44 protein-coding genes, 2 tRNA genes and 1 other RNA gene are annotated in these 49,496 nt (G+C 34.8%); 29 read left to right on the top strand and 18 right to left on the bottom strand.

The window, feature by feature from the left end:
• The 8 genes from AACZ49_RS16880 to ppk1 form a co-directional block, all read left to right on the top strand.
• The coding region (locus tag AACZ49_RS16880; RefSeq protein ID WP_339657261.1) for a S1 RNA-binding domain-containing protein at nucleotides 1-975 on the top strand (975 nt) is incomplete at its 5' end.
• 250 nt (nucleotides 976-1,225) lie between these two features.
• Nucleotides 1,226-1,765 carry a bifunctional pyr operon transcriptional regulator/uracil phosphoribosyltransferase PyrR gene (gene pyrR, locus AACZ49_RS16885; RefSeq protein ID WP_339657263.1) on the top strand — a complete coding sequence of 180 codons (540 nt, stop codon included), beginning with the start codon at nucleotides 1,226-1,228 and terminating at the stop codon, nucleotides 1,763-1,765.
• 4 nt (nucleotides 1,766-1,769) lie between these two features.
• Nucleotides 1,770-2,696 (top strand): aspartate carbamoyltransferase catalytic subunit, encoded by a 927-nt coding sequence (locus AACZ49_RS16890; RefSeq protein ID WP_339657264.1) that lies wholly within the window; start codon nucleotides 1,770-1,772, stop codon nucleotides 2,694-2,696.
• Nucleotide 2,697: 1 nt separating this feature from the next.
• On the top strand, nucleotides 2,698-3,030 hold the full coding sequence (locus AACZ49_RS16895; RefSeq protein ID WP_339657266.1) for a ribonuclease Z: 333 nt from the start codon (nucleotides 2,698-2,700) through the stop codon (nucleotides 3,028-3,030).
• 119 nt (nucleotides 3,031-3,149) lie between these two features.
• A complete protein-coding gene (locus tag AACZ49_RS16900) occupies nucleotides 3,150-4,055 on the top strand; it encodes a ribonuclease Z (protein WP_339657268.1) in 906 nt (301 codons plus the stop codon).
• 79 nt (nucleotides 4,056-4,134) lie between these two features.
• The gene (gene pdxH, locus AACZ49_RS16905; protein ID WP_339657315.1) at nucleotides 4,135-4,782 is read left to right on the top strand and encodes a pyridoxamine 5'-phosphate oxidase; all 648 of its coding nucleotides are present in this window, start codon (nucleotides 4,135-4,137) and stop codon (nucleotides 4,780-4,782) included.
• 15 nt (nucleotides 4,783-4,797) lie between these two features.
• On the top strand, nucleotides 4,798-5,289 hold the full coding sequence (locus AACZ49_RS16910; RefSeq protein ID WP_339657270.1) for a histidine phosphatase family protein: 492 nt from the start codon (nucleotides 4,798-4,800) through the stop codon (nucleotides 5,287-5,289).
• A complete protein-coding gene (gene ppk1 / locus AACZ49_RS16915) occupies nucleotides 5,283-7,352 on the top strand; it encodes a polyphosphate kinase 1 (RefSeq protein ID WP_339657272.1) in 2,070 nt (689 codons plus the stop codon). The genes AACZ49_RS16910 and ppk1 overlap by 7 nt, the downstream gene beginning before the upstream one ends.
• A gap of 8 nt (nucleotides 7,353-7,360) precedes the next feature.
• On the opposite strand, the gene AACZ49_RS16920 is transcribed toward ppk1, so the two are convergent.
• Nucleotides 7,361-7,942, bottom strand: a complete 582-nt coding sequence (locus tag AACZ49_RS16920) for a tRNA-(ms[2]io[6]A)-hydroxylase (RefSeq protein WP_339657274.1) — start codon at nucleotides 7,940-7,942, stop codon at nucleotides 7,361-7,363.
• A gap of 122 nt (nucleotides 7,943-8,064) precedes the next feature.
• Here AACZ49_RS16920 and AACZ49_RS16925 point away from each other — a divergent pair, with 122 nt between their 5' ends.
• The 7 genes from AACZ49_RS16925 to AACZ49_RS16955 are packed head-to-tail and all read left to right on the top strand — an operon-like array spanning nucleotide 8,065 to nucleotide 14,822.
• Nucleotides 8,065-8,913 (top strand): EboA domain-containing protein, encoded by an 849-nt coding sequence (locus AACZ49_RS16925; RefSeq protein ID WP_339657276.1) that lies wholly within the window; start codon nucleotides 8,065-8,067, stop codon nucleotides 8,911-8,913.
• A gap of 4 nt (nucleotides 8,914-8,917) precedes the next feature.
• The gene (locus AACZ49_RS16930) at nucleotides 8,918-9,826 is read left to right on the top strand and encodes a TatD family hydrolase (protein ID WP_339657278.1); all 909 of its coding nucleotides are present in this window, start codon (nucleotides 8,918-8,920) and stop codon (nucleotides 9,824-9,826) included.
• 1 nt (nucleotide 9,827) lies between these two features.
• Nucleotides 9,828-10,727 carry a UbiA-like protein EboC gene (eboC, locus tag AACZ49_RS16935; RefSeq protein WP_339657280.1) on the top strand — a complete coding sequence of 300 codons (900 nt, stop codon included), beginning with the start codon at nucleotides 9,828-9,830 and terminating at the stop codon, nucleotides 10,725-10,727.
• A gap of 6 nt (nucleotides 10,728-10,733) precedes the next feature.
• Nucleotides 10,734-11,894 carry a 3-dehydroquinate synthase gene (locus tag AACZ49_RS16940; protein WP_339657282.1) on the top strand — a complete coding sequence of 387 codons (1,161 nt, stop codon included), beginning with the start codon at nucleotides 10,734-10,736 and terminating at the stop codon, nucleotides 11,892-11,894.
• A 5-nt stretch (nucleotides 11,895-11,899) separates the two neighbouring features.
• Complete coding sequence (gene eboE, locus AACZ49_RS16945) at nucleotides 11,900-13,093, top strand: metabolite traffic protein EboE (protein WP_339657284.1); 1,194 nt, start codon at nucleotides 11,900-11,902, stop codon at nucleotides 13,091-13,093.
• 1 nt (nucleotide 13,094) lies between these two features.
• Complete coding sequence (locus AACZ49_RS16950; RefSeq protein WP_339657285.1) at nucleotides 13,095-14,468, top strand: nucleotide pyrophosphatase/phosphodiesterase family protein; 1,374 nt, start codon at nucleotides 13,095-13,097, stop codon at nucleotides 14,466-14,468.
• Nucleotides 14,469-14,474: 6 nt separating this feature from the next.
• Nucleotides 14,475-14,822, top strand: coding sequence for a transmembrane 220 family protein (locus AACZ49_RS16955; RefSeq protein WP_339657286.1), 348 nt, complete (start codon nucleotides 14,475-14,477; stop codon nucleotides 14,820-14,822).
• Here the strand turns inward: AACZ49_RS16955 and AACZ49_RS16960 are convergent.
• Nucleotides 14,817-16,637 (bottom strand): DNA polymerase III subunit gamma/tau, encoded by a 1,821-nt coding sequence (locus AACZ49_RS16960; protein WP_339657288.1) that lies wholly within the window; start codon nucleotides 16,635-16,637, stop codon nucleotides 14,817-14,819. The genes AACZ49_RS16955 and AACZ49_RS16960 overlap by 6 nt on opposite strands.
• A gap of 109 nt (nucleotides 16,638-16,746) precedes the next feature.
• Between AACZ49_RS16960 and rnpB the strand changes: the two genes are divergently transcribed.
• Nucleotides 16,747-17,068, top strand: an RNA gene (gene rnpB, locus AACZ49_RS16965) — RNase P RNA component class A.
• 91 nt (nucleotides 17,069-17,159) lie between these two features.
• On the opposite strand, the gene AACZ49_RS16970 is transcribed toward rnpB, so the two are convergent.
• From AACZ49_RS16970 to AACZ49_RS16980, 3 genes are read right to left on the bottom strand one after another with little or no spacing between them, the layout of a single operon-like run.
• Nucleotides 17,160-17,705: an RsmD family RNA methyltransferase gene (locus tag AACZ49_RS16970; protein WP_339657290.1), complete on the bottom strand. Its 546-nt coding sequence runs from the start codon at nucleotides 17,703-17,705 to the stop codon at nucleotides 17,160-17,162.
• Nucleotides 17,705-18,541 (bottom strand): DUF3822 family protein, encoded by an 837-nt coding sequence (locus AACZ49_RS16975; protein ID WP_339657291.1) that lies wholly within the window; start codon nucleotides 18,539-18,541, stop codon nucleotides 17,705-17,707. The genes AACZ49_RS16970 and AACZ49_RS16975 overlap by 1 nt, the downstream gene beginning before the upstream one ends.
• The gene (locus AACZ49_RS16980) at nucleotides 18,519-19,169 is read right to left on the bottom strand and encodes a hypothetical protein (RefSeq protein WP_339657292.1); all 651 of its coding nucleotides are present in this window, start codon (nucleotides 19,167-19,169) and stop codon (nucleotides 18,519-18,521) included. Before AACZ49_RS16980 ends, AACZ49_RS16975 begins: the two co-directional genes overlap by 23 nt.
• Before the next feature lie 101 nt (nucleotides 19,170-19,270).
• On the opposite strand from AACZ49_RS16980, the gene AACZ49_RS16985 reads away from it, so the two are divergent.
• The 7 genes from AACZ49_RS16985 to AACZ49_RS17015 all read left to right on the top strand — a co-directional run bounded on the left by AACZ49_RS16985 (nucleotide 19,271) and on the right by AACZ49_RS17015 (nucleotide 26,804).
• Entirely contained in the window at nucleotides 19,271-20,704 is a 1,434-nt protein-coding gene (locus AACZ49_RS16985) for an AAA family ATPase (protein WP_339657293.1), read from the top strand.
• A gap of 61 nt (nucleotides 20,705-20,765) precedes the next feature.
• Entirely contained in the window at nucleotides 20,766-21,335 is a 570-nt protein-coding gene (locus AACZ49_RS16990) for a DUF4126 domain-containing protein (RefSeq protein WP_339657294.1), read from the top strand.
• Between the two features lie 26 nt (nucleotides 21,336-21,361).
• Nucleotides 21,362-22,075 carry a 3-deoxy-manno-octulosonate cytidylyltransferase gene (gene kdsB / locus AACZ49_RS16995; protein ID WP_339657316.1) on the top strand — a complete coding sequence of 238 codons (714 nt, stop codon included), beginning with the start codon at nucleotides 21,362-21,364 and terminating at the stop codon, nucleotides 22,073-22,075.
• On the top strand, nucleotides 22,066-22,764 hold the full coding sequence (locus AACZ49_RS17000; RefSeq protein ID WP_339657295.1) for an HAD family hydrolase: 699 nt from the start codon (nucleotides 22,066-22,068) through the stop codon (nucleotides 22,762-22,764). Before kdsB ends, AACZ49_RS17000 begins: the two co-directional genes overlap by 10 nt.
• A 23-nt stretch (nucleotides 22,765-22,787) precedes the next feature.
• Entirely contained in the window at nucleotides 22,788-23,897 is a 1,110-nt protein-coding gene (locus AACZ49_RS17005; RefSeq protein ID WP_339657296.1) for an iron-containing alcohol dehydrogenase family protein, read from the top strand.
• Nucleotides 23,898-23,964: 67 nt separating this feature from the next.
• Nucleotides 23,965-24,495 (top strand): 1-acyl-sn-glycerol-3-phosphate acyltransferase, encoded by a 531-nt coding sequence (locus AACZ49_RS17010; protein WP_339657297.1) that lies wholly within the window; start codon nucleotides 23,965-23,967, stop codon nucleotides 24,493-24,495.
• Between the two features lie 770 nt (nucleotides 24,496-25,265).
• Entirely contained in the window at nucleotides 25,266-26,804 is a 1,539-nt protein-coding gene (locus AACZ49_RS17015; RefSeq protein WP_339657317.1) for a T9SS type A sorting domain-containing protein, read from the top strand.
• Nucleotides 26,805-27,160: 356 nt separating this feature from the next.
• Here AACZ49_RS17015 and AACZ49_RS17020 read toward each other — a convergent pair whose 3' ends face one another.
• From AACZ49_RS17020 to thrA, 8 genes are all read right to left on the bottom strand, one after another.
• Nucleotides 27,161-27,871 (bottom strand): YebC/PmpR family DNA-binding transcriptional regulator, encoded by a 711-nt coding sequence (locus tag AACZ49_RS17020; protein WP_339657298.1) that lies wholly within the window; start codon nucleotides 27,869-27,871, stop codon nucleotides 27,161-27,163.
• 98 nt (nucleotides 27,872-27,969) lie between these two features.
• Complete coding sequence (locus tag AACZ49_RS17025) at nucleotides 27,970-28,266, bottom strand: 4a-hydroxytetrahydrobiopterin dehydratase (RefSeq protein ID WP_339657299.1); 297 nt, start codon at nucleotides 28,264-28,266, stop codon at nucleotides 27,970-27,972.
• Nucleotides 28,267-28,274: 8 nt separating this feature from the next.
• Nucleotides 28,275-29,096 carry a sugar nucleotide-binding protein gene (locus AACZ49_RS17030; protein WP_339657300.1) on the bottom strand — a complete coding sequence of 274 codons (822 nt, stop codon included), beginning with the start codon at nucleotides 29,094-29,096 and terminating at the stop codon, nucleotides 28,275-28,277.
• A 2-nt stretch (nucleotides 29,097-29,098) separates the two neighbouring features.
• The gene (locus tag AACZ49_RS17035; RefSeq protein ID WP_339657301.1) at nucleotides 29,099-30,013 is read right to left on the bottom strand and encodes a glutaminase; all 915 of its coding nucleotides are present in this window, start codon (nucleotides 30,011-30,013) and stop codon (nucleotides 29,099-29,101) included.
• Nucleotides 30,013-31,098 carry a glycine cleavage system aminomethyltransferase GcvT gene (gcvT, locus tag AACZ49_RS17040; protein WP_339657302.1) on the bottom strand — a complete coding sequence of 362 codons (1,086 nt, stop codon included), beginning with the start codon at nucleotides 31,096-31,098 and terminating at the stop codon, nucleotides 30,013-30,015. The genes AACZ49_RS17035 and gcvT overlap by 1 nt, the downstream gene beginning before the upstream one ends.
• A gap of 99 nt (nucleotides 31,099-31,197) precedes the next feature.
• The gene (gene thrC, locus AACZ49_RS17045) at nucleotides 31,198-32,493 is read right to left on the bottom strand and encodes a threonine synthase (RefSeq protein WP_339657303.1); all 1,296 of its coding nucleotides are present in this window, start codon (nucleotides 32,491-32,493) and stop codon (nucleotides 31,198-31,200) included.
• A 41-nt stretch (nucleotides 32,494-32,534) separates the two neighbouring features.
• Nucleotides 32,535-33,461 (bottom strand): homoserine kinase, encoded by a 927-nt coding sequence (locus AACZ49_RS17050; protein ID WP_339657304.1) that lies wholly within the window; start codon nucleotides 33,459-33,461, stop codon nucleotides 32,535-32,537.
• Between the two features lie 21 nt (nucleotides 33,462-33,482).
• Nucleotides 33,483-35,924 (bottom strand): bifunctional aspartate kinase/homoserine dehydrogenase I, encoded by a 2,442-nt coding sequence (gene thrA / locus AACZ49_RS17055; RefSeq protein WP_339657305.1) that lies wholly within the window; start codon nucleotides 35,922-35,924, stop codon nucleotides 33,483-33,485.
• Between the two features lie 267 nt (nucleotides 35,925-36,191).
• On the opposite strand from thrA, the gene AACZ49_RS17060 reads away from it, so the two are divergent.
• Nucleotides 36,192-37,736, top strand: coding sequence for an NAD(P)H-hydrate dehydratase (locus AACZ49_RS17060; RefSeq protein WP_339657306.1), 1,545 nt, complete (start codon nucleotides 36,192-36,194; stop codon nucleotides 37,734-37,736).
• Nucleotides 37,737-37,769: 33 nt separating this feature from the next.
• Here the strand turns inward: AACZ49_RS17060 and AACZ49_RS17065 are convergent, their stop codons facing one another.
• Together AACZ49_RS17065 and AACZ49_RS17070 are read right to left on the bottom strand one after the other, a co-directional pair.
• Nucleotides 37,770-38,171 carry an STAS/SEC14 domain-containing protein gene (locus AACZ49_RS17065; RefSeq protein WP_339657307.1) on the bottom strand — a complete coding sequence of 134 codons (402 nt, stop codon included), beginning with the start codon at nucleotides 38,169-38,171 and terminating at the stop codon, nucleotides 37,770-37,772.
• Between the two features lie 208 nt (nucleotides 38,172-38,379).
• Nucleotides 38,380-40,932 (bottom strand): ATP-dependent Clp protease ATP-binding subunit, encoded by a 2,553-nt coding sequence (locus AACZ49_RS17070; RefSeq protein ID WP_339657308.1) that lies wholly within the window; start codon nucleotides 40,930-40,932, stop codon nucleotides 38,380-38,382.
• A 258-nt stretch (nucleotides 40,933-41,190) separates the two neighbouring features.
• Here AACZ49_RS17070 and gyrA point away from each other — a divergent pair, with 258 nt between their 5' ends.
• Nucleotides 41,191-43,725, top strand: coding sequence for a DNA gyrase subunit A (gene gyrA, locus AACZ49_RS17075; protein WP_339657309.1), 2,535 nt, complete (start codon nucleotides 41,191-41,193; stop codon nucleotides 43,723-43,725).
• A gap of 40 nt (nucleotides 43,726-43,765) precedes the next feature.
• Nucleotides 43,766-45,028 carry a tetratricopeptide repeat protein gene (locus tag AACZ49_RS17080; protein WP_339657310.1) on the top strand — a complete coding sequence of 421 codons (1,263 nt, stop codon included), beginning with the start codon at nucleotides 43,766-43,768 and terminating at the stop codon, nucleotides 45,026-45,028.
• A 46-nt stretch (nucleotides 45,029-45,074) separates the two neighbouring features.
• Here the strand turns inward: AACZ49_RS17080 and AACZ49_RS17085 are convergent, their stop codons facing one another.
• The 3 genes from AACZ49_RS17085 to AACZ49_RS17095 all read right to left on the bottom strand — a co-directional run bounded on the left by AACZ49_RS17085 (nucleotide 45,075) and on the right by AACZ49_RS17095 (nucleotide 47,021).
• Nucleotides 45,075-45,356 (bottom strand): NlpC/P60 family protein, encoded by a 282-nt coding sequence (locus AACZ49_RS17085; protein WP_339657311.1) that lies wholly within the window; start codon nucleotides 45,354-45,356, stop codon nucleotides 45,075-45,077.
• A 276-nt stretch (nucleotides 45,357-45,632) separates the two neighbouring features.
• Nucleotides 45,633-45,761, bottom strand: a complete 129-nt coding sequence (locus tag AACZ49_RS17090) for a hypothetical protein (protein ID WP_339657312.1) — start codon at nucleotides 45,759-45,761, stop codon at nucleotides 45,633-45,635.
• 84 nt (nucleotides 45,762-45,845) lie between these two features.
• Complete coding sequence (locus tag AACZ49_RS17095; protein ID WP_339657313.1) at nucleotides 45,846-47,021, bottom strand: acetyl-CoA C-acyltransferase; 1,176 nt, start codon at nucleotides 47,019-47,021, stop codon at nucleotides 45,846-45,848.
• Between the two features lie 123 nt (nucleotides 47,022-47,144).
• Here AACZ49_RS17095 and AACZ49_RS17100 point away from each other — a divergent pair, with 123 nt between their 5' ends.
• The 3 genes from AACZ49_RS17100 (at nucleotide 47,145) to AACZ49_RS17110 (ending at nucleotide 49,495) form a co-directional block, all read left to right on the top strand.
• Nucleotides 47,145-49,181 (top strand): HDIG domain-containing metalloprotein, encoded by a 2,037-nt coding sequence (locus tag AACZ49_RS17100; RefSeq protein ID WP_339657314.1) that lies wholly within the window; start codon nucleotides 47,145-47,147, stop codon nucleotides 49,179-49,181.
• A 110-nt stretch (nucleotides 49,182-49,291) separates the two neighbouring features.
• A tRNA-Ser gene (locus AACZ49_RS17105) sits at nucleotides 49,292-49,380 on the top strand.
• Between the two features lie 40 nt (nucleotides 49,381-49,420).
• A tRNA-Pro gene (locus tag AACZ49_RS17110) sits at nucleotides 49,421-49,495 on the top strand.
• The last annotated feature ends 1 nt before the right edge of the window (nucleotide 49,496 follow it).

Consider the following 49,496-nt stretch of genomic DNA (forward strand, 5'->3'; position numbering starts at 1 on the left):
ATTCTTGATTTTGATGAAAACAAATCTAGAATTCAATTAGGTCTTAAGCAATTAGAGAAGCATCCTTGGGAAGCTTTAAGTGAGGAGATTAAAATCGGAGACAAAGTTAAAGGTAAGGTAGTCGTAATAGCTGATTATGGTGCATTTATCGAAGTTGTTGAAGGTGTTGAAGGACTTATCCACGTATCTGAAATGTCATGGTCTACACATTTACGTTCCGCTCAGGATTTCGTAAAAGTAGGTGATGAGGTTGAGGCTATTGTATTGACATTGGATCGTGAAGATCGTAAAATGTCTCTTGGTATCAAGCAATTGACTCCAGACCCTTGGACAGATATTACAACTAAATATCCTGTAGGTTCTAAGCATAAAGGTATTGTTAGAAACTTTACAAACTTTGGTGTATTCGTGGAACTAGAAGAAGGGATAGATGGATTAATTTATATCTCTGATCTTTCTTGGACTAAGAAAATCAAGCATCCATCTGAATTCACTAATGTAGGTGATACTTTAGAAGTTGAAGTGTTAGAATTAGATGTTGATGGTCGTAAGTTGAGCTTAGGTCATAAGCAGACTACTGAAAACCCTTGGGATAAATACGAAACTGAATTTGCATTAGGTACTGTTCATACAGCAACAATTTCTGATGTAGTTGATAAAGGTGCAACGATTGAATTTAATGAGGATATCACTGCATTTATACCACAACGTCATTTAGAAAAAGAAGATGGTAAAAAACTAAGTAAAGGCGATGAAGCTGAATTCAAAATAATTGAGTTTAACAAAGACTTCAAACGCGTAGTAGCTAGTCATACCGCTATTTTCCGCGAGGAAGAGCAACGTAATGTTAAGGCAGCTGTCAAAAGACAAGCAGCTAGTGCAGACGAAGCTAAGCCTACTTTAGGTGATGCTAACGATGCTTTACAAGCATTGAAGGATAAAATGGAAGCAGCTGATTCTAAAAAGAAGAAGTAATTTCTTGATACAATCCTTAATAGGATTATAAGTAAAAGCCCGGATATATTATCCGGGCTTTTTTTGTTTTGGGAATGCTTGTTATTATTCTTAATTTCAAGTGATTAAATAGTAAGTCCTGATTGGTTTATTTTATTGTAGAATCCAGTTCTGTTTAATTTTAATGATCCTTTTCTTAATGCAGTAATTCTATAAGTATATTTCATTTGAATTATCTATTTTTGTTGAGCAAAACGCACGGGTGTCAATTATGAGTCAAAAAGTTTTACTCTCTTCAAAAGAAATAAATATCATCCTGCATCGATTGGCTTGTCAGCTTCTTGAAAATCATTTAACTTTTGAAAATACAGTGCTTATAGGTATTCAACCTAGAGGTAAATATTTAGCGCAGCGATTAACGAAGATTTTAAAGGAGGAATATAAGGTAAAGCAAATCGACCTAGGTTTTTTAGATATTACCTTTTATCGAGATGATTTTAGAAGGGGAGATAAAACCTTAGAGGCGACCAAAACCAATATTGATTTTTTGGTTGAGGATAAAAATGTTGTTTTAATTGACGATGTACTTTATACAGGTAGAAGTATTAATGCTGCTTTAACTGCTTTGCAGTCATTTGGTAGGCCTAAAGATGTTGAGTTGCTATGCTTAATTGATCGAAGATTTAGTAGACATTTACCTATACAGCCTAACTATAGAGGTCGCCAGGTAGATGCTATTAATGACGAAAAAGTAAAGGTGATGTGGGCAGAAAATGATGGAGAGGATATTATATATTTAGTAAATAGATAAGAAAATGAGCGAACTGAGTGTTAAACACTTACTGGGAATCAAATATCTAAAGGAAACCGATATTCAACTTATTTTTGAAACAGCCGATCATTTTAAAGAAGTAATTAATCGGTCGATAAAAAAAGTTCCTTCACTTCGCGATATTACCATAGCCAATATTTTTTTTGAGAATAGCACTAGAACGAAACTGTCATTTGAATTGGCCGAAAAGAGACTATCTGCCGATGTTTTAAATTTTTCTGCTAGCCAATCTTCGGTAACAAAAGGAGAAACACTTATAGATACGGTCAACAATATCTTATCTATGAAAGTAGATATGGTAGTAATGCGGCATCCGAACCCAGGGGCAGGTATATTTCTTTCGAAACATGTAAAAGCTTCAATTGTAAATGCTGGTGATGGTGCACATGAGCATCCAACACAAGCCTTATTGGATTCATATTCAATTCGTGAAAAATTAGGAGATGTAGCTGGTAAAAATGTAGTGATTGTTGGCGACATTCTTCATTCTAGAGTTGCTCTATCGAATATATTCGCCTTAAAATTACAAGGGGCAAATGTTAAGGTTTGTGGACCTAAAACACTATTGCCTAAGTATATAGATTCTTTAGGTGTAGGTGTGGAGACTAATCTAAGAAAAGCCCTAGAGTGGTGCGATGTAGCAAATATGTTGCGCATACAGAACGAGAGGCTCGATATCAGTTATTTTCCAACCACTCGAGAGTATACGCAACAGTTTGGAGTAAACAAAAAAATGTTGGATAGTTTAGACAAAGAAATTGTAATTATGCACCCTGGACCCATTAATCGAGGAGTTGAAATTACGAGTGATGTTGCAGATTCAAAGCAGTCGATAATCTTGAATCAGGTTGAAAATGGTGTAGCCATACGTATGGCGGTTATTTATTTATTGGCATCTAAAATAAAGTGATATGATTTTTAATACAGAAGAATCGTTGATTGTAATCTCTCAAGAAAAAAATTCTATTGAGCTGTTTTTAGAAAATTTAGAAAAGGAGTACGCTAAATTGAAGAATGATAATCTAGTTATAGATTTATTGGGATTTTCAAAGCTATCTCCTTATAATGTTATTTCGTTCTTGGAATTAGCTAAACGTCACAAAAAAAATGGGAAGTCATTTGTTTTGGTTTCCGATAAGGTTTCCTATGACGATGTGCCAGATGAAATTAATATAGTGCCTTCATTACAAGAAGCAAGAGATATTGTTGAAATGGAAGAAATAGAGCGTGATTTGGGTATTTGATATCTTAAGTAGTAGTTATTCAACATCTAGCGATTTAGTGCCATTTCATTAAACAAATAGATAGTACTACAATCAATTAGTTTGTTGAGCTATTTAAAATTTATTAGTACCATTTATTTATGCGTCTGACCATATTAGGCTGTTATGCGGCAACTCCTAGAACATTAACGAATCCAACTGCTCAAGTTTTAGAAATAAAGGGTCATGTTATTCTAATTGATTGTGGAGAAGGTACTCAGGTAGAGTTGCGTCGGCGTAAGGTAAAGTTTTCGAGAATAAACCATATTTTTATTTCACACCTTCACGGAGACCATTTCTTCGGGCTTCCTGGTTTCATATCTACTATTCGCTTGTTAGGTAGAGAAAAGGAATTGCATATTTATGGTCCAAAAGGTATTAAAGAAGCGATAACTCTTCTGTTGAAATTAGGAGATTCGTGGACCAATTATCCGTTGCTATTTCATGAATTGAGTAGTAAAGAGCCTGAATTAATTTTTGATGATAAAAAGATTTCTGTAACTACTATTCCTTTAGATCATCGAATTTATACCAATGGTTTTTTGTTTCAAGAGAAAGAAGGTAAAAGAAAACTTAATATCGAAGCGGCTCAGAACTACGGGATTGACAAAGCATATTTTCAGAATATTAAAAATGGTAAGGATGTTACTTTAGATAATGGTAAATCGATAGCGAATAAAGAATTGACTTTTGACCCACCTAAACCAAAATCATACGCATTTTGTAGTGATACTGTTTATGACGCAACATTATCAGCTCAGTTAAAAGATGTAGATGTTCTTTATCACGAATCTACATTTTTAGAATCTGAATCAGAATTGGCTGCCAAAACAAAACATTCTACAGCATTGCAAGCTGCTGAAATAGCTAAAGCTTCAAATGTAAAATACTTATTATTAGGTCATTATTCTACTCGCTACAAATCCATTGAACTTTTTAAGGAAGAAGCTACTACTGTTTTTTCTAATGTTTTGCTTACTGATGATGGTCGCACATTTGATTTTTAGTGCTTTTTAATCTGATTTAATGGTACTTATTTTCCTTTCTTTTTAGAACTTTGTTTATCTTGTTTTTAACCTTAAAATGATGCAGAAAGATTTAAGTGATTATAGAAAATCGTACGAGAAAAGTGCTTTGATGGAAGATAGTATTTCTGATAATCCTATTCAGCTCTTTCAAACTTGGTTTTATGAAGTTGAAAAGTCAGATAGTGTTGATGAACCCAATGCTATGACAGTTTCTACATTGGGCTTGGATGGTTTTCCGAAAAGTAGAGTAGTATTACTAAAGAAATATACCTACGAAGGTTTCATTTTTTATACAAATTATAATAGTGAAAAGGGTTTAGCAATTGCAAAAAATCCTAAAATATGTATTTCTTTTTTTTGGCCGAATTTAGAGCGGCAGATTATTATTAAAGGAACAGCAGAGAAATTGGCGAAAAACCTTTCCGATGGCTATTTTGAATCACGCCCAGAAGGTAGCAAATTAGGAGCTTTGGTGTCTGATCAAAGTTCTGTAATTGAAAGTAGAACGATATTGGAAAATAAACTATCTCAGCTAGAGAAAGATTATAGGGGTAAGGAAATCGAAAGACCAGATAATTGGGGTGGTTACCTTGTTAGACCTGTGTCTATGGAGTTTTGGCAAGGAAGACCTAATAGGTTACATGATCGTATTCGTTATACACTAACAGATGATTTTGATTGGAAAATGGAGCGATTGGCACCTTAATTTAATAAAGTCTAAATGAAGAACTTGTTTTTAATGCGCCATGGTAAATCTTCTTGGGAACTAAATGTTAGTGATCAAGATAGGGCTTTATTGCAGAGAGGTATTGCAGATACACAATTAGTGGCCACCGAATTTTCGGGTAAAAATTTGAAAATAGATTATGTTTATTCTAGTCCCGCAAATAGGGCATTTCATACTAGTATGATTTTTTTAAGAATATTAAACTATCCATTGAACCACTTTTCTGTAGTTTCGGATTTATATGATTTTTCAGGGGATAAGGTTGTCGATTTTATAAAGAACTTAGATAATTCATTGGATAATGTGCTCATTTTTGGGCATAATCATGCATTCACATATATTGCAAATGCATTAGGAAACAAGCATATAGATAATGTGCCAACAAGTGGGTTCGTAAAGTTACAGTTTAAAGAAAATTCATGGTCCACTATAAAACAGGGTTCAACAATACTAACAATTTTTCCAAAGCAATTAAAAGCATGGTAAAAAATAATAATCAGTACGTAAATAGAGAAATTAGTTGGCTTTGGTTCAACGAACGCGTATTGCAAGAAAGTGCTGATAAGAACGTACCGTTAATTGAAAGACTTCGATTTTTAGGTATTTTCTCTAACAATTTAGATGAATTTTTTAAAGTTCGTTATGCAACTGTAAAACGTATTGTTGAGGCTGGTAAAACTGGTAAAAGTGTTTTAGGTGGTGAGAAAGCCAAAGATTTATTAGAGGAGATTACAAATATTGTAATTGAGCAACAGACAAAAAGTTTGGTGATTCTTAAAAAAATAGAACATGAGCTAGAGGGTAAGAACATTTTTATTTTAAAGGAAACTGAATTAAACGATCGTCAGAAAGAATTTGCTAAAGACTATTTCTTAAATGAAGTAAGTCCACAATTAATGACAATTATCTTAAGTGAGCTTACTCGTTTTCCTACCTTAAAAGATACCGCAGCCTACTTAGCTGTTAAAATGGTTATTAAAAGTGATCATAGCAAAAAGGAAAAACGATATGCATTAATTGAAATTCCTAAAGGTATTGACCGTTTTGTTGTATTACCAGGTGAAGGTGATAAAAGCTTTATCATCATTTTAGATGATTTAATAAGATATTGTTTAGACAACATTTTTACCATGTTCGAGTACGAATCGATTTCGGCTCATATGATCAAGATTACAAGAGATGCAGAGCTTGACATGGATAATGATTTGAGTAAGAGTTTTATCGAGAAGATATCTTCCAGTGTAGAGCATAGAAAAATTGGCGATCCAGTTCGTTTTGTATATGATAAAAGTATAGGTAGAGATACGTTGACTTTTCTAAAGGAAAAAATGAACATTGAAGATACTGATAGTGTTATACCTGGCGGTAGATATCATAATCGTAGAGATTACATGGGCTTTCCCAGTCTTGGAAGAAAAGATTTATTATACGATAAAATAACCCCTTTACCAGTAAAAGGACTTAGTGTAGAAGGCAGTATTTTAGATAGTATTGCAAAAAAAGATTACTTGCAATATACCCCTTATCATACGTTTACTTATATTTTAAAATTTTTAAGAGAAGCGGCTCTAGATCCAAAAGTACGTACTATTAAGATAACGGTATATAGATTGGCTAGCAACTCTCAAGTAGCTGCATCACTAATTAATGCGGTTAAAAATGGTAAACAGGTAACTGTTCAGATAGAATTGCAGGCACGATTCGATGAAGAAGCAAATATTGAGTATGCTGAACAACTTCAGGCAGAGGGAGTTAAATTGATTTTTGGTGTGCCAGGGCTTAAGGTGCATAGTAAAATTTGCTTGATAGAAAGAGAAGAAGGTGATGATATTAAACGTTACGGTTTTATAAGTACCGGTAATTTTAACGAATCTACTGCGAGAATATATACCGATTATACCTTATTTACAGCCCATGAACCTATTTTGAAAGAATTAAACAAAGTGTTTGATTTTTTCGAGACCACTTATAAAATCAATAAATACAAACATCTTATTGTTTCGCCGCATTACACTAAAAATGCATTTATGAAATTGATAGATGTTGAGATAGCCAATGCAATTTTAGGTAAAGAGGCATATATTAAAATAAAAATGAACAGTTTTACCTCTTATAAAATGGTTGATAAACTGTATGAAGCTAGTAGGGCAGGGGTAAAGATCCAGTTGATTATAAGAGGTATATGTTGTTTAGTTCCAGGTATTAAGGGTATGAGTGAAAACATCGAAGCTATTAGTATTGTAGATAAATTTTTAGAACATACAAGGCTATTTGCATTCGCTAATGGGGGTAATCCTAAAATCTATATATCCTCTGCAGATTGGATGACTCGAAATTTAGATTATAGGGTGGAAGTAGGATGTCCTATCTATGATGAGGATATTAAGAAAGAATTAATGGATACCTTCGAAATATGCTGGAAAGATAATATGAAGGCCCGCGTGTTTAATGAGAAGCAAGATAATGCGTATCGAAAAACTACAATACCTAAAATAAGATCTCAATTTGCCACCTATGAATACTATGCAAAAGATGTAAAGAAAAAATAACTTGGATATTACCCGTGAATGGACTCTTTTTTTCCAAGGTCTTTCATGATTTTGGCTTCGTATTCCAAAAGGTTATCCCATTTCTGATTAACCTCATCTAATTCTCCGTATTTACGGGCAAATTTTAAAAACATGGTATAATGGCCGGCTTCACTAATCATTAATTTGTGATAGAAGTCGGCTAATTTTTTATCGTCCAATTCTTCAGATAAAAGCCTAAAACGTTCACAGCTACGAGCTTCTATTAGTGCGGCATATAATAATCTATGAACTAGCTGAGTGGTTCGGCTACCTCCTTTTGGGAAAAACTTCAATAGTTCAACTACATATTCATCTTTCCTATCTCTACCTAAGGTATTTCCCTTTTTTAGAATAAGGTCATGTACCATTTTAAAGTGTCCCATTTCTTCTCGAGACAAAGCGACCATCTCCTCTACTAATTCAGTATATTCTGGAAAGGATACAATTAGTGATATAGCCGTACTTGCTGCTTTTTGCTCACAATACGCATGATCAGTTAATATTTCATCAATATTCTTTTCTACAATATTTACCCATCTTGGATCAGTAGGAAGTTTTAAACCTAGCATAATAATCTTTTATTCAAAATTAGAAAGATTTTATAGACTTCACCAATTATTATCAACCAGCTTTGACAACAAACTAATTAATAATAATTATTTTTGAAGTAAAGTCAATCTTGGATAATAAAATGCACAATCAGGAACAAATTCAGAATATCTTAATCAAATATGGAGCACCAGAAGGTTTAGCTTGGTTAAAGGATAGAATCAGTAAAATGGCAGAAAGCAAATCTTCTAAAGATTTGTTTATGACCTACAGTCTCTTAAATGTGAAATTTGATTCTTTGAAGCCAATTTCTTTTGATAATGTAGTTGATGATTGTTCCATCTATTTCAAGGCACAAAAGGCAAATTTGCTTCAAGTTGCGAGAATATTTCTTTTGTCTGAAATTCTTGGACAAAATGAGGAATTCTATGCACCTAAAGTTGCCAATATTATTCAAGTGGCCGATACAGGTGAACTAGAAACATTTTTAAAATATTTAGTTTTATTGCCTAACCCTGAAGCATATAAACAAACTGCTGTTGAGGCACTACGGACCAATATTGCAATTATTTTTGATTCCATATCATTGAATAATCCTTATCCTGCTAGATACTTTAATAATCAACAGTGGAATCAAATGTATTTAAAGGCTGCATTTATGGGCCGTGATCTTTCACTAATAGAATCTGTAGATGAACGAGCCAATGCAGACTTAACCAGGATTATTTCAGATTATGCCCATGAACGATGGGCGGCATCAAGAAAAATAGATCCTATTTTTTGGAGGCCAGTGTCAAAGTTTCTTAATGAAGAACTTTTGAAGGATATGAATAGGTTACTGAATAGTGAAGATTCAATTGAAAATAAGGCAGGTGCATTGTGCTGTTTTCACTCAGGTAATGAGAAAGCAAATGCCCTTTTAAATAGCTTACCAGAATTAAGACAAAAGATTGCTGATGGGCAAATAAATTGGAATACGCTTAAACAATAATAGTATGGATGAAAAAATGATGATTATTGACCCGCATGTACACATGTCGTCAAGAACAACAGATGATTATGAAGCAATGGCTGCTGCAGGAGTGGTGGCAATAATAGAGCCATCTTTTTGGTTAGGCCAACCAAGAACTCAAGTAGGTTCTTTTCAAGATTATTTTAGCAGCCTTGTTGGTTGGGAGCCATTTAGGGCTAGTCAATTTGGTATTAAACATTATTGTACAATAGGGCTTAATTCAAAAGAAGCAAATAATGAAGCACTTGCAGAACAAGTAATCGAATTATTGCCTTTGTATGTTCATAAAGAGAATGTTGTTGCCATAGGAGAGATAGGATATGATGATCAAACGCCAGCTGAAGACAAGTTCTTTAGAATGCAGTTAGATATGGCTAAAGAATTAGATATGACAGTACAAGTTCATACACCACACCGTGATAAAAGAGCGGGTACCATTAAGAGTATGGAGGTTTGTTTGGAACATGGTTTAGATCCAGCTAATGTAATTATTGATCATAACAATGAAGAAACCGTACGAGATGTTCTTGATCGTGGGTTTATTGCCGCATTTACTATTTACCCTAAAACAAAAATGGGTAATGAACGTATGGTAGAGGTTGTTAGAAAATTTGGTAGCTCAAATATAATAGTTGACAGTTCTGCCGACTGGGGTGTAAGTGATCCATTGGCAGTGCCTAAAACTGCTTCTTTAATGTTGAAAAGAGGTATTTCTATGGAAGATGTTAGAAAGACTTGCTACCAAAACGCTTTAGATGCATTTAGTAAAAATGGTAAGATGAAAGAGGCGCATTGGTTACAGCCAGATAGTATAAATCAATCGCAGCTATTTAATGATAATAGTGTTTTAAGAGGGCAGACTCCAAGAATCGACGAGGACCAAATTACCTAAAATGAAAGAAAAGTTAATGGGTTTTGCTCGATTGGCAAGACCCGCAAATTTGCCAACTGCAGCTGCAGATATTTTAGCTGGCGTTGCAATTACTCTTTTTTTGGAGAATATTGAGGTATTTAGTTTTTTAAGGGAAAATTCAATTAGCATAGTATTATTGGTTTTTTCATCAATAGCCTTATATGCTGGCGGAGTTGTTTTTAATGATGTGTTTGATGCAGAGTTGGATGCTGTTGAACGTCCAGAAAGAGCTATACCAAGTGGTTTGATTCCTAAACGTGAAGCGGTATATTTTGGAATCATTCTTATGGTGTTAGGAATTGGCTTGGCATTTTATTGCAATATGTTAGCAGGTGTAATTTCAATTGTATTAACGATAGCAATATTGACTTACGATGCTTATTTTAAACAATTCGGATTTTCGGGCCCATTGAATATGGGTATCTGTAGAGGTTTGAATCTTCTTTTAGGGATGTCTATAGTTTCAGAAATTTCAAATTGGTATATAGCAATTGTGCCTGTAATCTACATTTTTGCCATCACATTAATTAGCAGAGGTGAAGTGCATGGTGATAATAAGAAACATATTTTTTGGGCTGGTGTATTGTATGCAATAGTTATTGCAACAATAACGTTTATTGTACTACAACAGACAGATAAAATTTTAGTGTTAATACCATTTTTACTTTTGTTCGGTTTTTTGATTTTTTCACCTTTAGTTAAAGCGTACAAGGAAAATTCACCTAAGAACATAAAAAAAGCAGTTATTTCTGGCGTATTATCACTTGTTGTAATGAACGCCTGTTGGGTGGCCGGCTTTTCTAGTTGGTACTTAGCATTGGCAGTACTTTTGTTATTGCCATTATCTATGCTGTTGTCTAAATTATTTGCCGTAACCTAAATATATATGCAATTACAACCTATAAAACAATCATTTAAAGTTCAATATGATTATCAATTGTATTTTACTTCTGGGCTTTTTGCTTTAGAGAATCTGCTGTTCACGAAATTAATTTCCGACTATAAAGAATTTGAACCAGTGAAACTTCTGTTCGTTTTAGATGACGGTGTAAAAAATCATCATCCGAAATTAATTCAACAAATAAAATCATATTGTGACAGCAATAAGGATAATTTAAAGTATACGAATACAATAGTACTTCAGGGCGGTGAGCAAGTTAAGAATAGCGATTTCGCTATTGAATCGGTTTTGAAAGCCATAAATGAGAATAAAATTTGTAGACATTCATTTGTTGTTGTAATTGGTGGTGGTGCAGTAATAGATATGGTTGGTTATGCAGCCGCTATTGCACATAGAGGTGTAAAGCTAATACGAATTCCAACGACGGTTTTATCACAAAATGATTCAGCAGTTGGGGTAAAGAATAGTGTTAATGCGTTTAAGAAAAAGAATTTTTTAGGAACTTTTGCTCCGCCATATGCTATAATTAATGATAGTGATTTCTTAGAAACTTTAGAGCAACGCGATTGGATTTCAGGTATTTCAGAAGCTATTAAAGTAGCCTTGATAAAGGATGTAGATTTTTTTCAATACATAGCTAATCATGCCAGTGCATTGAAGAATAGGGAAATGGAGCCAATGCAATATGTGATTTATAAGTGTGCAGAAATGCATATGCATCATATTGCTCAAGGTGGCGATCCTTTCGAGTCAGGCTCTTCTAGACCTTTAGATTTTGGACATTGGGCAGCCCATAAAATGGAGTTCATGACTAATTATAAATTAAGACATGGTGAGGCGGTAGCGAAAGGTATCGCTCTTGATGTAACCTATGCTCAATTAATTGGTTTAATAACTGAAAGCGATTTGCAAAATATATTAAATGTAATGGTTGAAATTGGTTTTGATCTTTCACTACCAGTGAGCACAACAAATGAAATCGAATCCTTATTGAATGGAATAGAAGAGTTTAGGGAGCATTTAGGTGGCCAATTGACAATTACCCTTATTTCTGGTTTAGGAATAAAGCATGACGTACATACAATTGATATGAAGCTTATGACCGAGGCTATTGGTAAATTGAATAATCAATTCGCATTAAACTAAAGACCATGCAATTAAAAGAGAGGCTACACTTAACATATTGTACCAATATTCACCCTGGTCAAGATTGGAAAAGTACGTTCAAAAGTATTAAGAAGCACGTTCCCGGAATTAAGAAAGAGGTTTCTAGTAATCAATCTTTTGGTTTAGGACTTCGTTTATCGAATAAAGCTAGTGAAGAACTTGAGGTTGGAACAAATATGTCCGATTTTAAAAAATGGTTGTCAGATAATAATCTATATGTATTCACCATGAACGGATTTCCTTATGGAAATTTTCATGATGAACGAGTTAAAGATATGGTGCATGCGCCAGATTGGACCACTAATGATAGGTTTGTTTATACCAAACGATTATTTCGGCAACTTTCAGAATTGTTGCCAGAAGGATTAAATGGCGGTATTTCAACATCTCCGATAACCTATAAATATTGGCATAAAAGTGAAGAGGAAACTAAAAAAGCATTTGAAGTAGGTGCAAAGCATATGCTTCAAGTTGCGGAATATTTGTTCGAATTAGAAAATGTTACCGGAAAATATATGCATTTGGATATTGAACCGGAACCAGACGGACTATTAGAGAATAGTGATGAGGTTTTATATTTTTATTCAAAATACTTGGTGCCGTTTGGGATTGATTTTTTTGAGAGTAAGTTAGGCTTGAGTGCTTTAGAAGCCGAAACTCTTATAAAAAAATATATTACCGTGTGTTACGATATTTGCCATTTTTCACTGGCTTTTGAAGAACCCGTTGATACGTTTGCAAAGTTTAAAGAGCGAAATATTCGCGTAGGGAAAATTCAAGTTAGCGCAGCATTAAAGATTATATTCAATGGTACAAATGATGAGCTAATATGGGAGGAGCTGTCTCAATTTAATGAACCAACGTATCTGCATCAAGTTACTGAAAAGATTGACGGAGTGGTTAAAACGTATAGTGATCTTCCTTTGGTTTTAAATAACAAGGGAGATCGACAAGAACTTCGTGCCCATTATCATGTACCTATTTTTTTAGAAAAGTATGGAGCTTTGTTTTCTACACAAGACCATATTTTAAAAGCGATTGAATATATAAAATCAAATCCTATCTCTGAGCATTTAGAGATTGAAACATATACGTGGGATGTGCTTCCGGCAGATTTAAAACAAGACTTGTCAATATCTATTATTCGCGAAATTGAATGGTTAAAATCACGCTTGTAATATGAAAAAGACAGTTGTTATTAATGTTGTAGGATTGACCAAACGATTAATAGGGGAGTATACTCCGTTTATAAAATCATTTTTAGAGAAAGGTGAAACCTCATATATAGAACCTATTTTACCCGCTGTCACTTGTGCTGTTCAGTCTACTTATGTTACAGGTAAATGGCCTTCAGAGCATGGTATAGTAGGTAATGGGTGGTATTTTAAAGATGAATGTGAGATAAAATTTTGGCGACAGTCTAATAAATTGGTACAACAGCCCAAACTATGGGATGATTTAAAAGAGAAATACCCAAATTTTACATGCGCGAATCATTTTTGGTGGTATAATATGTATTCTAATGTCGATTATAGCATTACCCCGAGACCGAATTATTTGGCTGATGGAAGGAAAATTCCGGATGTTTATTCGTATCCGGCTAAGTTGCGAGACGAAATGCAAGATGCTTTGGGTACTTTTCCATTGTTTGAATTTTGGGGTCCTAAAACCACGATAAAATCTTCAAGATGGATTGCTGATGCAGCGCTTTTGACCGATAAGAAACATAATCCTGATCTTACACTAATTTACTTACCTCATTTAGATTATAATCTACAGCGATTTGGTCTTGACTTTAGTATTATTTCTAAGGATCTTTTAGAGATAGATGAAGTTGTAAAAGATTTGGTGAATCACTATGAAGCTTTAGATGCTCGTGTAATATTGCTATCTGAATACGGAATTACAAATGTAAATAGGCCTGTACATCTGAATCGAATATTACGCAAAGAAGGTTATATCGCTATACGGGAAGAACGTGGCCTAGAGCTTTTAGATGCTGGTGAGAGTAATGCTTTTGCTGTAGCAGACCATCAAATTGCACATGTGTATTGCAAGAATTCAAAAGATATAGAACGAATAGCGCAATTAATAAAGACAGTTAAGGGTGTAGAAAAAGTGCTGTTTGGAGATGACTTGAAAACCTATCATATAGATCATGAACGCTGTGGTGATATTGTAGTGGTTGCTGATAAGGATTCTTGGTTCACATATTATTTTTGGTTAGACGATTCTAAAGCACCAGATTATGCCAGAATGGTAGATATTCATAAGAAACCAGGTTATGATCCTGTTGAAATGTTAACCGATCCAAAAGATAAATTGGTAATGGCTAAAGTGTTGGGTAAGTTATTGAAGAAAAAACTTGGCTTTAGAACCGTTATGAATATAATTCCTGTTGATGCAACTTTAATTAAAGGCTCTCATGGTCGTTTGACAGAAGATAAAGAGGACTACCCGATTTTTATAAGTAACTATACAGATAGGAATAATGAGAATTCGATAACTGCTATTCAGGTACGTGATCTCATTGAAGATCACCTGTTAAACTAAATTCTTATGAATCTATTATTTAAGATACTTGGGTACTTGTTTATTATTCTGTTTACCGTTGGTGCAGTTTTGCAATATAATGATCCAGATTCTTTATATTGGATTATTATTTACGCAATTGCTGCATTTGTTTCTTTGTTGTTCGCATTAAACAAAATAGGATTTGTACTTCCTTTGGCACTGGGGGCGCTTGCTTTTGTTGGGTTTTTATACCTATACCCGACCAATTTTCAAGGATTTGATTTAAACGATGGAGATATAGAGACAGTGGAGTTGGGTAGAGAGGCTTTTGGTCTATTGATAATTTCAATAGTAATGCTTGTATTTAGTTTTTGTATAAAAAGAAAGTTATAAGTCTAAATCGAATTCGGTTCTGAGTAAATCGATTACAGGGTTTTTCTCCCTAAGTTTTTCATATTTTTCTTCGGGGGTAAAAGCAAATTTTTTAGCCGTTGCTTCATTGACGCTAATGTCTAATTGAATAAAATGATTGTTCAATTTAGCGCGTAAATACTCCATTAGCTCAAACTGTTCACGCTCAATTTCCTTTTTCATAGTTCCATTAGGAAGCTCAATATGAATTTTAAAATCTTCTTTTAATTTAGGAATATCAGTATTTAAATTTGAAGCCAGAATTTTTTGACCTTTTCGGTCTATGTTTTCAATAAATTCGGCCCAATGTTTGCGTAATTCTTCTTGCGTGAAAGGATCTTTCGGTAAGTTGTTTTCGTCAATAACAACTTCGATTTTGTTAAGCTCATGCTGTTTTTTTGCATTTAGGCTAGAAATAGATAGTCCTGAAACACGTTTATGGGGTAAATTTATTTTAATTTTATTCTGAGCAGGTTCTTCAGTGATTTCTTTTGGCCTTTCTTCAACTAAAGGAATTTCTTCAGTTTCATTCTTGTTTATGAAAGGCTCTATAACTGTAGTTGAGACAGGCTCAGAAATTTCTGCATTCCCTTTTACAATAGGTACAGGGCTATGTAGAGTAGTTTCGGCTACAGGTTCTTTTTGTGAAGATTTCGGTAATTGTTTATAAAAAGCAGCGGGGGCAATAAAATCAATTGTTTTATTATGAAGTGCTACTGATTCAGGATTTTTTTTTTCTCCATCAAAATCGATAGAGGCAAGTTTCATAAGCGTTAGTTCAACTAATAAGCGTTGATTTTTACTCGTTTTGTATTTTAGATCACAGTCATTTGCAATTTCCAGACCTTGAAGTAAAAAGGAAGGAGATGTTCTTTTGCTTTGGTCTCTATATAATTGCTGAGCCGCTTCACCTACTTCCAATAAAGTTATAGTATCAGGATGTTGGCATACCATTAAATCCCTAAAATGCGAGGCAAGTCCCGATATGAAATGGTGTCCGTCAAATCCTAGCGATAAAGTTTTATTGAAAAGCAAAAGTAACTTTGGAATGTTATGTTCCAGTATTAAATCTGTTGCTTCAAAATACGTATCATAGTCTAAAACATTAAGATTTTCTGTTACTGCTTTTCGTGTAAGATCAACCCCGGAAAAACTAACTACTCTATCGAAAATAGATAAAGCATCTCGCATTGCTCCATCGGCCTTTTGGGCAATAATGTGTAGAGCATCTTCTTCTGCGTTAATGCCTTGGTTTTCTGCAATATATTTTAAATATTCTGCAGCATCTTTAACTGTGATCCTTTTGAAATCAAATATTTGACATCTAGAAAGTATCGTTGGTATAATCTTATGCTTTTCTGTTGTAGCAAGAATAAAAATGGCATGTTTAGGTGGTTCTTCTAATGTTTTAAGAAAAGCATTAAAAGCAGACTGAGATAGCATATGCACCTCATCAATAATATAAACTTTGTATTTACCTACTTGTGGTGGTATACGTACTTGATCTATTAGATTTCGTATGTCGTCAACAGAGTTATTTGAGGCGGCATCAAGTTCAAAAATGTTGAATGCAAAATCTTCATCTTCACGTTCGGTACCATCAGAATTTATCTGTTTTGCCAAAATACGGGCACAAGTAGTTTTACCAACACCTCTTGGACCGCAAAAAAGTAGTGCTTGCGCCAAATGATTTTGGTCAATTGCATTTTGTAGTGTATTGGTAATAGCTTGTTGCCCCACAACATCCTTAAAGGTCTGTGGTCTATACTTACGTGCCGATACGATAAATGGTTCCAAAATACAACTACGTTTTTAGCTTTTACAAATATAAATATAGCGGTGAATTCTAAAGTGAATTAAGAATAGAGATCATCCTTAGTTATCAACAATTACAGTACATTTGCGCAAAGCAGGCCACCTTATCGCGGATTTTCCCGAAGCTTCGGGAAAATACGAGGAAAGTCCGGACACCATAGTGCAGTATAGCGGGTAACGCCCGTCCGCTGAAAAGTGAGGACAAGTGCAACAGAAAGCAAGTACAGTTCGGCTGTAGTGAAAACAGGTAAACTCTATACGGTGAAACGTCATGTAAATCGGTGTTTAAGGGCTGCACGCTCAAGCCGAAGGGTAGGCGGTTAGAGCCTTGGGGTAACCCTTGGCCTAGATAAATGATAAGGAATTCTGAATTTTTTCAGTATACAGAATCCGGCTTATGGCCTGCTTTTTTTATTAAGATATTAAATCTAAGATTTGGGTAATCGAATTAACCCTGAGCATAGCCTAAGGGTGTTTTATGTTTTTGTAGATTTAATTTAAACTTTAGGATTCTTGGTTTTCAAAAAAGCTAAATACACTACCACCATATTTTCGAGAATTTTTATAAAAAGGAAGGTCAGCTAAACTAGTTCTGTTAGAATGTTCAATTATTAGGAGCCCATCCTTTAAAAGAAGTTCGTTTTCAAAAACTAATCGGGGTAATTTCTCGAAATCGGAAAGTTCCATATCGTAGAAAGGATCAGCAAAAATGATATCGAATTGTTCTGTATTGCGTTGTAAAAAAGTAAAAACATCGCTTTTTAAAGTGCGAATATTCATAGCTAAAATCGAAACGGTTTTATCAATGAACTCTATACAACCTGAGTGGGTATCAACAGCAAGAATATCATTTACGCCTCTAGATGAGAATTCATAGCTAATATTGCCCGTACCTGCAAAGAGGTCTAATACTTTTAAATCTGGAAAATAATAACTGTTAGTCAATATGTTGAATAAACTTTCTTTGGCCATATCTTTTGTAGGCCTAACGGGTAATTTTTTTGGTGCCTGTAAATTTCGTCCTTTATGTTTTCCTGAAATGATGCGCATTATATGGTGTTGATTAATGTGAAATCTATTGATTTAGATTCAGGTTCACCTAATTTTATTAATTGAGGTGAAGACGGGGCGAATATGCTAATATTTTGAATATAGGAAAAGCATAGTTGAAATATAGGGCTATCTTCTTCGATGCCTCCAAAAAGTTTTACCACTGCAGTTTTTGGGTCCAATTCAAGCTGTTCTAAAACGAATAGTAGATAATAAGCAAAGTCTTCTTTAGTATCATAAAGAAAACTATTGTATAGCAGCAATTTACGCTGATTGAGTACAGCAATATCTAACTGATTCCTTTTTACATGAACATAACATATGGTTACATTATTTTGTTCCTGGTTATTCATTAATGACTGCAAAAGAACTGTGCCGTTGTGCATATAGGTGAACTCTCCAAAAAGCTCATAGATATAATTGTTGATGTTCATGTAGGGTACATAGACATTTACCAATTCGTGATTTTCAACTATATCGTAAGAAAGTACATCTGTAGCTAAAACCTTAGTGTTAAATTTAAGATATTCTAAAAGATGATCTGCGTTGAATAATGATTTCGGTACTAGGCCAAATAGAGTATTTCGATGAACAACAACTACTTCATCAAATTCCATGTGGTTGAGTTGATGTTCTTGAAATAGATTTTTCAATTCCTCTAAAACCAAAATGGGATTTTTTTCTTCTAAAAAATCGACACTACCGGAAAAGAGTAATTTTTGTGAAACAGTATCTGCTACACAAAAAGAAAGTCCATTCAAGCTAACCTGAATGGACAATTTCTTAAAATTTTTATCCGCTATATCTAATCGGTTATTGATCGTTTTTCTTGTCATAGATAGGAGGCCAGTTACCGCTCGTGCTAACTTCGTCTAAAGAACCAACATAAATTGATGGTCCGTTTACTTCTTCAACACTTAAAGCTGCGTTTTCGCGTGCCAATAAATCTTTTGGCTGATCATAAAGTATTACATTTTTAGCAACCTTAGCTTCAAATACAGGAGCTCTATATCCACTTTTATCAACAAAAGCTGCTTTCATTTCAAACTTTTCACCGTTTGGTGCAGTAGGGACATCCATTAGAGTTTTATATCTAGAATCTTTTTTGAAAAGAGAATCTTTTACAGAAATGAATCCTAATGTGTCAATGATTTTTACTTCTTTTAATAAATCGATACCGTAAGCTTTATCGAATTCCATGAAAGAAGAATCTCTTTGTTGTGTAATTACATATTTGCCTGTATCTATAAAACGAATAAGACTATTAAAGTCATTTGCGTATTTGCCATTTACAGTTTTGTAGGCATCCTGAGAATTTCGAATGTCTTTCAATTTAGCTACTACTTGAGCATAACGCTCTTGTTTTACTTCTTTAAACTTAATTGGTCCAGTGATGGAATTATAAATTAGGTATCCTAAAGCGATACACCCAACCCAAAGTACAATTTGTATAATGGTCTTCATTTTGTATGTGTTATTTTAATTTAGTGGTCTTCACAAATCTACAATTTTTTTTTAATCGTAAAAGTTTTTGGCCTAAAAATCATCTTTATCTTTGAGAGCTCATGAAATCAATAACTCCCGCATCTTTTTATAGTTTACTGGAAACTAAATTTCCACATACACCAACTGCCACACAATCAGTCGCTTTGCAAAAATTAGCAGTGTTTACATTGTCTTCAATTAAAGATGAAGTTTTTTTATTGAAAGGTTATGCAGGTACAGGGAAAACTACATTAATTGGTACTTTAGTGAACAGTCTTTGGAAAGTTCAGAAGAAAGCTGTGCTTATGGCGCCTACTGGTAGGGCGGCAAAAGTAATGTCGAATTACTCAAATACGCAAGCATTTACCATACACCGAAAAATATATTTCCCAAAAAAACAAAGTGGGGGCGGAGTGCAATTCGTATTAGCACCAAACAAACATAGAGATACCTTGTTTATTGTAGATGAAGCATCAATGATACCAGATACCGCAGCCGATTCTAAATTGTTCGAAAATGGCTCGTTATTAGACGATTTAATGATGTTCGTATATTCTGGACATAAATGTAAGTTACTATTGATTGGTGATACGGCACAATTGCCTCCGGTGCATTTAGTGTTGAGTCCAGCATTAGATGCTGATAGACTTTCATTGAATTACAATAAAGAAGTAGTTCGATTAGAATTAGAAGAAGTAGTTAGGCAAGCCGGCGATTCAGGTATTTTAGCAAATGCAACCTTATTAAGGGAACAATTGCAAGGTGATTTCTTCGATGACTTTAAGTTTGATGTAAACCCATTTGATGATATAGTTAGATTAATTGATGGTAATGAGATACAGGAGGCCATCGATAGTTCTTATTCAGAAAATGGTAAAGAAGAAACAGCTTTTATAGTAAGGTCAAATAAAAGAGCGAATCTATATAATCAGAACATACGAGAAAGAATATTATTCTTAGAAAATGATATAGCTGTGGGCGATTTTATGATGGTTGTCAAGAACAATTATTATTGGCTTAAACCAAGCTCTGAAGCTGGCTTCATTGCCAATGGAGATATTATTGAAATTTTAGAAATTTTTGATATTAAAGAAATCTACACGTTTAAATTTGCAGAGGTAAAAGTGAAAATGGTAGATTATCCAAATATGGCTCCTTTCGAAACAGTATTGTTATTGGATACAATTGCTGCAGAGTCACCCTCATTATCGTATGAAGATGGTAATAGGCTTTACCAAGAAGTTCTGAAAGACTTTGCTCATGAGAATTCTAAGTATAAAAAATTTTTAGGTGTAAAGAACAATAAATATTTTAACGGACTTCAAGTTAAATTTTCTTATGCGATAACCTGTCATAAATCACAAGGAGGGCAATGGAATACGGTTTTTGTTGAGCAACCTTACCTTCCAAATGGTATTGACAAAGAATATTTACGATGGTTATATACAGCTGTTACCAGAGCAAAAAATAAATTATACCTTATCGGCTTTAAAGACGATTTTTTTCTTGAATAAGAAAAGATTATTTTAGTGATTATGGATATGGAAAATTACTATATCTAATATAGAAGTAAGCATGACAACCGATACAGTTTTAAGCATATTTTTAGGAATAGGATTAGCCGCTTCAGTAGGATTTAGGGTTTTTTTACCCTTATTTGCATTGAGTTTAGCATCTTATTTTGGAGTTTGGGACTTAAACGAAAACTGGCAATGGATTGGCAGTTTGGTGGCAGTTCTAACTTTAGGTGTAGCCACTTTATTGGAAATATTCGCTTATTTTATTCCTTGGTTCGATAATTTATTAGACAGTATTGCAGTACCATTAGCGGCTATGGCAGGTACTGCGGTAATGGTGTCGACTGTTGCAGATTTAGATCCCGTAATAACGTGGTCATTGGCTATTATTGCAGGTGGGGGAACGGCAACGGTAATTAAAGGTGCTGGTGCGACAGGTAGGCTGGCGTCAACAGCTACAACTGGTGGTTTGGCAAATCCCATTTATGCATCCATCGAAACTGGAACAGCGGTGGTAGTAACAGCAGCATCTATTTTTGCACCGATATTCGCCGCGATACTTGTCATTATTATCTTGATAATAATTTTTAGGATTTATAGAAGAATTCGTCCAAGAACAAAAACATAAAATAGATTTAGTTGAAAATAATAGCAATGATTCCTGCACGATATGCGGCATCGAGATTTCCTGCAAAATTAATGCAAGATTTGGCCGGTAAACCTGTCATTTTACGAACCTATCAAGCTGCAATACAAACCAAATTGTTCGATGAGGTTTATGTAGTAACCGATAGTGAAATCATATATGATACCATAGTTAAAGAAGGTGGTTTGGCAATAATGAGTAAAAAAGAACATGATTGCGGTAGTGATCGTATTGCCGAGGCGGTAATGCACATGGATGTTGATATTATTGTTAATGTACAAGGTGATGAGCCTTTTACAGATCGTGAAAGTTTAGAAGGCGTATTAAAGGTATTTGAAAGTGATGTTCATAAAGAAATCGACTTGGCCTCCCTCATGGTTAAAATTACGGATGAAGAGGAGATTAATAATCCAAATACGGTTAAAGTTATTGTTGATAATAGAAATTTTGCATTGTATTTTTCGAGGTCACCAATACCTTATCCTAGGGCAAAAGACGCGAATACATTGTATTTTAAGCATAAAGGAATATATGCATTTAGAAAAAGTGCTTTGATGGATTTCCAACGGTTACCAATGCTACAATTAGAAGCAACCGAAAAAATTGAAGCCATACGCTATTTAGAATATGGAAAGAAAATTAAAATGGTAGAAACCCATGTTCAAGGGATAGAAATAGATACACCAGAGGATTTAAAGAAAGCACAGGCCGCATGGAAATAAATTTTGATGGAATAAATGTTATTGGTTTCGATGCCGATGATACATTGTGGGTAAATGAAACTTATTTTAGGGACACAGAAAATAAGTTTGCAGATTTATTGGAAAAATATGAGACTAAGAACAAAATTGACCAAGAGTTATTTCGAACAGAAATAAAAAATCTTGATTTATACGGCTATGGAATAAAGGGTTTTATGTTATCTATGATAGAATGTGCCTTAGATTTATCAAATAATGAAGTTTCGTCAAAAACAATAAGTTCCTTGTTGGATTTGGGAAAAGAGATGATTTCGCAACCTGTAGAATTATTAATTGGCGTAGAAGAGGTATTGAAGAATTTGAAAGATAAGTATCGACTAATTGTTTTAACTAAAGGAGACTTGTTAGATCAAGAACGTAAATTAGAGAGATCCGGACTTTCTGAATATTTTCATCATGTTGAAGTGTTGAGTGATAAAAAGGAAAAAAATTATAGTGATTTGCTTGAACATTTACAGATATCACCTGGTGAGTTTTTAATGATAGGTAATTCTTTGAAATCTGATGTATTGCCTTTGGTAGAGATAGGAGCACGTGCCATACATGTACCTTTTCATACTACTTGGGAACATGAAGAAGTAAAAGAACCAATTGAGAATAACGGCTACATGACAATTTCTAAGTTGACTGATATTCTTAAATATGTTTAATAACAATCGAAGTAAAAAAAGAAATGGCATTGAAGAATATACCAACTAAAGCTTCACAGGAATATCGAAATTTTCCGATGGTACCTAGAGTAGTCTATGGTAAAGGTAGTTTCAATACCCTAGGTGATATTTTAATGCCAAAACGGAAGAATTCAGAAGCTCCCATGATATTTTTGGTAGATGATGTTTTTGAAGGTAGTGAGCTTATTAATCGAATTCCAAGTATATTCTGTGATCAAATCATTTTAATCTCTGCGGAGGAAGAGCCAAAAACAAATCAGGTAGATGCTTTGGTCAGTATGATCAGAGCGAGGTTTGCCGAATTGCCTTCAGGTATTATTGGTATAGGAGGCGGTACTTTATTAGACTTGTCCAAAGCAGTTGCTATAATGTTGACTAATAAGGGCAGTGCTTCAGAATATCAAGGTTGGGACTTGGTGCAAAAACAATCAATTTACCATGTCGGCATACCTACTATTAGTGGTACGGGTGCTGAAGTTTCTAGAACAACGGTACTTTTGGGCCCAGAAAAAAAATTGGGCATCAATTCAGATTTCACCACATTCGACCAAGTTGTTTTAGACCCAGAATTAACAAAAGGAGTACCAAAAGAACAGTGGTTTTATACGGGTATGGATTGTTTTATTCATTGTATTGAATCTCTTAATGGAACATTTTTAAATGCCTTCAGTAAAAGCTATGGCGAAAAATCTTTGGAGCTCTGTAAAGAAGTATTTCTGGAGGATATATCGGGGTCTGAAAGTAGGGAAAAACTTATGATGGCATCTTGGCATGGCGGCATGAGTATAGCATATTCTCAAGTAGGTGTAGCCCATGCAATGAGTTATGGTTTAGGATATGTTTTAGGAATTAAGCACGGTATAGGTAATTGCCTTGTTTTTCAATATCTCGAAGAGTTTTATCCGCAAGGTGTTGCATTATTTAATAAAATGCGTAAGAATCATCAAATAGTATTGCCAAAAAACATTTGTTCTAAATTGTCAGAATCTGAAATGGATACAATGATTTCTGTAGCCATGGGGATGGAGCCTTTATGGGAAAATGCATTAGGAGAAAATTGGAAGTCTTTAATTACCGTCAAAAAACTAAAAGCTATCTATCAAAAGATATAATCTCATAAGCTTTAATCCTAATAAAGACAGTTGAGATAATCTAAAATTATATCGGTGCAATAACAATATGCAAAAATTAGCAAAATTTATTTATTTCAAAATTTTGGGGTGGTCGATTAACGGTGAATTTCCATCTCATTTAGACAAATTCGTAGCTATCGTAGTGCCACATACCAGTTGGTGGGATTTTGTTTTAGGTCTATTAGTGCGAAAAGTTTGGGATGAAGAAATAAATTATATAGGAAAGAAAAGCCTTTTCGATTCTCCTTTCGGTTGGTTTTTTAAATGGACAGGTGGTGCGCCAATAGATAGGGGCAAAAGTAGCGATACGGTTTCTGCAATCGCTAAAATCTTTAAAGAACGGCAAAAATTCAGACTTGCATTGTCACCAGAAGGCACCCGAAAAAAAGTGGATAAATGGAAAACAGGTTTTTATCATATTGCCAAACAAGCTGAAGTTCCTATTGTTTTGGTTGCTTTTGATTTTGGTAAAAAAGAGATTAAAGTTTCCGAACCAAAATGGCCTACAAACAATATGGAGAAAGATTTTAATACATATGCCCAATTTTATGAAGGGGTAAAAGGTAAAATGAGATAGGTAGTCAAATTTTAAATTAAAATTGCACTCCTTAATTTATAGGGCAACCAAGCGGATAGTGTAACTATTTGTGCAGGGGACCCTTTAAGTTTTGATATAGCTCCAGTGGTGTCCATTATGTAACGATTACGGACGCCAATGGAGCTACATCACAATGCAGTGTTACTATAACAGAACCTGCTGGAGGTAATTGCAATGCATTTACAAGTACTATTGAGCAGGATAGACTATCAACGAACCACGAAACAGAAGATGGTGTCGCAACGGTATACCCTACTGGCGGTATAGGTCAACTCACTTATCTGTGGGATAATGGTGAGACCACCCAAACAGCAACAAGTTTAACATACGGTCTTCACAGCGTTACGGTCACTGATGCTAATGGATGTAAGACCAGTAGTCTAATAGATATAGCCAAAGAACTGTACTGTTGGATCAACCTTTATGGGAACGTTAGTGTATATGGTGCCAAAGATGGTACTGCCAAGGTTCATGGGAATGGTGGGTTTAGACCACATAGCTTTAAATGGGATTATGGTACAACGGAGCAGTTAAACGAGAACCTAAGTGCAGGCACCCATTATGTAACCATTACAGATGCCACAGGTGCAACCTCGCAATGTAGTATAACCATAAAACAACCGAACCAAGAGGTTTGTGATGGTTTCGATAACGATGGTGATGGTCAAATCGATGAAGGCTTTGACCAAGATGGTGATGGTATTGCCGATTGTTTTGATATCTGTGATAAAGGCGATGATCATGTGGACATGGACAATGATGGAATTCCAGATGCATGTGATGACGATATCTGTGTAAAAAATGAAAAACCAATGACAGAATGTTACCAGACCGCGGTTTGGGACCAACAATTATGTAGTTGGATTATTTCTGGAGTACAGCCGATGCAACCTGTAACGGAATGTTACGAAACAGCAGAATGGAACGGTAATACTTGTACTTGGGACATTTTGGACGGTCAACCGGAGATGCCAATGACATTATGTTACCAAACTGCGGTCTGGAGCGATCAGATCTGCGACTGGGAAATCAACGGTGAGAAGCCTTTGGAGCCTATTACGGAATGTTACGAAACTGCAGAATGGAACGGTACTACTTGTACTTGGGACATTTTGGACGGTCAACCGGAGATGCCAATGACATTATGTTACCAAACTGCGGTCTGGAGCGATCAGATCTGCGACTGGGAAATCAACGGTGAGAAGCCTTTGGAGCCTATGATTGAATGTTATGAAATGGCGTTATGGAATGTGCAGACCTGCGGTTGGGACATAGTTGGCGAAAAGCCAATGGAGCCTGAAACGGAATGTTATGAAACAGCAGTATGGAACGAAGCTACATGTATCTGGGACATAGTGGATGGACAACCCGAGATGCCACTAACGGAATGTTATGAGATGGCAGAGTGGAATGAACAGACCTGTAGTTGGGATATTGTTGGCGAACAGCCTGAAATGCCGGAAACTGAATGTAAAGAGACTGCAGTCTGGAATGATGTGACCTGTGAATGGGATATAATTGAAAATGATAATGACTGTGGAACAGGATCCATTGACAAATGTGAGACGGCATTTGCCAGATCTTCAGATGAAAACGTTAGAACTTGTTTCTTGGATATACCCAATGTAAGTGGTAACCGATGGGGATGGACAAATGTATTCCCGTCTACCAATGGTACCTATAACATGGATCTATATGCCGCTGCTGGCCAGTGTACTATTTCGAATGGTGCTCTGGTAGGAAATGTGGAGGTTATTTATATCGATGGTGCTGTAGAGGTAACAGTTTCTACTTTAAGTGGGTATAAAATGACTGTCGCCCAATTATATATTGGCACTGAAATTTTACCAACAGTTAATAATGGTAGGTTCACCACTGCTCCAGGTCAGTATCCTTATAGCGATACGGTAGAAGGGGACTTTAATACTTTTACATTCGAAAATGTAAATATTGGAAATCCGGGCAATTTCTATGTAGTACTTCATGCCGATGTTTGTCCGAATGTGACAGTACCTAAAAAAACAGCATCGGTCAATCTAGAGCTGACGGCTTATCCAGTGCCATTTAAGGATCATTTAAATGTTAATATAGAGTCTCCAGTAAATATGAATGGCACATTATCATTGTATAATGGTATTGGACAAAAACTTCAGGATTTTGGAACATATACGATAAAGAAAGGGGATAATGATATTAATTTGAATATGGGAGAAATACCTAGAGGTTTGTTCTTTATCCAAATGACTTCTGTATATGGAACGGAAACTTTAAAAATTATAAGGAAGTAATTGTAATAGAAATGGTTGCCAATATTTTAATTACATTGGAACTATACTAAAATAGAGAATTGTATAATTTAAAATGTGCATTGATCGCAAATAAAAACCACTCATTTGAGTGGCTTTTATAATTGCATTAATTTTCGATTTTCATCTAGTTAGCAAAGGGATAATTTTTTTTAGATGAATTATTCTTGTTTTTTTATCAATTACAGCTTGGATGAATCGAGAATTGCGAGAACAACCTATAATTATTTTTATACTCCTGGCAAAAAAAAACAATGTCGCTTTCCGATGATTAATGGACTGATTCTCGAAAAGCAGATAATTACTTTTAATTTTTTAATGATATTTCCTAATTGTATCTATTCTTCCATAGAATGATATACGTTCTGTACGTCGTCATCTTCTTCTAATTTTTCCAAAAGTTTTTCTACATCAGCAGCATCTTCTTCAGATAATGCTTTGGTGACTTGTGGAATTCGTTCAAAACCTGAGGAAAGTATTTCAAGTTCTCTGTTTTCTAATTCTTTTTGTAGTGCTCCGAAACTTTCAAATGGGCCGTATATTAAAATACCATCATCATCTACAAAAACTTCTTCTGCTCCAAAATCAATCAGTTCTAATTCTAATTCTTCAGGATCTATACCTTCAGCAGGAATTCTAAAATTACAGGTATGGTCGAACATGAATTCCACAGAACCCGATGTGCCTAAGTTGCCATTACATTTATTAAAATAACTTCTAACATTGGCTACCGTTCTTGTATTATTGTCTGTTGCGGTTTCCACTAGAACAGCAATGCCGTGAGGTGCATACCCTTCAAAAAGAACTTCTTTGTAATCTCCGAGACTCTTGTCACTTGCTCTTTTAATTGCACGTTCAACATTGTCTTTAGGCATGTTAACCGCCTTGGCATTCTGTATAACCGCTCTAAGGCGTGAATTGGAATCTGGATCTGGTCCGCCTTCTTTTACGGCCATAACAATATCCTTGCCAATTCTAGTGAAGGCCTTGGACATTGCTGACCATCTTTTCATTTTACGTGCTTTTCTAAACTCAAAAGCTCTTCCCATAGTAAATTATTTTAAACAAATGTACAAAAACAAGAGATGTTCAGAAATCATTTAAAGTACTTCACTGAACACAATTATCGTATGATTTGACTTGGTTATTATTCGCTTTCTACAATATCTTCAATAATTCGTGCAAGTACAAAATCTTTTTCGGTAACCCCATTTGCATCATGGGTGCTTAAGCGAATATTTAAAGTTTTATAAACATTGCTCCAATCAGGGTGGTGGTTTTGAGCTTCGCATTCAAATGCGATTCGTGTCATAACAGAAAAAGCCTCTTTGAAATCTTTAAACTCGAAAGTGGTTTCAATAGCTCCATCCACATATTCCCATCCGTCTAATTGACCAAGATAATCTGCTATTTGTTGATCAGTAAATTTTTCTACTTCTTTCATAATTGTTTCTAATTAAGGATATGATGATCAATAATATCCTGATATGTAAATTGTAAATTTTTCGGTAATTTATTGGTTTTGGGCAGTACTGCCAAATATCGATCTTCATTGGTAGTATATACCCTTTTCAATATCGGATTGAAACTACCTACGCGTTCTAAAACTTCCTTTATAAAATCTTCATGATGCGTAAGGTCATTACTGCCCAAATGATAAATTCCAGTTTTATTTCTATTTATAAGATAATGAATTTGCTGCGTTATTTTGTCATCATTTGTTACGTTTAAAATTAAATTTGGAAATACTTCAATAGGTTCATTTTCGATGATAGCCTTTTTCATATCCCGTATTCTTGGAGAACTATTTCCAAATACCATGGGGACTCTTAAGATAGCCATTTTCTCTTTTGGTAATTTCAAAAGCATATTTTCAATTCTAATTTTCAGTCTGCCATATATACTTTCTGATAACGTTTTATCCATCTCGTAAGATGGATATTTAGTATAGGCATCGAAAACATTCGCTGATGAAATAAAATATATTTTGCAATCTTGTTTTGTAACATATTCTAAAATATGCTCGTGTGCTATTATTAGAGAGGCAAAATTTCCTCTTAAAGCAGAAATTATCAATTGCGGTTTCACTGATTGTAATATCTCAACGATATCGTCTTCTTCTAAATTATAATGCACGAATTGTCTATTGGAAGAGAATGAATTTGCAGCGTGACAATAGGTGCCATAGGTGTCAAAATAATTACAAAGCTCTTTATAAATAGCATTGCCTATGAAGCCGCTACCACCAAGAATCAATATTTTATTATTATCCAAACTCAAAAAATAGAAAGTTCTGTTTGTGTTGTCAATCTTTCTAAGGCTAACATTCCCAATTTTGAGTTGCCTTTAGCATTTAATCCTGGAGACCAAGTTGCTACACAAAATTTATTAGGAAATATTGCAACAATGCCACCACCTATACCACTTTTACCCGGTAGACCAACTTCAAAAGCAAATTCACCTGCCTCGTCATAAAAACCACAGGTTAACATTAAAGAGTTTATTCGTTTTATCTGTCTTGTAGTAAGAAAAGTATTGTTCCTTTTGCATTTACCATGGTTAATAAACATAAAAAAGGCATTTGCAAGTTGTGCGCAGTTCATAGAAATTGAACATTGATGAAAATAAAAATCTAAAACGGTATCTACATCATTGACCAAATTTTTATAGGATTTTAAAAGATTCGCAGCAGCGTAATTCCGAAATCCTGTCATTTTTTCAGATCGAGCTACTTCTTCATCATATTTTATAGAATCATCATTGGCTAAATTTCTGACATATGCTAAAAACTCCTCTTTTGGATTTTCTAAAAGTGATACCAAGGTATCTGCCACAACAATAGCTCCCGGGTTAATTAAGGGGTTTCTAGGTATACCGTTCTCCATTTCTAGTAGAGATAGATGGTTGAAAGGATTCCCAGAAGGTTCTACATCAACTCGTTGCCAAAGATTTTCGCCTACTAAACCTAAGGCCATAGAAAGCGTAAAGACTTTGGATATGCTCTGAATTGAAAATTGTTCATCTGAATCACCAGATGAAAAACTTTGTTGCTGCATGTTGATTAAATGAATACCGAACTTATTCAAATCTACTTTTGCCAATTCTGGAATATACGTGGCACATAGTCCTCTATCCTCCGCCTTGGCGGCTGTAGCTTTAATGCCATTAAGTATAACTTGAAAGTCTACCATTAAGTTTTGTAAAAGGGTAATTTAACTACGGTAGCCGATACTGCATTCTTTCGAATTTGAACATGGATTTTACTTCCGATTTCTGAAAAAATAGGAGGAACGTATCCCAAGCCAATACCAGTTCCCATTGATGGTGACATTGTGCCAGATGTAACTATGCCTATGGTTTTACCATTGCCATCAACTATATCATAACCATGTCTAGGGATTCCACGTTCATCTAACTCAAAAGCTACCAATTTACGTTCAGGTCCGTTTTGTTTTTCTTTTTCAAGTGCTTCAGAGTTGACGAAATCTTTTGTAAATTTTGTAATCCAACTTAATCCTGCTTCAAAAGGTGAAGTCGAATCATCTATATCATTCCCATAAAGACAGTATCCCATTTCTAATCGTAAGGTATCTCGAGCTGCAAGTCCGATTGGTTTAATACCAAAATCTGCTCCGGCTTCAAATACCTTGTCCCAAATTTGTTTTACTTCTTCATTCTTGCAGTAAATTTCAAATCCGCCAGAACCAGTATATCCTGTTGCAGAGATAATTACATGCTCAATGCCTGCAAAATCTGCTACTTCGAAATGATAGAATTTTATAGCTGATAAATCTATGGAGGTCAATGACTGCATAGCTTCAACCGCTTTAGGGCCTTGAATAGCTAATAGGGAATAGCCTTCGGATATATTTTTTATATCCGCTTTAAACACATTGTTGTAATTGGAAATATGAGCCCAATCTTTATCAATATTAGAAGCATTCACTACTAATAAATATTGTTCATCCTTAATTCGGTAAACAATTAAATCGTCAACTATACCACCTGTTTCATTTGGTAAGCAACTATACTGTGCTCTACCAATAATCAATTTAGATGCATCGTTAGAAGTTACTTTTTGAATTAATGCTAAGGCATTTGGTCCAGAAATTAAAAATTCTCCCATGTGAGAAACGTCAAATACGCCAACACCTTTGCGTACCGTTTCATGTTCGGCATTCACACCTTCGTACGAAACAGGCATATTATATCCAGCAAATGGAACCATTTTGGCACCAAGGGATTCATGAGTTTTGGTAAGCTCAGTATTTTTCATTTTTTTTTATTTATCGGCGATACAAATTTATCGAAAATAAATAGAAGCAATTCTGGTAGAACAGCTATTTGGGAAAATATTGTAAACTATAACCTCTAATCAAGAAGACAAAAGAAATTCTTTGAGATTCTCATAAGTAGAAATCTTAGTTGATTTTTTAGTTTTACCCACCACCTTTTGTATTTGTAAAGGAATTACTAATTTTTCTGACAATGTTTCTTCCACGATATCCAAGAATTTTACGGGGTGCGCCGTTTCTAAGAATATACCATATGTATTTGGATGAAGTTCTTGATATTTTTTAAGTCCAAGGTAACCTACAGCACCATGTGGGTCAGCGATATAACCATTGATATTATAAATTTCCTTTAACGCTCCTTTTGTTTGTTCATCATTAAAAGAGTAGGAGGACAGGTTTTTTTTCAAAGTTTCGAAATTATCTTGAAATAAATGTCGAATACGAATGAAGTTACTTGGGTCGCCAACATCCATTGCATTTGATATGGTTGCTGTTGATGGTTTTGGTTTATATTCTTGTGTGGACATGAACTTCGGTACAGTATCGTTTACATTTGTAGCCGCAATAAAGTGGTTAACCGGCATACCTAAACGTTGTGCAACCAAACCTGCACAGATATTACCGAAATTACCAGAAGGCACAGAAAAAATAATTTCTTTTCCTTTAGTTTTTACTTGTTTATAGGCAAAAAGGAAGTAAAAAAGTTGAGGTAACCACCGTGCCACATTAATTGAGTTGGCCGATGTTAGTTTCATGTGTGCCAACAAATCTTTATCTAAGAAGGCATTTTTAACCATGGCCTGACAATCATCAAAAGTACCGTCAACCTCTAAAGCGGTTATATTTTGACCTAAAGTAGTCAATTGGCGTTCTTGTATATCACTAACTTTACCACTCGGATAAAGAATCACAACCTTGACGCCTTCAACACCAAGAAAGCCATTTGCAACGGCACCACCAGTATCGCCAGAAGTAGCAACCAATACGGTTACTTCTTGCCTATTGGACCTTGAAAAATAACCTAAACATTGTGCCATAAAGCGGGCGCCAACATCTTTAAAAGCCATTGTAGGGCCATGAAAGAGTTCTAGTGTACCAATTGAAGGGGTTATGTCTACAACCGGAAATTCAAAATCTAGTACTTCTTTCAAGATATCTTTTAAGATATCATCGGGTAAAGTTTCCTCTACAAATTGTCGAATTGCCGTAAAGGCGATTTCTTCATTGGATTTTTTCTCAATTTCCTCAAAAAAAGAACTAGGTAATGGTTTAATTTCTTCTGGAAAGTACAATCCTTTGTCAGGAGCAATTCCGTTAATTACGGCTTTATCAAAAGAAACTACGGGTGCTTTATTATTTAAACTATAGAATTTCAAGTTGAATGTATTTAACAGTTGTTAATGTGATATTTCTAAAATTATAAAAGTTTTACGCCTTCCATATTAACCTTGGAAACATGTATTTCGTATGCAATGCCAATTTTTTCGTAAACCGATTTCATTACATTTCCAACCTTTAAAGCAGTTTCTTTTCCTTTGCTAAAAGCGAAAATTGATGGCCCTGACCCCGATATGCCTGAGCCTATAGCACCTGCTTCTAATGATACTTTTTTAACTTCATCAAAACCTGGTATCAAGATAGAGCGAATTGGCTCTACTATGTGGTCTTCTAATGAACGGCCAATTAGTTGATAATCTTCCTTAAACAATCCAGCTACAAGTCCGCCAACATTTCCCCATTGTTTTATTGCTGTTTCCATTGAAATGGTAGTCTTTAATATTTTTCGAGAATCGGAAGTTTTTATTTCAATCTGTGGATGAATTATGGTTACATATAATTCAGATGGTGCAGGTATGGTTATAATATCCAATGGATTATAACTTCGCACAAGTGTGAAGCCGCCGAAAAGGGCAGGAGCTACATTATCGGCATGGGCAACATCACTGGCCAGTCGTTCGCCTTCCATGGCAAATTTCACTAACTCGGTTTTATTGAAAGGATTTTCTAGAAGATGATTCATAGCCCAAACTGCACCGGCAGAACTAGCTGCACTGCTACCTATGCCACTACCAGGCTTTATTTTTTTATTGATTTCAATTTCAAATCCGCCATCGTAATCAGCGGCCAATAGAAATGCATTGCCAGCAACACCTGCTACATTGTTCAATGTTTCTTTGGGTAAATTTTGTCCCGATATTTTTGTGATTTGAATTCCTTTTTGTGGAACTTTTCTAACAATCATTTCATCACCGACCGAATCTAAAGCAACACCAAGAACATCAAAGCCACATGAAATATTTGCTACTGTTGCAGGGCAAAAAACCTTTATTTCGTTTTGGTTCATTTTGTAAATTGATTTTTCATCTTAAAAGTTACCTATTCTAATAATATCTGCGAAAATTCCGGAAGCTGTTACAGCAGCACCAGCACCAGCACCCTTAATAATTAAAGGTTGTTGTGGGTACCTTTTCGTGTAAAAAAGCACTATGTTATCACTACCTTCAAGGTTGTAGAAGTCATGCCCTTTTGGTATTTCTTGTAAACCTACGCTTGCCTGACCTTCATTAAATTGAGCTACATATTTTAATTTGCTATTTGCCTTTTTAGCACTTGAAAATAAAGATTGAAAATGGGATTCATTTTTTGTCAAAGAGGCGAAAAAATCTTCATTGTTGTGAGTATTTAAACTCTCTTCAGGTAAAAATGGATTGTTTTTAATGTCGCTTATTTCTAATTCATTACCGCTTTCCCTTGCTAAAATCAATATTTTCCGCATTACATCTACACCACTTAAATCTATTTTAGGGTCTGGTTCGGTATAACCTTCTTCTTGAGCCTGTTTTACAACATCATGAAAGGTGGTGTTCTCATTAAAATTATTAAAAACAAAATTTAAACTACCAGATAGCACCGCCTGAATCTTTAGAATCTTATCGCCAGATGCTATTAAATGTTTTAAAGTATCAATAATAGGCAAACCAGCTCCCACATTAGTTTCAAATAAAAATGGGGCATTATAGGTTCTAGCCAATGATTTTAGGTTTGAATAATTTTCATAGGCCGAAGAGCAAGCAATCTTGTTACAAGTAACAACTGATATGCTGTTGCCTAAATACTCACTATAGGTATTGGAAACTTCTTCGCTGGCCGTATTATCAACAAAAATACTATTTCTAAAATTTAAGGTGTTGACCAATTCTAAAAATTTAATTTTATCAGCTTTCTCTCCTTGGGCCAATTTTGATTGCCAATCATTCAGGTCTATTCCTTTCTCATCAAAAACCATTGTTCGAGAATTGGACATGCCAATAACCCTAATGTTTAATTTTAAATTCTCTTTTAAGAATTTACGTTGCTCTTTTATTTGTTCTAAGAATTTTGCTCCAACATTACCAACACCCATTACAAATAGGTTTAGTTGCTTTATATTTTCCTCGAAGAATTCTTCATGTAATGCATTCAAGGCTTTTTTTACATCCTTTTCGTCGATGATACAAGATATGTTTCTTTCTGAAGCTCCCTGTGCAATTACTCGAATATTCACGTTGTTTTTTCCAAGCGTACTGAACATTTTACCACTTAACCCCTGGTGGCTTTTCATATTATCACCAACAAGTGCTACAATTGCTAAATCCTTTTCAGGTATAACTTGTTTTATACGCCCCCTTTCAATTTCATACTCAAAAGCTTCGTTAACAATACTTACTGCTTTTTCAACATCATCAGCAGAGATGCCAACACAAATAGAATGTTCAGAAGAAGCTTGGGTAATAAGTACGACACTAATATCTGCCTGAGATAACACTTCAAAAAAACGTTTAGATATACCAGGTATTCCAACCATTCCAGGTCCTTCCAAAGATAACAAAGCTATATTTCCGATATGACTAATACCTCTCACGGTTTTGCCTTTTTCGTTTTTAGATTTGGTAATCAATGTTCCAACTTCATCAGGACTAAATGTATTCTTTATTACTATCGAAATTCCTTTTGATAATACCGGTTGAATAGTAGGTGGGTAAAGTACTTTTGCACCAAAATGAGACAATTCCATAGCTTCCTCATATGATATATGTGGAATTGCTTTGGCTTGTTTTACCATTTTAGGATTGGCAGTATACATGCCGCTCACATCTGTCCAAATTTCTAAGATTTCAGCATCAATAGCTGCAGCGTATATAGCTGCAGTATAATCTGAACCTCCTCTGCCTAAAGTAGTAGAAACTCCTTCTTCTGATGTAGCTATAAAACCTGGGCAAACCGTAATTTTCTTATGCGATGAATTAAAATAGTCTACACAATTGGCATTTGTTTTGGTGAAATTCACCATATTCTTGCCACTTAATTTATGTGTTATTACAAGGTCTCTACTATCTTTGAATACGGCATCTAAATTTTCAGTAATAAGATATTCGCTGATGATATAAGATGAAAGTAGTTCACCATAACTTACAATTTTATCAGAAAGTTTAGGGGTGATTTCACCAATGAAATAAGCGCCTTCCAATAATGTTTCTAAAACATTAAATTCACTCTTTACTTTGCTAAGCACCTTGCTTTGTGCTGTAACTGGTAACAATTCTTTAATTGCTGATAGATGTCTTTCTTCAAGAGAGGTTAGTACTTTTTTGTAAGATAAATCTTGCGAAGAGGCCATTGTACCTGCTTGCAACAATAAATCAGTTACGCCACCGAGTGCAGAGACCACCAATACAATTTGGTCTTCATAGGTAGAAATTATATTTTTAATCTTAATTATAGTTTCGGGTTTGGCTACAGATGAACCACCAAATTTTAGAACTTTCATGCTATTGAAATATTGACTTTTTATTTAAGAAATGGTGTAATTAAACACAGAGACGGAAAAATATCGTTATGAACCCCAAGGGGTAAACCATGTGGTCGTAGTACCATTAAAATTGGTAAGTGAAGTAATATCGAAATTTATGCCTGTCTTATCGCAGTCCATAATACTAATGGTTGAGCGCCAAAAGTAGTACATTTGATAACTCTATCAAATGATTGCACAATTTTTTACGGAATCGTTAATTTTTAGCAGTAAAATAAATTAAGAATGAAATTATATAGTGCAAAACAGATTTATAAAGCAGATCGAATTTCTATTGAAAAAGAAAAGATAGTTAGTGATGAATTAATGGAACGTGCTGCATTACAGTTATTTAATTGGATTCATTTGCATATACAAGGTGCTCCGGTAAAAATTCATTTATTCTGTGGTATTGGAAATAATGGGGGTGATGGAATAGCTCTGGCTCGCCATCTATTGGATCATGGTTATAATATATCAGTTTATGTTATAAATTATAGTGAACGACGTTCTAAAGATTTTTTAATAAATCTAGAAAGATTAAAAACAAGAAAATGTTGGCCAAGTTTCATTAGCTCAGATGATGAGTTCCCTAAAATAGGGAAAGATGACATTATTGTTGATGGTATTTTTGGCATAGGACTAAATAGAACGCCCGATGATTGGGTTGTTGAAATTATTCAGAATTTAAATAAGTCTGAGGCTTTTATTTTGTCTATTGATATTCCGTCAGGTTTGTTCACCGACCAAGGCCCAGAAAATTTGGAAGCTATTATAAAATCTAATTTTGTGCTGACTTTTCAAAGCCCTAAATTGGTTTTCTTTTTACCTCAAACTGGACCATTTATAGAACAATGGGAGGTATTGGATATAGGTTTAGACCCAGAATACTTAGAGACTACTGAAACTGACTTTGAGCTAATCGGCAAAAATGAAGCGTTGCGTGTTTATAAGCCACGTGAAAAGTATGCTCACAAAGGTTCTTATGGGCATTCTCTTATAGTTGGAGGTAGTTATGGTAAAATGGGCGCTGTTTGTTTAGCAGCAAGTGCAGCCTTAAAAGCAGGTAGCGGATTGGTGACTGCCTATGTTCCAAAAATAGGGTATTCTATTCTGCAGACTTCTTTGCCAGAAGTCATGGTGTTAACAGATTCTAATGTGGATATGCTTGAAAACATAGGATTTGATATGGAGCCTACCATTGTCGGAATAGGAGTTGGTATGGGTACGAACGATAAAACTGTTACTGGTTTTGCTTATTTTTTAAATAAGAATAAAAAGCCATTGGTGCTTGATGCAGATGCCCTTAATATTCTTTCAAAAAACAAGTCGTTGTTAAAGAAAATCCCAGAAAATACCATTTTAACTCCTCATCCCAAAGAGTTGGAGAGATTGATAGGAGCTTGGGAAGATGATTTTGAAAAGTTGGATAAGGTAAAGGAGTTCAGCAAGAAATTTAAATGTATTGTAGTGATAAAAGGAGCGCATACTATAGTTGTGCAGAATGATAAAGGCTACGTGAATACCACAGGTAATCCTGGTATGGCAACCGCTGGTAGTGGTGATGTGTTAACTGGAGTAATAACCGGATTGAGAGCTCAAGGATATTCTGCATTGAATGCTGCTATATTTGGAGTTTACTTACATGGTAAAGCTGGCGATATAGCTGTAGAAAGTACGGGTTACCAATCTTTAGTGGCGTCTAATCTCATAGAAAGTATAGGAAGCGCTTATCTCGATTTATTCAAAATGCCTGAACACCCTATAACTGAAGAACCGAGCGAACAATAATTTATTTCAGTTTAATGTAAATTTTGAAAGGGATTAAGAATTAACTCTTCTTTTAACCCATCTGAGAGCATTGTCGTATTCTATAAAAAACTTCATGGGCTTTTTGTAAAACAATTTTTCAATCTTAAAGTTATGCATATCTATTTCTTTAACCGAAACGATAGCAAATGCTTTAAGGTTATCTAGTTGCTTTAAATAGTTATAGATGGTAGGATCAATTGCGAATGAATTTTTACGAAGACTTATGAATCCGAAATTTTTATCTCTAAAATGAATTTCTGATATGCCGATTATTTGATATGCCCTTTCAAGGGTTAGAGTAGCTCCTTCATCAAAGATGGATACCATGTAATTTTCAAATACTTGAATTTTCCCTACTTCTAACTCGTACTCTCGTACAATTACTTTCTTCTTTTTGGAGGGGCCAATTTTCATTCTCTTTGTATTAATATAGTGTGTCTAAAGCGAAAGTAAATTGAACTTTAATTTTCTGATAAATTATTAGTCTAAACGCTAAAATATCGTTCATACTGCGTATGGCCGGTGTTTCCTGTATTTGATTTCTTACAATTAAAAATTCAATGTACGAAAAAGGAGCCCAACTTAGGACTCCTTTTTAAAGTAAGCTATTTTCTGAATAACACTAAGTTTTAGGCGTTTCTTCTTCCGTTTTTTCAATTTTAATAGTCAATTCTTCACTCTTTTGGTCAAGGTCGATGAATATAGTATCTCCTTCCTTAAGTTTTGAATTCACGATCTCTTCTGCTAAAGCATCTTCAATATATTTCTGTATTGCTCTTTTAAGAGGCCTTGCTCCGTATTGCTTATCGAAACCTTTCTCAGCAATATAATCTTTTGCGCTGTCTGAAAGATTTAAATGATAACCTATATCTTTAATTCTTTTATACAGTTTAGCAAGTTCGATATCAATAATTTGGTGAATATGCTCTCTTTCTAAAGCATTAAAAACAATTACGTCATCAATTCTATTCAAAAATTCAGGAGCGAATGCTTTTTTAAGAGCATTTTCAATAACTCCTTTTTGATGCGAATCTTCTTGAGATTTTTTTGCCGCTGTACCAAAACCAACACCTTGACCAAAGTCTTTTAATTGTCTAGCACCAATATTTGATGTCATTATGATGATTGTATTTCTGAAATCGATTTTACGACCAAGACTATCTGTTAAATAGCCATCATCCAATACTTGTAAAAGCATATTGAACACATCGGGATGCGCTTTTTCAACTTCATCTAATAAGATTACGGAATATGGTTTTCTTCTAACCTTCTCTGTCAATTGACCACCTTCTTCGTAACCTACGTATCCTGGAGGTGCACCAACCAATCTTGAGATGGCAAATTTCTCCATATACTCACTCATGTCAATTCGTATAAGTGCATCTTCTGAGTCAAAAAGTTCTTTAGCCAATACTTTGGCTAACTGAGTTTTACCAACTCCTGTTTGTCCTAAAAATATAAATGAACCGATTGGCTTATTTGGGTCTTTAAGTCCAGCTCTATTACGTTGTATAGCTTTAGACACTTTTGCAACAGCTTCGTCTTGACCAATAACGTTAGACTTAATCAGCTCTGGTAAACCAGCTAATTTGTTGCTCTCTGTTTGAGCAATTCTGTTAACAGGTATGCCACTCATCATGGAAACAACATCGGCGACATTATCTTCACTTACTGTTTCTTTATTCAGTTTGCTATCATCTTCCCAACGCTCTTGAGCGATGGCAAGTTCTTTTTCTAGGCTTTTTTCATCGTCGCGCAATTTTGCAGCCTCTTCATATTTTTGTTTTTTAACTACGCTATTTTTTAGTTCACGAACATCTTCCAATTTCTTTTCCAATTCAAGAATTTGTTTTGGAACGTCCATATTTACAATGTGTACACGTGATCCTGCCTCGTCAAGAGCATCTATAGCCTTGTCAGGTAAAAAGCGATCTGTCATGTATCTATTTGTCAACTTGACACATGCTTCAATTGCCTCATCAGTGTAAGTTACATTATGATGGTCTTCGTATTTGCCTTTAATGTTATGTAATATCTCAATTGTCTCATCTACGGTAGTCGGTTCAACAATCACTTTTTGAAAACGTCTTTCTAACGCCCCATCTTTTTCGATATATTGTCTATACTCGTCTAAGGTAGTCGCGCCGATACATTGAATCTCTCCTCTTGCCAAAGCAGGTTTGAACATATTTGAGGCATCTAAACTTCCTGTCGCACCGCCTGCACCGACTATGGTATGAATTTCATCAATAAACAATATTACATCGTCATTTTTTTCAAGTTCATTCATAACAGCTTTCATGCGTTCTTCAAACTGACCACGATACTTAGTGCCAGCAACTAAAGAAGCTAGATCAAGTGTTACAACTCTTTTATTATAAAGAATTCTTGAAACTTTTTTATTGATAATTCGTAGTGCAAGCCCTTCGGCTATAGCACTTTTGCCAACTCCGGGTTCACCAATCAATAACGGATTGTTCTTTTTTCTACGACTAAGAATCTGAGAAACACGCTCAATTTCTTTCTCGCGACCAACAACAGGATCTAATTTGTTTTCTTCTGCCATTTGGGTAAGATCTCTTCCGAAATTATCCAGTACAGGGGTTTTAGATTTTTTGGTTCCTTTTTGGCCTGAAGTAGCGCCAAAGGTACTTTCTTTACCTTCAGATGTTTCATCAGAATCACTGGGGAAAGATTCGGCCGTTGGGCCATCTACCATATCGTCGTCACTTGTTATCATAAATTTGAACTGTTCCTTTACACTATCATAATCTACTTTCAACTTATGTAAAAGTTTTGTAGTTGGGTCATTTTCGTTCCTTAAAATACAAAGTAAAAGGTGAGCTGTATTTATCGAAGAGCTCTGAAAAAGTTTGGCTTCTAAAAAGGTTGTTTTTAGTGCGCGTTCAGCTTGTCTTGTTAAATGTAAGTTCTTTTTGTCTTTTTGAACACCGTTGGCGTTTGGATTTGAAGGGCTGAGAATTTCAACTTTTCTTCTTAAGTGCTCCAAATCAACCTCTAAAGCATCTAAAATGCTAATAGCCTTCCCGTTTCCATCTCTAAGGAGCCCTAACATTAAGTGCTCAGTACCGATAAAATCGTGACCAAGTCGCAATGCTTCCTCCTTGCTATAAGCAATTACATCCTTTACTCTTGGGGAAAAATTATCATCCATATACTATATTATCTACTATAAAATTACTAAATCTCATCCAATCAATGGCAAATACCATACCTATAATCGTTAAAGTTATTGTAAAACCCACGAAATGTGGGGTTCTACGTATAAAAATGAGCGTATATCATTAAAATTAACATTTCAAAGTCGACTGTTAATAAAAATTCATATTATTAAATCTACTTATTCTTGAAACGCCTAGGATTTAAGTATATTGGCATGCTTTTTTACTAATTAAAAAACAGAAGATTTTAAATGGCTGACGGTGAAAAATTGATACCTATTAATATTGAAGATGAAATGAAATCTGCCTACATCGATTATTCGATGTCGGTCATAGTGTCACGAGCTCTGCCAGATGTCAGAGATGGGTTAAAACCAGTGCACAGAAGGGTTCTTTTCGGAATGCATGAATTAGGGGTTAGAAGTAATAGCTCACATAAAAAATCTGCCCGTATTGTCGGGGAGGTACTCGGTAAGTATCACCCACATGGTGATACCTCTGTTTATGATGCAATGGTGCGTATGGCTCAAGAGTGGAGTCTTCGTTATATGCTTGTAGACGGTCAAGGTAACTTTGGTTCTATAGATGGTGATAGTCCTGCAGCGATGCGTTATACGGAAGCCCGTATGCGTAAGATAGCAGATGATATGCTTATCGATATAGAAAAGGAGACCGTGGATTATCAATTGAATTTTGATGATTCTTTGAAAGAACCTACTGTGCTTCCTACCAGGGTGCCTAGCCTTTTGGTTAATGGCGCATCTGGTATTGCTGTTGGTATGGCTACCAATATGCCTCCGCATAATTTATCGGAAGTAGTTGACGGAACTATTGCATATATTGATAACAATGACATTGGAATAGATGAGTTGATAACTCATATAAAAGCTCCTGATTTTCCTACAGGTGGTATTATTTACGGTTATGATGGCGTAAAGGAAGCTTTTCATACAGGTAGAGGACGTGTAATGATGCGGGCCAAGGCAACCTTTGAAGAGGTTCAAGGAAGAGAATGCATAATCGTTCATGAAATTCCTTATCAGGTGAATAAGGCGGACATGATTAAGAAAACTGCTGATCTTGTCAATGATAAGAAAATTGAAGGTATTTCTAATATTAGGGACGAGTCTGACCGTAATGGTATGCGAATCGTTTACATCTTAAAAAGAGATGCGATACCTAACATAGTACTTAACATGTTGTATAAATATACGGCATTGCAAACATCTTTTAGCGTCAATAATATAGCCCTTGTAAATGGAAGGCCACGATTGTTGAATGTAAAAGAAATGATTCATTACTTCGTAGAGCATCGCCATGAGGTTGTGGTTAGACGAACTCAGTTTGAGTTGAAAAAGGCAGAGGATCGCGCACATATTTTAGAAGGACTGATTATTGCTTCAGACAATATTGATGAGGTTATAGCAATTATCAGGGCTTCAAACAATGCAGATGAAGCTCGAGCAAACTTAATTGAACGCTTTAAGCTAAGTGAGATTCAAGCTAAGGCAATTGTAGAGATGCGATTACGTCAGCTTACCGGTCTAGAACAAGATAAGCTTAGAACAGAATATGATGAGATTATGCTTCTGATTACAGATTTGAAGGATATTCTTGATAAAAAGGAACGTAGAATGCAAATCATTAAAGATGAGTTGCAAGAGATAAAGGATAAATATGGTGATGAAAGAAGGTCCGTAATTAATTTTGCAGGTGGAGACCTTAGCATGGAAGATATGATACCCGATGAGCAAGTGGTTATAACTATTTCTCATGCAGGTTATATTAAAAGAACACCGTTGACCGAATACAAAACTCAGAATAGGGGTGGAGTAGGTCAAAAAGCATCTTCAACAAGAAATGAAGATTTTCTAGAGCATCTATTTGTAGGCACTAACCATCAGTACATGTTATTCTTTACGCAAAAAGGAAAATGTTTCTGGATGCGGGTTTTTGAAATACCAGAAGGTAGTCGAACTTCAAAAGGAAGGGCGATTCAAAATCTTATTAATATTGAGCAAGACGATTGTGTAAAAGCATTTATCTGTACGCAAGATTTAAAGGATGAAGAATATGTAAATGGTCACTACGTAATTATGGCGACTAAAAAAGGTATTGTTAAAAAGACATCTTTGGAGCAATATTCTAGGCCGCGTCAAAATGGTATCAATGCTATTACAGTACGTGATGGTGATGAGTTATTAGAGGCTAAATTGACAACAGGAACAAGTGAGATATTTCTAGGTCTTAAATCTGGTAAGGCAATACGTTTTGAAGAGAGTAAGACGAGGCCAATGGGGCGTAATGCATCTGGAGTTCGAGGTATTACTTTAGCTAATGAAGAAGATGAAGTAATCGGAATGGTTTCTGTTCATAATTTTGAGGATGAAATTTTAGTAGTATCTGAAAAAGGTTATGGTAAACGTTCAAGTATAGAAGATTATAGGGTTACCAATAGAGGAGGTAAAGGTGTTAAGACAATCAGTGTTACCGAAAAGACGGGTGGGTTGGTTGCTATTAAGAATGTTACCGATTCAGATGATTTGATGATTATTAACAAATCTGGAATTGCGATTCGTATGAGCGTAGAAGACTTGCGTGTAATGGGTAGAGCAACACAGGGTGTTAGATTGATAAACATTAAAGGTAATGACTCTATAGCCGCTGTTGCTAAGGTAATGAAAGAGGAAGATGATTTAGAAGAATCAGAAATACTAGACATTGAGGTAGATACTGAAAATGGCACGGAGATTGATACTGATGAATCAGATGTTTCAGAAGAATAAATGATCTAAATTTTAAACACTAATAATTAATATAATTAAAATGAAAAATAGGTTTTTACTTGTCGCAGCATTTACATTTACAATGGTCGGTTTTGCGCAAAAGAATGAAATAAAAGAGGCTGAAAAAGCATTGAAGGATGGGGATTCGGCTGCAGCTCAAACAGCTATCGAAGCGGCTTCAGGTACGATTACATCTGCCGATGAAAAGCTACAGGCTCAGTATTACTTTACTAAAGGTAAAATTTATAGTGATTTAGCTAAAAAGGGAAATAATGATGCATTTGAGAAATCTGCAACATCTTTTAAGAAAGTCATTGAGATTGAAGAAAAATCTGGTAAGCAAAAATATACTGGTGAAACTAATCAATATATGGCTTCATTAACTGCTGATTTGGTAAACTCAGCGGTTAGCGATAATGGAAATAAAAAATTCAAGGAAGCAGCTGAGAAGTTGTATATGAGCTACACCCTTAGTCCTAAAGACACTTCTTATTTGTATTATGCAGCAGGTAGTGCTGTGAATGGAGGTCACTATGAAATGGCTTTAGATTACTATAATAAACTACAAGAAGTAGGTTATGATGGTAGCGGGGTTGTATATAAGGCTACCAATACAGCTTCAGGTGAAGTAGAGGAGATGGATAAGCTTCAACGTGATCTTATGATTAAATCTGGGAGCTATACGGATCCCATAGATGAGAAAACTCCATCCAAAAAAGCAGAGATTGTTAAAAATACTGCATTGATTTATACTCAATTAGGTCAGGACGAGAAAGCTTTGGAAGCTTACCAAGCAGCTAGAAAAAATGATCCTGAAGATGTAAATCTTATTCTTAATGAGGCAAATTTATATTTCAATCAAGGAAATAAAGATAAGTTTAAGGAATTAATGGCTGAAGCTATCGCATTGGCTCCTGATAATGCTGACCTTCACTACAATGTTGGTGTAATAAGCATGGAGCAAGAGAATTATGAAGATGCTAGAGTTTCTTATAATAAAGCAATCGAAATTGATCCAAAGTATACAAATGCTTATTTAAACCTTTCAACTACCTATGTAAACGAAGGTAATGCACTGATCGATGATATGAATTCTTTAGGTAACTCTAGAGCAGATATCGCAAAGTATGATGAGCTTAAAGAGAAAAAAGATAGTTTCTTTAGGCAAGGTGCAGATGTTTTGGAAGAAGCTTTAAAAAATAGTCCTGAAAATGAAAACATTATGATTCAGCTTAAGAATATTTATGGAGCTATGGGTGATAATGAAAACTTTTTAAAAATGAAAAAGATGTTAGGTGAGTAATCTAATTTCCTTATTTAATTTAAAAGGCCCTGAAAAGGGCCTTTTTTTATGTTATTTTTTTAATAACCTTAAGTTGAAGGGTGTATGTTCTCAGGTCGTTTTTAAATATACCTGTATGGTCTAATCGGTCGACTCTTACCTTTCCGTTTACATGTTTAACATAGTTGTTGTCCATTATAATGTCTACATGGTCTATTACTTTGCTAGCGTTGTCGAAAAATGCTAAATCTCTTGCCTTACTTTCTTCTGCAAAACTAAGTACTTCGCTTTGTGTAGATTGCTTTTTAGCTGTTCGTATAAGATTATAATCATTTATTTTATAAACCATTTGAATAAAGCTGGCACTATCTATTTCAAAAGGAGACCGGCTTCCTTTTATTTTTGGAGAATTAAGATAACGTAAAGATGTCTTTATGAGTATATCCTTTGACTGAAATCCATTACTAACGCTTCCATTAAAATTAGTATGAAGAGATGGGGTTTCTTGTGTACTTGACCCAATAATTATTGGTATTAAACTTTGATTTCTTTCCTTTAGGAAAGTAATAAGGTCAGCAACATATTTAGGTTGTTTATTTTGTTGAAGCGCTTCAAATTCTTCGTCTTAAATAAAAGTCAATTGACTGTTCATAATCCAATCTTTGGATTTTCTCAATATTGTTTTTATTCTAGACCATTTTTTACGGGACTCTAAAATCTTAAAATGTTCGCCGAACAAAAATTGGGTAACCATTTCCGAAACTTCATCGGGGGGAGCTTCTCACTGGAATAATTCTTAAGTGACAAATACCGTATGTTATGCAATTTTTTTATGCTCTTAAACCCTTTCAATAATGATTGCCGAAGCGCCACCGCCACCATTACAAATTGCAGCAGCACCGAGTTTAGCGTTATTTTGTTCCAACACGTTCATTAATGTAATAAGTATTCGAGCCCCAGAACAACCTAAGGGATGACCCAGTGAAACAGCACCTCCGTTAACATTAACATTGCTATCATTTAGTCCTAATAATTTCATATTTGCAAGACCAACCACAGAAAACGCTTCATTAAATTCAAAAAAATCAATTTCTTCAATTGATATTTTAGATTTGGCTAAGGCTTTTGGTAATGCTTTGGCAGGGGCAGTTGTAAACCATTCTGGTTCATGAGCTGCATCTGCATAACTTTTTATAATAGCTAATGGTTTTAAATTTAATTCATTAGCTTTTTCTTTACTCATTAAAACCAACGCAGCGGCTCCGTCATTAATAGTTGATGCATTTGCTGCAGTAACAGTGCCATCTTTTGAAAACGCAGGTCTTAAATTTGGAATTTTATCCATGAATACATTAGTGAACTCCTCATCTTTTGCGATTATTATGGGTTCTCCACGTCTTTGAGGTACCGCAACAGGAATAACTTCCTTATCGAATTTTCCAGTTTCCCATGCTTTAGAAGATCTTGTGTAAGATTGAATTGCATATGCATCTTGATCTTCTCTACTGAAATCATATTTAGCGGCACATGCATCAGCACAGACACCCATAGCATTATCGTCATAAGCGTCGACCAAACCGTCTTTTTGCATGCCATCGATTAATGTTGATGGGCCAAATTTGGTACCTGTTCTCATTTGAACATAGTGTGGTATAAGGCTCATGTTTTCCATACCGCCTGCGACTACAATATCGGCATCGCCTAAAGCGATTGCTTGTGCACCTTGCATTACGGCTTTCATGCCAGATGCGCATACTTTATTAATAGTTGTACAGGGCACTGTATTTGGAATGCCGGCAAATATTGCAGCTTGTCTAGCAGGTGCTTGACCTGTTCCTGCCTGAACAACATTGCCCATAAGAACTTCGTTTACCAGTGAAGGATCTAAATTTATTTTCTTCAATGCGCCCTCAATTGCGATAGCACCCAATCTTGGAGCAGGTATTGTAGATAATCCACCCATAAAGCTTCCGATAGGTGTTCTCACAGCTGAAACAATTACAACCTCTTTCATGTTTTATTTTTTTTTGATTTGACGAAATTACTAAATTCTATAGCAACCAAAAGGGATATCATTTCAATTACTGATTATCAGTTTATTATTTTCTATTTTTGATGAACTTATTAATTTTTTCTTTTGGATAATCTTTACAAAAAGCAATCACTAATTTTTAAATATATACTATATATAGCGGCTGTCGCTTTTATAGTTTTTTTCTTGCCCAAGGGAGGTAAATTTAAGTATGAATTTCAAAAAGGTAAGCCTTGGCAGTTTGAAAATCTATATGCACCCTTCGATTTTTCTATTAAAAAAACCGATTCTGAGATAGCAAAAGAAAAACAGTCGATTGAAAGTGCCCAGCTTCCATATTATAATTATGACGAAAAGATAGTTGATGGTATTCTTGAGAAATTTGAAGAGGAATTTGATAAAAAATGGAATAATTACGGAATAAGAAATAATCAGAAAAATCGGCTAGAGAGATTCTCAAAGGCGATTTTAGATTCAATTTACAGTAATGGAATATTACAAAATAAAGGAAAACAAATACAGAGCAGTTTTATTTACCTTGTTAAGGGTAATGAAGCGAGCAAAGTAAGGGTTACAGATTTTTATAGGGTCAACGAGATTAATGACTTAGTGGCTAGGGTTTTAGAAGATAATAATCTATCAATTTTTATAAATGAAACGCAATCGCTCTTTTTTGATTTAATAACCCCAAATGTAAGCTTCGATAATAATCTGACTCAAAAAGCAAGGGACGAAGCTTTGTCGAAATTATCATATACTAGGGGTACGGTTGATCAAGGCCGATTAATAATCGCGAAAGGGGAAGTTGTAGAAGCAGAAAACTTAAAAGTTTTAGAATCATTAAAAGCTGAATACGAATCGGAACTATGGACTGCAAATAATTACTACTACATCTTAATTGGGTATACAGTACTAGTTGCACTAGTATTAATAATGCTTTTCTTATTTCTTAAAAAATATAGAAAGACGGTTTACGATAATAATGTAAAAGTTACATTCATATTTTTCAATATACTGTTGATGGTGTTTATAACTACAATGGTTATAAAGTATAATGATCAATTGGTTTTTGTAGTGCCATTGTGTATTCTACCATTAATTTTAAAAACTTTTTTCGATGCTAGATTAGGTCTTTTTGTACATGTACTAGCGGTTTTGATTTTAGGTTTTGTCGTTCCAAATAGTTTTGAATATATTTTTCTTCAGATAATTACGGGCATAGTAACTATTCTAACAGTATCTGAACTTTATAAGAGAGCTAATTTATTTGTTAGTGTAGGTCAAATAACATTGATTTATATTATAGCCTATTTGGCTTTCCATACTATTCATGAGGGTGATTTAAGTGATATCGAGTGGTATACTTTAGGACTTTTTCTATTGAATGGTATGATAACTCTATTCGTACAGCCATTGATTTATATCTATGAAAAAGTATTCGGTCTTGTTTCTGATGTATCCCTGTTAGAGCTTTCAGATACTAATTCTAAGTTGCTAAAAGAACTTTCCAATAAAGCTCCAGGTACATTTCATCATTCTTTACAAGTGGCAAATTTAGCCGAGGCTGCAGCAAATGAAATTGGAGCAAATGCTATGCTGGTTAGGGTAGGGGCCTTGTATCATGATATCGGTAAAATGAATGAACCTACTTTCTTTACGGAGAACCAGATAACGAATATTAATCCTCATGATGAATTAAGCCCGAGAGATAGTGCTAGAATTATAATTGACCATGTTATCAAAGGAATAGAAATTGCAAGAAAGAACAATATTCCTGACAGAATTATAGATTTCATTCGTTCGCATCATGGTACAACCTTGGTTTATTACTTCTATAAAAAGCAAAAAGATCTAGAAGGAGAAGTAATTGAAGAAGATTTTAGATACCCAGGGCCATTACCCTTCTCTAGAGAAACGGCAATTTTAATGATGGCAGATTCGGTAGAGGCAGCATCTAAAAGTTTAAAGGACCCTACATTTTTGATTATTGATGAATTCGTAGATAAGATAATTTCGGGTCAAATGAAGGCAAATCAATTTTTGAATGCAGATATTACGTTTAAAGAAATAGAAACAATCAAGAAAATCTTTAAACAAAAGCTAATTAACATTTATCATTTGCGTGTGGAATATCCTGAGTAACAGTGGTCTGAATTTTTATTTAAAAAAAGATAAAAAATAGTTGTGTAAAACCAGTTATACTTATACATTTGCATCCGCTATTGAGAGCGAAAGTTCATTGAAGAATTACTGGAGAGGTGCCTGAGTGGCCGAAAGGAGCGGTTTGCTAAATCGTCGTACCCTAACAAGGGTACCCAGGGTTCGAATCCCTGTCTCTCCGCAACGATATGTTGAGAGACATATAATTTTGATAACCATCTCGGGGTGTAGCGTAGCCCGGTTATCGCGCCGCGTTTGGGACGCGGAGGTCGCAGGTTCGAATCCTGCCACCCCGAC

The sequence above is a fragment of the uncultured Maribacter sp. genome, from assembly GCF_963975365.1.
GTDB lineage: Bacteria > Bacteroidota > Bacteroidia > Flavobacteriales > Flavobacteriaceae > Maribacter.

Coding starts and splice junctions, on each gene's coding strand:
- pyrR (WP_339657263.1), top strand. CDS start 1,226: ATGAGTCAAAAAGTTTTACTCTCTTCAAAAGAAATAAATATCATCCTG.
- AACZ49_RS16890 (WP_339657264.1), top strand. CDS start 1,770: ATGAGCGAACTGAGTGTTAAACACTTACTGGGAATCAAATATCTAAAG.
- AACZ49_RS16895 (WP_339657266.1), top strand. CDS start 2,698: ATGATTTTTAATACAGAAGAATCGTTGATTGTAATCTCTCAAGAAAAA.
- AACZ49_RS16900 (WP_339657268.1), top strand. CDS start 3,150: ATGCGTCTGACCATATTAGGCTGTTATGCGGCAACTCCTAGAACATTA.
- pdxH (WP_339657315.1), top strand. CDS start 4,135: ATGCAGAAAGATTTAAGTGATTATAGAAAATCGTACGAGAAAAGTGCT.
- AACZ49_RS16910 (WP_339657270.1), top strand. CDS start 4,798: ATGAAGAACTTGTTTTTAATGCGCCATGGTAAATCTTCTTGGGAACTA.
- ppk1 (WP_339657272.1), top strand. CDS start 5,283: ATGGTAAAAAATAATAATCAGTACGTAAATAGAGAAATTAGTTGGCTT.
- AACZ49_RS16920 (WP_339657274.1), bottom strand. CDS start 7,942: ATGCTAGGTTTAAAACTTCCTACTGATCCAAGATGGGTAAATATTGTA.
- AACZ49_RS16925 (WP_339657276.1), top strand. CDS start 8,065: ATGCACAATCAGGAACAAATTCAGAATATCTTAATCAAATATGGAGCA.
- AACZ49_RS16930 (WP_339657278.1), top strand. CDS start 8,918: ATGGATGAAAAAATGATGATTATTGACCCGCATGTACACATGTCGTCA.
- eboC (WP_339657280.1), top strand. CDS start 9,828: ATGAAAGAAAAGTTAATGGGTTTTGCTCGATTGGCAAGACCCGCAAAT.
- AACZ49_RS16940 (WP_339657282.1), top strand. CDS start 10,734: ATGCAATTACAACCTATAAAACAATCATTTAAAGTTCAATATGATTAT.
- eboE (WP_339657284.1), top strand. CDS start 11,900: ATGCAATTAAAAGAGAGGCTACACTTAACATATTGTACCAATATTCAC.
- AACZ49_RS16950 (WP_339657285.1), top strand. CDS start 13,095: ATGAAAAAGACAGTTGTTATTAATGTTGTAGGATTGACCAAACGATTA.
- AACZ49_RS16955 (WP_339657286.1), top strand. CDS start 14,475: ATGAATCTATTATTTAAGATACTTGGGTACTTGTTTATTATTCTGTTT.
- AACZ49_RS16970 (WP_339657290.1), bottom strand. CDS start 17,705: ATGCGCATCATTTCAGGAAAACATAAAGGACGAAATTTACAGGCACCA.
- AACZ49_RS16975 (WP_339657291.1), bottom strand. CDS start 18,541: ATGACAAGAAAAACGATCAATAACCGATTAGATATAGCGGATAAAAAT.
- AACZ49_RS16980 (WP_339657292.1), bottom strand. CDS start 19,169: ATGAAGACCATTATACAAATTGTACTTTGGGTTGGGTGTATCGCTTTA.
- AACZ49_RS16985 (WP_339657293.1), top strand. CDS start 19,271: ATGAAATCAATAACTCCCGCATCTTTTTATAGTTTACTGGAAACTAAA.
- AACZ49_RS16990 (WP_339657294.1), top strand. CDS start 20,766: ATGACAACCGATACAGTTTTAAGCATATTTTTAGGAATAGGATTAGCC.
- kdsB (WP_339657316.1), top strand. CDS start 21,362: ATGATTCCTGCACGATATGCGGCATCGAGATTTCCTGCAAAATTAATG.
- AACZ49_RS17000 (WP_339657295.1), top strand. CDS start 22,066: ATGGAAATAAATTTTGATGGAATAAATGTTATTGGTTTCGATGCCGAT.
- AACZ49_RS17005 (WP_339657296.1), top strand. CDS start 22,788: ATGGCATTGAAGAATATACCAACTAAAGCTTCACAGGAATATCGAAAT.
- AACZ49_RS17010 (WP_339657297.1), top strand. CDS start 23,965: ATGCAAAAATTAGCAAAATTTATTTATTTCAAAATTTTGGGGTGGTCG.
- AACZ49_RS17015 (WP_339657317.1), top strand. CDS start 25,266: ATGGACAATGATGGAATTCCAGATGCATGTGATGACGATATCTGTGTA.
- AACZ49_RS17020 (WP_339657298.1), bottom strand. CDS start 27,871: ATGGGAAGAGCTTTTGAGTTTAGAAAAGCACGTAAAATGAAAAGATGG.
- AACZ49_RS17025 (WP_339657299.1), bottom strand. CDS start 28,266: ATGAAAGAAGTAGAAAAATTTACTGATCAACAAATAGCAGATTATCTT.
- AACZ49_RS17035 (WP_339657301.1), bottom strand. CDS start 30,013: ATGGTAGACTTTCAAGTTATACTTAATGGCATTAAAGCTACAGCCGCC.
- gcvT (WP_339657302.1), bottom strand. CDS start 31,098: ATGAAAAATACTGAGCTTACCAAAACTCATGAATCCCTTGGTGCCAAA.
- AACZ49_RS17050 (WP_339657304.1), bottom strand. CDS start 33,461: ATGAACCAAAACGAAATAAAGGTTTTTTGCCCTGCAACAGTAGCAAAT.
- thrA (WP_339657305.1), bottom strand. CDS start 35,924: ATGAAAGTTCTAAAATTTGGTGGTTCATCTGTAGCCAAACCCGAAACT.
- AACZ49_RS17060 (WP_339657306.1), top strand. CDS start 36,192: ATGAAATTATATAGTGCAAAACAGATTTATAAAGCAGATCGAATTTCT.
- AACZ49_RS17065 (WP_339657307.1), bottom strand. CDS start 38,171: ATGAAAATTGGCCCCTCCAAAAAGAAGAAAGTAATTGTACGAGAGTAC.
- AACZ49_RS17070 (WP_339657308.1), bottom strand. CDS start 40,932: ATGGATGATAATTTTTCCCCAAGAGTAAAGGATGTAATTGCTTATAGC.
- gyrA (WP_339657309.1), top strand. CDS start 41,191: ATGGCTGACGGTGAAAAATTGATACCTATTAATATTGAAGATGAAATG.
- AACZ49_RS17080 (WP_339657310.1), top strand. CDS start 43,766: ATGAAAAATAGGTTTTTACTTGTCGCAGCATTTACATTTACAATGGTC.
- AACZ49_RS17085 (WP_339657311.1), bottom strand. CDS start 45,356: ATGGTTTATAAAATAAATGATTATAATCTTATACGAACAGCTAAAAAG.
- AACZ49_RS17090 (WP_339657312.1), bottom strand. CDS start 45,761: ATGGTTACCCAATTTTTGTTCGGCGAACATTTTAAGATTTTAGAGTCC.
- AACZ49_RS17095 (WP_339657313.1), bottom strand. CDS start 47,021: ATGAAAGAGGTTGTAATTGTTTCAGCTGTGAGAACACCTATCGGAAGC.